The sequence below is a fragment of the Micromonospora sp. WMMD712 genome (genome assembly GCF_029581295.1).
Taxonomy (GTDB): domain Bacteria; phylum Actinomycetota; class Actinomycetes; order Mycobacteriales; family Micromonosporaceae; genus Micromonospora; species Micromonospora carbonacea.
This window is the reverse complement of sequence record NZ_CP120743.1, coordinates 5,494,822-5,549,224: the sequence shown is the minus strand read 5'-3', so window position 1 is coordinate 5,549,224 and position 54,403 is coordinate 5,494,822. Positions and strand designations below refer to the sequence as shown.

Genomic DNA, 54,403 nt, shown 5'->3' with positions numbered 1-54,403 from the left:
ACACCCCGTTCAACGCGAACGCGAGCAGCGCGGGGTCGTCCAGCTCGCGGGCGATCGCCTCGGCCTGCCGGGCGTACTCGCGTGGCCGCGGGTCACGGGTGCCGCGCGACTCGATCGCGATGGTGGCCAGCAGCCGGGCCCGGACCGGGTCGGGGCCGTCCGGTGGGAGGACCACGAGGGCCCGTTCCGCGGCGGCGACGATCGCGGCGGCCTGCCCGGGGTCGTCGGAGCGAGGCCAGCTGGCCGGCACGTCGTACGCGCCGATCACCCGCGCGGTCAACGCCGGGTCGCCGAGCTCCTCGGCGGCGCTGATCGTCGCCGCGCGCTGCTCCCGGGCCGCCTCCAGGCCGCCCGCTCCGGTCACCGCGAGGTTGCGCAGCAGGCCGACCGCCGACTCCAGCCGCACCCGGGCGCCACCGGCGAGCACCCGGTCGTAGGCGGAGACGGCCCGCGTCAGCGCCTCGCCGGCCGGATCGGGCCGGGCGGGCCCGGCCAGGCCCGGCTCCTGCCGCAGGATGTCCGTCTCCAACGCGCGCAGGGCCGGCCCCGGATCCACGCCCAGGTGGCCGGCGAGCAGCTCCCGGGCCCGGCGCAGGACCGCCAGCGCGTCGCCCTGCCGACCCGACCGGTACAGGGCCAGCGCCAACAGCCGCCACCCCAGTTCCCGCCACGGATGCGCGATGACGTGCTCGTCGAGGTCGGGAACGGCCTCGGCGGCCCGCCCCAGGTCGAGCCGCGCCTGGGCCCGCCCCTCGACGGCCTGTAGGCGCAGTTCGGCGAGTCGTGAGCGGTCGGCCCGGGCCCAGGCGGCGTCCGGGAAGTCGGCGTACGCGGGACCGCGCCACCAGGCGAGCGCCTCGTCCAACCGGGCCAGTGCGGCGGCCGCGTCCATGGTGCCGGCGTTGGTGACAGCCTCCTCGAACCGCCAGGCGTCCACCTGATCGGGCTCGCAGCGCAGCGCGTACCCGAGGCCCTGGGTGACCAGCAGGGTCGCCGGCGCCCGTGGCGGGCGGTCCGGCTCGACCGCCCTGCGCAGCGCCGCGACGAAGGTCCGCACGGCGGACACCGCGCCGTCCGGGGGCGCCACCCACAGGTCCTGGACAAGATCACTGACGGGTACGACCCGGCGGCGGGCCACCAGCAGCCGGGCCAGGACCGCGCGGTGCATCGGCCCCTTCAACGCGACGGGACCACCCTGTGCGTCCTCGGCGACCACCGGGCCGAGAACGCCGAACGTGACAGGCCCACGGTGCACGGAGCCACGCTATCCCGGCGCTCATCCGCTGCTCATCCGAACCTCGCACAGTTGTCGGCGACCCCGAGAGAAGGTGTGAGGAACATGAGGTTCGACCACGTACGCGTCCCCGTCGCCGACGGCGTGGAGCTCCACACCGCGGTGGCCGGCTCCGGCAGCCCGATCGTCCTGCTGCACGGCTTCCCGCAGACCCACCTGATGTGGCGGCACGTCGCCGCCGACCTGGCCGCGGAGCACACCGTGATCTGCCCGGACCTGCGCGGCTACGGCGCCAGCGACAAGCCGGCCGAGGCCGGCCCGGACACCTACTCCAAGCGGACCATGGGCACGGACGTGGTGGCTCTCGCGAAGGCGCTGGGCCACGACTGGTTCGCCCTGGCCGGGCACGACCGGGGCGCGCTGGTCGCGATCCGCACCGGGCTCGACCACCCGGAACACGTCACGCACCTGGCGTCGCTGGACGTGCTGCCGACGCTGGACATGTGGAACGTCATGCACGGGGTCAGCGCCCAGGTCGGCTTCCACCTCTACCTGATGGCCCAGCCGCCCGGCCTGCCCGAGAAGATGATCGCCGGGGCCTCCGACGACTTCTTCGGCCACTTCCTCGACCTGTGGACCAACGACCCGCAGGCCATCCCCGCCGACATCCGCCGTGCCTACCTCGACGCCGCCCGCGCCGCCATTCCGTCGATCGTCGCCGACTACCGGGCCTCGGCCGGCATCGACGTCGAACACGACCGGGCCGACCGCGACGCCGGTCGCACCCTGGCCATGCCGGTCACCGTGCTCCAGCAGGACTGGGGGGCCGTGCTCGGCTTCGACGCCGCCGGGCTGTGGAAGGCATGGGCTCCGGACCTCCACCACGTCCCGGTCACGTGCGGCCACTTCATGGCCGAGGAGGCTCCCGGCCTGGTCGCCGGGGAGATCCGCGCACTGCTGAAGCGCTGAGCGAGCGCCCCGGAGCTGTGGTGCGGGTGGCGCAAGGCTGCGGGCAACCGCTCCGGGGGCGGCGTTCCGGGCTGAGTTGTGCCGGATCTGTGCCAGATGATCAATGGCCAGCGTTTCCGCTGGCCATTGGCGTTAAGGGTGGAGCTGAGGGGATTTGAACCCCTGACCCCCTCGATGCGAACGAGGTGCGCTACCGGTCTGCGCCACAGCCCCTCCGCCGGCTAACCGGCTTCGGTCCCACCTGGCTTGCACCAGGCGGGCCGGCGACAAGACTAACAGCACACCCGCCCGCCATGCGAATCCGCCCCGCCCACCCGGCCCGTGCCTGCTCACGGGCCCGGTCGACGCTCACCATGTCGGCGACATGGCGGTATCCCGACCCCTCAGACCCCGCCATGAAGTCGATCAAGCCGAGCCGAGCGACCCGATCAAGCGCGAGCCGACGAGCCGGTCAGGAGAGGCCCGTCAGGCCGAGTGGGAGGTGCGGCCCGACTGGTACGGGCGGCCCCGCAGCCCCCCAGCCCGCCGGTACGACACCGAGCCGCCGCCGCTGGCCGCCGGTGGCAGGTCGGCGGGCCGGTCCAGGCCCATCGCCGTGCGGCGGACCGCCTCGCGCTGGGCCGCCAGGCGGCGCTGGGCCTCCCGGCGGGCCGCTGCCCGGCGTGCCTGCTCCCGGCGCACCTCGGCCTGCCGGGCGGCCAGCCAGGCGGCCTCCCGCGCGTGGGCGCGTCGGCGGCGGCGCTCGGCGAGGGCCCGCTTGCGCAGGTGCACCACGTACGTCACCAGGAGGGTGGCCGTGACGGAGAAGCCGATCCAGAAGCCGGGGCCGACCACGGCCACCCCGATCAGCTCGACGACGTTGAGCAGCAGCAGGGCGGCGAGCACCCGCCGCCTGCGGTAGATCGCCGGGGTGTGCGGACGGCGGCGGGGTGCGGCCCGTCGACGGGACTTCGCGGCCGGCGGCACGGCGCGCAGCCGGCCGCGTCGCCGCGCCGGTGCGGGTGGGGCGGACACGGGAGCGGAGAGACCACCCGTGTTCACATCCTCGCTCAAGGTGACAACGAGAGATCGGGAGGGGTTGACCGGCCGGCGTCCGGGGACAGTGCGTCGCCGCCGGCGGCGCTGGAGCACCCGCGCCGTCGACTGCGCCCGCTCCGCCACCAGCCGCTCGGTGGCGTCGTACCGGCGAACCAGCGCCGGCGCGAGGGCGAGCAGACCGGCGGCGGCGAGGACGGCGAGGAGCACCGAGGTCGGCACCCTCACCCCTCCCGTCACCAGGTTCGGGGCAACCGCCGTACGGCCGCAGAATCTTCGACTGGCACCGTCCCGGGCGGTCGAAGATGCGGTCGGGCAGCGCTTGCCGCAGCTTGCAGTTACTTGAGGTTACGGGCCGCCGACCAGGTTGATTGTGCGCCGCGCCGATCAGGCGGGGGTGGGACGGTTCACCCCGTGGCGGCGCTCAACCGGTGCCAGCGGGCCAGCAGGCCGCCCTCTGCGGCGACTTCCTCGCTGGTCATGGCGTATCCGATGTGGTCGCGCCACGCACCGTCGATATGCATGTATCGCACGTGGTACGACTCCTCGCGGAAGCCGAGCTTCTCCACCACCCGGCGGGACGGCTTGTTCTCCGGCCGGATGTTCACCTCGATCCGGTGCAGCCCGCCAGGGCCGAACGCGTGGTCCACGGCGAGCGCCAGCGCGGTGGGGATGACGCCCCGCCCGGCCACCCGGGAGTCCACCCAGTATCCGACGTACGCCGAGCAGAACGCCCGCCGGACGATGCTGCCGACGTTGAGGTGCCCGACCAGCCGCTCCCCGCCGTGCTCACGCAGGCAGACCGCGAACGGCATCCCCTCGCCGGTGCGTGCCGAGCGGCGCTGGTCCTTGTGGACCCAGCGGAACGCCGCCGGAGAGTTCAGCTCGTCCCAGTTGCCGGGCAGCGCCGACTCCCACGGGGCCAGCCAGGCCCGGTTGGCACAGCGCACCTCCGACCAGGCCGCCGCGTCCGAGCGTCGGTAGGGCCGCAGCAGCACGGGGCCGTCCGCGAGCACCACCGGCCACCCCGGCGACCGCCCCGACCACAGTCCACTCACCGGGCCGACCTTCCGCTCGCGACTGCGGGGCTCGCAAGCTCACTCCTCGCGCTCACCGGGCCGACCTTCCGCTCGCGACTGCGGGGCTCGCAAGCTCACTCCTCGCGCTCACCGGCGCCGGTCCAGCAGGAGGACGTCCACGGTGGAGCCGGCGGCGGCCGTGGTGACGCGCTCGCCGAGCACCATCAGCCCGTTGGCCTCGGCCAGGCCGGACAGGGTGAACTTCCCGCCCGGCAGCGGCTGGACGGTGTAGCCGCCGCCGCGCCGCTCGGCGACGTGCGCGGGGCGGAACTCGCGCAGCCCGCCGGGCGAGGTGATGGTCTCCAGCAGGTGCGCGCGCACGCTCGGCCGGAACACGGGCTCGGCCCCGGCCAACAGGTTGATGGCGGGCCGGGCCAGCACCTCGAAGCCGATCAGCGCCGCGCCGGGTTCACCGGGAAGACAGACCACCGGCACCTCCTCGGCGCCGACCGTACCGAATCCGAGGGCGGTGCCGGGATAGAGGGCCACCTCGGTGAAGGTGACCGGCCCGGCCCGGCCGCCCTCCCGGCGGGACAGGATGCGGCGCACCATGTCGCCGGGCCCGGTGCCGGTGCCGCCGGTGGTGATGATCAGATCGGCGCGCAGGGTCTGGTCCTCCAGCAGCCCGCGCAGCCCCTCCGGGTCGTCGTCGCAGATCCCCACCCGGTACGCCAGCGCGCCCACCTCGGCGGCGGCGGCGGTCAGGGCGTGCGAGTTCGCGTCCACCACCTGCCCGGGCTGGCTGCCCCGGCCCACGTCGACCAGCTCGTCGCCGGTGGCCACGATGACCACCCGAGGGCTGGGCCGCACCACCACGTGCCCGATGCCGGTGGCGGCGAAGACGGCGACCAGGGCCGGGGAGACGTACGTGCCGGCGCGGGCGAGCAGGGTGCCGGCCGGCAGCTCCTCACCGGCGCGGCGCACCCCGTACCCCCGCTTGGGGGTGCGGAAGATCTCCACGGCGGCCATGCCCTGATCGGTCCACTCCACGGGCACCACCACGTCGGCGGCGATCGGCAGCGGCGCGCCGGCGGCCACCGAGAAGCAGGCCCCCGGGGTGAGCCGCACCGGCCGCCAGCTCGCCGCGCCGAGGTCGCCGACCACGTTGAGCCGCACGGTGCGGGACCCGGGCGGGCCGGAGCGGTCGGCGTATCCGCCCGCCGCCCGGCCCGCGCCGGAGAGGTCGTCCCAACGCGCCGCGTACCCGTCGACGGCCGCCTGGTCGAAGGCCGGGTAGGAGTGCGGCGCGACGACGTCCTCAGCGAGGACGTTGCCGTGCGCCTGGGTCAGGTCGAGGTCGAGCGGAGGCAGCGCGCGTAACCTGCGCAGCACGCTGCCCAGGTAGTCGGCGAGCGGCGTCAACTCGTTCGCGGCCGCCTCGGCGTCGGCCGTCGCGGTCATGTATTAGGACCGCCCGACGAGTCGCGCATGCCGTTGAGGATCGCCTCGGTGACGGTCTCGTCGCCGTTGTTGACGAACTCGGCGAGCCACTTGCGGAACTCCGCGCCGAGGTCCTCGCGTTCGCAGGCGAGCTGCACCACCGTCTGGAGGTAGCCCAGCGGCATCCCCGTGTCGTAGCGGGTGCCCCGGTAGACGATCGCGTGCACCGGGACGCCCTCGGTGCGCAGCAGCTCCATCGCGTCGGTGAGCTGGATCTCGCCGCCGCTGCCCGGCTCGGTGCGCCGGATCGCGTCGAAGATGCGCCCCGGCAGCACGTACCGGCCGAGGACGGCGAGGTTGCTGGGGGCGTCCTCCGGCTTGGGCTTCTCGACCATGCCGGTGACCTTCACGACCTCGCCGATGTCGGTCAGCTCCGGCTCGGCGGGCGCGACGGAGGCGATGCCGTACCGCTTGGTCTCGGCCGGGTCGACCTCGAAGAAGGCCAGCACGATCCCGCCGGTGCGGGCCTGTAGCTCCAGCATCGCCGGCAGCAGCGGCTCGGACGGCTTGACGAACTCGTCGCCGAGCAGCACCGCGAAGGGCTGGTCGCCGACGTGCGACTCGGCGTAGCCGATGGCGTGGCCGAGGCCGAGCTGCTCCGGCTGCCGGCAGGTGTAGATCTCGGCGAGCTCGCTGGGACGGCGCACCGCGGCCAGCCGCTCGGCGTCGCCCTTGGACTCCAGCCGGGCCTCCAGGTCGGGCCGGCGGTCGAAGTGGTCCACCATCGATGTCTTGCCGCGCCCGGTGATCAGCAGCACGTCGCCGATGCCGGCCTGCGTGGCCTCCTCGACGATGTACTGCAGGACCGGCCGGTCGACGACCGGCAGCAGCTCCTTGGGCACCGCCTTGGTGGCCGGCAGGAACCGGGTGGCCAGGCCGGCGGCCGGGATGACGGCCTTGACCGCGCGGGAACGACCGGTTGCGGTGGCCGCTGAGGGGTTCGCTGAGTGCTCCGACATGTCGCGAGACTATCGGCCAACGCCGTGTTGCGACGGGTGAGGACCGGAAGACGCGCCGCCGGCCCGGGGCAGGCCGTCGGCCGGGCTGACCGAACCGGCCGGCACGGCCAGCTCCTCCACCGGCGGCCAGGGCCGCGCCTCGGCCAGCCGCCAGGTGTCCCGGCCCGCCGCCTTCGCCGCGTACAGGGCGTCGTCGGCCGCGTCGAGGACCTGCTGACCGGTGGAGGCGTGGTCCGGGTAGACGGCGATGCCGACGGAGACGGTCACCCGGATCCGGGCCCCGCCGCCCGACTCCACGGGGACGGGAGTCTCCCGGGTCGCCGTGCCGAGGCGCTCGGCGACGATCGCCGCGCCCCGCGCGTCGGTCTCCGGCAGCAGCACCACGAACTCCTCCCCGCCCCGGCGGAAGGCCAGGTCCACCTCGCGGATCTCACCCCGCACCCGGCGGGCGAACTCGACGAGCACCGCGTCCCCGGCGGCGTGCCCCCAGGTGTCGTTGACCTCCTTGAACCGGTCCAGGTCCAGGGCGAGGACGCTCAGCATCCGGCCGAACCGGCTGGCCCGCTCCACCTCGCGGCGGATCGACTCGCGCAGGTAGCGGTAGTTCCACAACCCGGTCAGCGGGTCGGTCAGCGACAACCGCTGGGCCTCCTCGTGCACCCGCACGTTGTCCACCGCCACGGCCGCGTGCCCGGCGAAGGTCCGCAGGGTCTCCAGGTCGGCGTCGTCGAACTCGTCGCCGCCGAGCCGGTCGTAGAGGACCAGCACGCCGAGCGCCGCCGCCGGGCCGCCGGGCGCGCCCGGGTCCACCCCGGACCGGATGCCGGGGTCTGCCGGGCCGCCGGGGGCGGCGAAGGGCACCGCGACGTACGTCTCGCAGCGCGGCTCCCCGGCGGCCTCCGCCACCGGGTCGGCCCGCCCCCGGCGGGGCTGGCCGGTCGCGGCCACCGCGCCGACGATCCCGCCGCCGACGGGCACCCGCAGGCCGGCCGCGCCGGTGCCCTCCGGGTCCGCCCCGGCGTCGGGCGACCAGCGCCCGTCGAGCCCCTCGACGCACCTGCCGACCAGCACGCCGCCGTCGACCAGCAGCACCGCCCCGGCCCGCGCCCCGGTGGCCGCGATCGCGCTGTGCAGGATGACCCGCAGGATGCGTTGCAGGTCGTGGGTGCTGGCCAGGGTGTCGCCGAGCACGGCGAGGTGGCCGCGCAGCTGGTCCCGGCTGCTGGTGAGCGCCTGCACGTAGATGCCGGTCTCCCGGGTCATCCGGTTGAACGCGTCGGCCAGCCGGCCCAGCTCGTCGCGACTGCGCACCGGCACCCGGGTGGCGAGGTCGCCGTGGGCCACCCGGTCCGCCGCGCCGGCCAGCTCCACCAGGGGGCGGGTGGTGACCCGGGCCAGCCGCCAGGCGACGGCCACCGCCAGCAGCCCGGCCAGCAGCACCGCGCCGACCAGTGCCGCGTACAGGTCGGGGGGCTGCTCGCTGGGCACGGAGAGCACCAGCGGCAGCGGTTGCCCCGGCGCGGGCGGGATCCGGCGGACGTAGCGGCCGTCGCCGGTGCCGGTGACCCGGTCGCCGGCGGCCCGGCGCGCGGCGGCGAGCACCCCGTCGCGTACGGCCGGGGCCTCGGTGGTGGCCGCGACCCCGACGGAGCCGGGCGCGCCGTCGAGGAGGGTGACCGCGACGCCGGTGACCGCCGCGAGCCGCCCGACGAGGCCGGGGTCGACCGGCTGGGCGGTGACCACCGCGCCCAGGTCGCCGCCGGCCCGGTCGCGCAGCGCGACCCGGGCGGCGAGCGCCGCGACCGGGCCGGCGGCCGGGTCGGCGGCGTCGCAGTCCCGCCAGGGCGCGGCCGGGGCGCCGGGGGTGGCGTACGTCGGGACGCCGGCCACGTCGGTGACGAGCACGGCGGCGGCGAGGCCCCGGCCGACCACCTGCCCGGCCGCGCCCGCCCGCCCGGCGGCGTCGGGGGCCAGGGCGACCGCGTCGGCCGCCGCGCGCAGCTGCTGGCAGAGGGCGTCGACCGAGGTACGCACGGCCGCGGCGGCCAGGCCGAGCTGCTCGGCCGCCCGGTTGCGGTCGACGGTCGTCATGGTCAGGCCGACGAAGAACGCCCCGAGCAGGACGGGGCCCAGCACCACCGTGAGGAAGGCCGCCGTCAACCGCCCGCGTAGCGTCAACGCTCCCCCCGGAAGTTCCGCGCCCGATGTAGCGATGCTGACACAGTGCGACCGTGAGACAAACGTTGCGTCAGGAGTGTTGCGTGCCGGATTTTTCTGATGGAGCGGAAGTGACCCACGAGGCCAAGCGGCGGGCCCGGGTGGAGCTGCTCGCCCGCCGCCGCGCGCTGCCCGCCCCGGAGCGGGCGGCGGCCGCGGCGCGCGTCCGGGCCGCGCTGACCGATCTGGTACGCCGGCTGCGCCCGGCCCGGGTCACCGCGTACGTCCCCGTCGGCTCGGAGCCGGGCGGGCCGGAGCTGCCGGAGGCGCTGCGCGCGGCGCTGCCGCCGGGCGGCGAGTTGCTGCTGCCGGTGCTCCGCGACGACCTCGACCTGGACTGGGCGGCGTACACCGGGCCGGGCTGCCTCGTCGCGGCCGGGCGGGGCCTGCGGGAGCCGACGGGTCCCCGGCTCGGCCGGGCGGCGGTCGCCGACGCGCGGCTGGTGGTGGTGCCCGCCCTGGCGGTGGACCGGCGCGGGCGGCGGCTGGGGCGCGGCGGCGGCAGCTACGACCGGGCGCTCGCCCGCGTCCGCGCGGACGCCCTCACGGTGGCCCTGCTGCACGACGGCGAGCTGGTCGCGCGGCTGCCCGCCGAGCCGCACGACCGACCCGTCCGCGCGGTGGTGAGCCCCTCCGGCGGGCTGCGTACGCTGACGGGCGGCTCCGTGTCGGTCCGGGCACTTCCGCTGGACGAACCCGGGTCCGATGACGCACCATTGGCACTCGAATGAGTCGAGTGCCAACCGGCCGTGCCAGATCCGGAGGAGACCGTGCCCACGTACCAGTACGCCTGCACCGAGTGCGGCCAGCAGCTCGAGGCGGTGCAGTCCTTCTCTGACGAGCCGCTGACCGAGTGCCCGGCGTGTGCGGGGCGGCTGCGCAAGGTTTTCAACTCCGTCGGCATCGTCTTCAAGGGCTCGGGCTTCTACCGCACCGACTCCCGTTCCGGCTCGGACGCGGCCAAGAACGGCTCGGGCAAGCCGGCCGCCTCGGAGTCGTCCTCCGGCGGCGACTCCGGTTCGTCGAGCGCCTCGGGCGGCTCGTCCGCCGGTTCCTCGGCGTCGTCGGGCTCGTCCGGCTCCTCGGGTTCGCCGTCCGGCTCGTCGTCGGGCTCGTCCGGGTCCTCGGGCTCGTCGGGCTCGTCCTCGTCGAGCGGCACGGCCAAGGCCCCCGCCTCCAGCGCCTCCTGACGACGGCAGCTCCGGACACAGGAGATCTTGGAAGACAAGGGCCCCTCCGGGAGCCGGAGTCTTCCAAGATTCACGCCGTGCCCGTGCCATAGCAGATCATCGGCCCCGGTGGGCGTTGTCCACAGGCGGCCCGGTTGTCCACAGGTTCCGTCTCCGGCCCGGCGGGACGGCCCCCGCGCGGCCTAGCCTGCTGCTCCCGGCACCGCACTGGCGCCGGGGGCGGGCGGGAGGGCCGGATGGGGAACGCCGGGGCGGACACCGGATCACTGCGGCCGCTGCGCCGGCCCCGGCTGCCGGGGCGGGCGACGCTGCTGCGCGCCGCGCTGGTCGCCGCACTTCTCGGGCTCGCGGCGGCGGTCCTCCAGACCCCGGCCGGCTGCCCGCCGCCGGCCGGCGACCGCTCCCCCGGCCCCGCCGCGCCACTGCCCGCCGAGGCGGCTTCCGACCCCGCCGTGCCGCCGGCCGCCCTGCCGCTGCCCGACGGGGCGGTCGGGGTGCCGATCCGGCTGGCCGAGCCGGCCGCGCTCGCGGTCGTCCGCCCGGGCGCCCGGGTCGACCTGCTCGCCGTGCCGGCCGGCCGGCAGGCCGGCGACGCCGACCTGCTGGCGCCCCGGGCGCTGGTGCTCGACGTGGTCGGTGCCGGCGCGACCGACGGCTCCTCGGCGCTCTACCTGGCGTTGCGGCCCGAGCAGGCGCACCGCGCCGTCGGGCTCCCCGAGGGCAGCCGCTTCGCGATCGTGGTGCGGGGGTGAGCCGCCATCGCCTCCGACGCGCGGCTGCGGCGGCGCTCAGCTCCAGTGCGGCGGGCGCTCGGCGAGCAGCCAGTCGTCGTTGCCGCCCGACGTCTCGCCCCAGCCCCGGTCCGTGTCGTCGGCCGTCTGCTCGGGCAGCACCACGAAGTCCTCGCTCAGGTCGACGGCGCGGTCGTCGTCGCCGCGCGCCTGCGCCCCCGGGTCGATGCTCACGAGCGGCAAGACTACCCGGGTTCCGGCCCGCGTCCGACCGGCCACGCGGCCCGACGGTTGGTAGCGTCGGTCGGCGTGACCACGCCCAGCGGTGACCGCCCCGAGGACGACTACTGGCGTCGCCCGCCCGACGACGGCGCGACCGACGACCCGAAGCGCCCACCGGAGCCCGGCCCGGCCGGCGCCGACCCGCCGGCCGGGTACGGCGGGCCGCCGCCCAGCACGCCACCGCCGCCCGGCTGGCGTCCCCCCTTGCACGTGCGGGCCGCCCCGCCCCGCCAGCTGCCGCCGCAGGACATGGCGGGGCTGGACGCGGTCGAGCAGCGGGCTCAGCACGTCACCTGGGGCGTCGGCGCGGTCGCCGGCGTGGTGCTGCTGGCCCTGCTCTGCCTGCTCTGCTCCAGGGCGTTCCGCTGACCGCAGCTCCCCCGCCCTCCGCCGACCGCGCGGTCGGCCCGGGGTAGGGCCCGGCCACCCGCTGACCGCGCAGCCCGGGGCAGCGGCCCGGCCGGCCCCGGCCGCGTCGGCTCAGAGCACCCGGCCCCAGGCCGCCTCGGCGCCGGAGTCGCCGGTGAGGAAGACGTAGACCAGCGAGGCCACGCCCAGCGCGACCACCACGACCGTCAGCAGCAGGGGCACCCAGGACGGCAGCCGGGAGACCCGGTCGTCGTTGCGGGTCACCAGCAGCAGGGCGATGGCGGCCACGGCGAGCCCCACGGTGAACCAGAGCAGCGTCTCGGCGTACTCGGAGTGCTCGTGGATCTGCGCGAGCAGGGCCGGGTCGAAGCCCTTCTCCTCGAACGCCTCCTCCAGGGCCTCGCCCGTCTCGGTCGACACCCACGTGACGATCGGGGTCAGCACCGCGAGGCCCGCCACCGCCCAGCCCAGCCGGGGACGCCACCTCGGCACCAGCCCGTACGCGCCGGCCAGCAGCGCGAGCAGCGGCACGAACACCACCGCCGCGTGGATCACCAGGATGTGGCTTGGCAGCCCGTTGATCTCCCTGAACACCGACACCTCCGGCCGCGTACGTCATGATCCCCGCGGCGTCAGCGTACGCCCACTTCGGGCGCTGTGGCCCGGGCCACCCAGGTCAGACGCTCGCTTGTCGCCCGGTGCGCCCCGTGCTGTCATTGAGTTCATGTCCGGTGGCGAGGAACTGCTGCGGTCGAGGGGCCTGCGGGTCACCCGGCCGCGCCTCGCCGTGCTCGACGTCCTCGCCGCCGGTGGCCACCTGGAGGTCGACGAGATCACCCGGCGGGTGCGGGAACGCCTCGACTCGGTCTCCACCCAGGCCGTCTACGACGTCCTCGGCGCGCTGTCCCGCGCCGGGCTGTCCCGCCGGATCGAGCCGGCCGGCAGCCCCGCCCGGTACGAGGCGCGGGCCGGCGACAACCACCACCACGTGGTGTGCCGGGGCTGCGGCGAGATCGCCGACATCGACTGCGCGGTCGGCGAGAAGCCCTGCCTCGACCCGGACACCGCCCACGGCTTCGAGGTGGACGAGGCGGAGGTCACCTTCTGGGGGCTCTGCCCCACCTGCCAGGCCCGCCGCCGCGCCGACGACTGACAGCGCCGTCCCGGCCCGCCCGGGGACGCGGCCGGGCGTGGCACCCTTGGTCGGGTGGACTCCGATGACCTCGGCCTGTTCGGTCCGGGATCGGTCACGTGGAAGGTGCACGAGGAGCCGATCCTGATCGTCGCCGGCCTGCGCTCGCTCTACCTCCAGGCACTGCACCCCCGGGCCATGGCCGGGGTGGCCCAGAACAGCAACTACCGCACCGACGCGTGGGGCCGGCTGGTCCGGACGGCCACCTACGTCGCCACCACCATCTACGGCACCACCGCCGAGGCCGAGGCCGCCGGGGCCCGGCTGCGCCGCCTGCACGGCCGGATGCGGGCCACCGACCCGGACACCGGACAGGAGTTCCGGATCGACGAGCCGGAGCTGCTGCGCTGGGTGCACGTCACCGAGGTCGAGTCGTTCCTCAGCACCGCCCGCCGGGCCGGGCTGCCGCTGACCGACGCCGAGGCCGACGGCTACTACACCGAGCAGCGCCGGGCGGCGGCCCTGGTGGGGCTCGACCCGGCGGACGTGCCCGGCACGGCAGCCGAGGTCGCGGACTACTACCGGCAGGTCCGGCCGGCCCTGCGGATGACCCGGGAGGCGGCGGAGACGGCCGTCTTCCTCACCGCCCCGCCCCTGCCGTGGAAGCTCAACCTGCCGGCCCGGGTCGGGTTGAACCTCGGGCCGGCCCGGCTGGCATACTTCGGCGTCGCCGGCACCGCGTTCGCGCTGCTGCCGCCCTGGGCGCGCCGGCTGTACGGCGGCCTGGGGCTGCCGACCACCGAACTGTCGGCCGACCTCACCGTCCGCGCCCTGCGGCTGGCGTTGGCGGCCCTGCCGCAGCGCTGGCGGGAGGGGCCGTTGCAGCAGGCGGCGAAGGAACGGGCCGCCCGCCTGACCCCGCGCTGACCGGTCGGGGCCCGCCCCAGGCCGGCCCGCCGGGCCGAGGACTCGGCGTCATGTCGCCGACATGGCGGCATCCCGCCGCTCGGATACCGCCATCAGCCCGACATGACACGCCCGCCCCACCGACCGCACGCCCGCCCCACGCGCCGGGCTGGGCTGACCCACCGGGCTCGCCCGGTGGGTCAGCCCAGCCCAGGTCAGACGAGGTCAGTCCCGGCGGTCCATGGCCGCCCAGGGGTCCTTGCCCGGCGTCTGCGCGCCCGCCGGGCAGGTGCGGCGGTAGTCGCACCAGCCGCAGCGCGGCCCCGGCTCGGCCGGGAAGGCGTCGTCCGGGTCGGAGCCGTCGGCGACGGCCCGCTCGGCGGCCATGATGTCCCGCGCCGTCTCCTCGGCGCGGGTGACCTGCCGGGCCAGCGACTCGACGGTGTGCTCGTGGGCCGCGATCGTGCCGGTGGGCAGGTGGTGCAGCTCGACCCGGCGGCACGGCCGGCGGAACACCCGCTCGGCGGCGTACGCGTAGAGGGCCAGCGCCTGCGAGCCGCGCGCGTCGTCGGCGTCCAGCCCCGTGCGGCCGGTCTTGTAGTCGACGATCACCAGCTCCGGCCCGCTCGCGCCGGTGCGCAGGTCGATCCGGTCGGCGCGCCCGTTGAACGCCAGCACCGCCGTCCTGACCGCCACCACCCGCTCGACGCCGACCGGGTCGGCCTGCGGGTCCAGCGTCTCGACGTAGGACTCCAGCCAGGCCAACGCCCGCCGGTACGCGTCGCGCTCCTGCTCGTCGTCGCGGAACCCGTCGCGCACCCAGGTGCCCCGCAGCAGCCCGGCCAGCGCCTCTGGGCGGCGACGGTCGACGGGCAGGGCATACCAGTTCTTCAGGGCGGTGTGCACGCTCGCGCCCAGCGAGTTGTGGGCCCACGGCGGGCCCTTCGGCGGCGCGGGCCGGTCCACGTACGAGTAGCGGTAGCGGCGGGGGCAGTCCGCGTACGCCCCGAGCTTGCTGGGGGTGCACACGAACAGCCGCTCCGGCATGCCGTCGAAGCCGAGCTGCTCGGGCTCGGCGGCCCGGCGGGACTGGGCGGGCTGGCCGGCGCGGGGGCGCGGGGTCCGGCCCGACCCGGCGGTGGGTCGGCCGGCGGGGCGGCCGGATGAGGAGGCTGGTCGCACCCCGCGATCCTGCCACCCGGATACGACAGCCGGCCCGACCCGGCCGGCGGGTCGCGCCGCCGGATCGGCCACGCCCACGGTGACGCCGCTCAGGTCGCGTTCGTGTACTGGGTGACGAAGGCCGCGATGGCGTCGGCGATGAGCTGCACCGCGATCGCGGCGAGCAGCAGGCCGGCGATCCGGGTGAGCACCTCGATCCCGCCCGGCCGCAGGATCTTGACGATCCCGCCGGAGAAGCGCAGCACCACCCAGACGGTGAGCATCACCGCCACGATGGCCGCGGCGATGGCACCGTAGTCGAGCGCCCGGTCGGCCTGCTGGACGAAGAGCATGGTCGCCACGATCGCGCCCGGCCCGGCCAGCAGCGGGGTGCCCAGCGGCACCAGGGCGATGTTCGAGGTGGCCTGCTGGGTGGGGTCGTCCGCCTTGCCGGTCAGCAGCTCCAGGGCGACGAGGATCAGCAGCAGCCCGCCGGCCGCCTGGAGCGCCGGCAGGTCGACGTGCAGGTACGCCAGCAACGTCTGCCCGGCCACGGCGAAGACCACGATCACCCCGAGCGCCAGGGCCACCGCCTGCCAGGCGGCCCGGTTGCGGTCCCGGGCGGACAGGGGGCCGGTGAGCGCGAGGAAGATCGGCATCATGCCCGGCGGGTCGACGATGACCAGCAGGGTCACGAAGACCTCACCGAAGAGCTTCAGATCCACCCGGAGAGGGTAGCCGCGCAGGTGGAGGCGGATCAGGCCGAAGCGACCGGGGTCACGCCGGTGGCCGCGGCCACGATCCGCCCGTACGCCTCGGGCGAGGTGGTGAACGCGCCGAGCCGGACGGTCTTGTGCGTGCCGTGGAAGTCCGACGAGCCGGTGACGAACAGGCCCAGCTCGGCGGCGAGCGCCCGCACGTGCGCCCGCTCGGCCGGGGAATGGTCCTCGTGGTCGGCCTCCAGGCCGGCGAGCCCGGCCGCCGCCAGCGCGACGATCAGCTCGTCGGGCACGATCCGGCCGCGCCGGCTCGCCCGGGGGTGGGCGAAGACGGGCACGCCGCCCGCGGCGCGCACCAGCCGGACCGCCCGGAACACGTCGATGTCGTCCTTGGGCAGCCGGTACCGCTCGCCCAGCCAGTCCGGCCCGAACGCCTCGGTGGTGGTGGCCACCAGCCCGGCGCGGATGAGGGCCTGGGCGATGTGCGGGCGGCCCACCGTCCCGCCGGCCGCCCCGGCGAGGATCTCCGGCCAGCTCAGTTCGACGCCGTCGGCGCGCAGCAGCGCGACGATGCGCTCGCCGCGCGCCTCGCGGGCGGCCCGCACCCGGGCCAGCTCCGCGCCCAGCTCCGGCTCGTCCGGGTCGAAGAGGTACGCGAGCAGGTGCAGCGCCACCGGCGGGTCGGCCCCGTGCCACCGGCAGGAGAGCTCCGCGCCCCGGACCAGGGTGAGGCCGGGGGGCAGCGCGGCCACGGCGGACGCCCACCCGGCGGTGGTGTCGTGGTCGGTGATCGCCACGACGTCCAGGCCGGCGTCGGCGGCGGCCCGGACCAGCTCGGCCGGGGTGAGGGTGCCGTCGCTGGCCGTCGAGTGGGCGTGCAGGTCGATCCGGGCGGCGGCCGGCACCGGGGGCGGGGTCATCGTCCGACGCTACCGGTGCCGACGGCAGGTCAGGGTGCGGGGTCGACGCCCACGGCAGGTCAGAGGGCCGAATCGACGCCCACGGCAGGTCACAGCGCCGGGTCGACGCCCACGGCAGGTCGGAGTGCCGGATCGGTGCCGGCTGCCCGTCACGGTGCGGGGTCGGTGACGACGACCGGCCGGTCGGCCGGCTCGACGCCGGTCACCGGGCTGGCGACGGCCGGTTCCCCGGCGACCACGCGGTCGGGCCGCACCGGCACCAGCCCGCCCCGGGCGGCCACATACCAGGCGGCGCCGGCCGGCGTCCAGCACACCGCCCCGGCCAGCGTCGGGCCGGCGGGGCGGGCGACCGGGGTGCCGCCGAGGGTGGCGAGGTCGACCAGGAGCGCCCCGGTGCCGTCGGGCGAGCCGGTGCGGCCGTTCAACAGCAGCCAGCGGCCGTCGGCGGAGACCCCGCCGAGCCCGTCGGCGCTGAGGGTCGGCCCGCAGGCCGTGCGGATCGTCGCCAGCGCCCGGGCGGGGTCGAGCAGCGCCAGGCAGGGACGTCGGGGCGTGCCGGCGGGGACCAGGCCGACGAGCCGGCCGTCCGGCAGCGCCCCGTGGACCGCGAGGACGTCGCGCCAGCCGTCGGTGGCGAGCCCGCCGGTGGCCGGATGCCAGAGCGCGTAACCGGGTCCGGCCGGGTCGCGGCGTACCAGGACGGAGTTGCCGGCGAAGCCGACCGGCACGGCCGCGCCGGTCGCCGTCGTGCCGGAGACGGCGACGAGCCGGTCGGCGACGATCCCGGCGAGGGAGATCCGGTCGCCGTCGCGCCAGGCGACCTGATCGCCGTCGGGGGCGACGGCGATCGCCTCCGCGCCGGCCAGCAGCACCCGCGTGCTGCCGTCGGGGTGCACGGACAGCAGGGCCCGGCCGGCGACGGTGGGCGCGCCCACCACCAGCCAGCCGCCCTTGTCCGCTACGCGCTGCGCCCGGTCGGCGGCGACGACGCCGAGGGGGATGTCCGTGTTCCCGGCGGTGTAGAGGGTGCCGTCGACGATCAGGTCCACCGCGCCGCCGGCCGGCCCGAGGGCCGGGCGGGGCGATCCGGCCGACGGGCTCGACACCGGTTCCGGCACCGGCCAGGAGGAGCCGCGCGGGTCGCCGAGCACCACGGTCGGCGGGGTGGACTGGCCGGACTGCGGACTGAGCTGCACCATGCCGACGCTGACCAGCACCGTGGCCACGCCGGCCAGGGCGGTGCCGGTGAGGACCCGGCGGCGGCGGACCCGGGTGGCCCGCCGGATGGCCAGGCCGGCCGGGTCGACGGTGCCCGGCAGCGGCGCGGCGGCCTGCCGGGAGAAGGTCTCCCGGAGGGCGCGCTCCAACTCGTCCGCCGTCACGACTGTTGGACGCGCGGGAACGGGCGTCCGGTTGTCACCGGGACCGGCCACCCCGCTCACCTCCGCTCCGCGCCGACGGCCTCGGCCGGCGCCCCGAGCGGGGCGACGACGGCCTCGCCGGCCACCGGGAGCGGCGCGCCGCCGGCCGGGGCGGGCGCGGCGGGCGTCCCGGCCCGGGTGGGGCGCGGCACGGCGGGCACCGCCGCGGGGGCGGGACGGGGCGGGGCCACCGGGGCGGGGCGGGCGGCGGGGTCGGCCTGCCGGGTGGGCCGGGAGCGGGCGGCGGCGGCGGGCCGCGTCCGGGGGTCGGGCCGGTTGCCCGCCCGCCCGGCGGGCTGCGGCTCCGCTGCGGCGTCGGTCAGGTCGAGGGCGGCCTGCGCGCCCAGCCGTCGGCGCAGGGTGGCCAGCGCCCGGGAGGTCTGGCTCTTCACGGTGCCCGGGGAGATCTCCAGCAGCGCGGCGGTCTGGGCCTCCGACATGTCCTCGTAGAAGCGCAGCACCAGCACCGCCCGCTGCCGGCTGGGCAGCGCCCTGAGCTGCCGCCACAGCACGTCCCGGTCGAGCTGCTGCTCGATCTCGTCGACCCCGGCCCGCTCGGGCAGCACCTCGGTCGGCCGCTCACCGTGCCAGCGCCGCCGCCACCAGCTCGTCGACGTGTTGACCATGACGCGGCGCGCGTACGGCTCGATCGCCTCGATGCCGCCGAGCCGCTTGCAGGCGAGGTAGGTCTTGGTCAGCGCGGTCTGGAGCAGGTCCTCGGCTGTGGCCCAGTCGCCGGTCAGCAGGTACGCGGTGCGCAGCAGCGCCCCGGAGCGGGCCGCGACGAACTCGCGGAACTCCTCCTCCAGCGGGTCTTTCGCGGCCACCGCTCACCTCCCGCACCCCCGTGCCTGCATGGCAGGTTGTCATGCCCGGGGCGGACCGGGCGACGGCGAAAGGTGCGGCGTTCCTCCGATGTTCGGACGGAAAGTTTCACGCCCCGTCGTCGGCCTTGGCCTCGTCCGCCTCCTTGCCCAGCCGGGCTTCGACCGCCTGCGGCTCGTACATCTCCTCGACGACGCGCAGGTAGAGCTCGTTCGGGTTGGGTAGGTTCTTGATCTCGCGGAGCGCCTGGTCCTGGCCGGCGGACTCCAGCACGAACGTGCCGTAGTTGAGGGCGCGGCCGGTGGGACTCTGCTCGTATTTCATGTCGGTGACCCGGGCGAGGGGCATCATCGCCACCTTGCGGGTGACGATGCCGTTGACCACCATGACCCGCTTGTTGGTCAGGATGAACCGGTCGTACCACCAGTCGGCGACCTTCCAGGCCACCCAGCCCATCACGGCGAACCAGAGCAGCACCGCGATGGTGGTCAGCGCGCCCACGTCCCGCCCGGCGAGGAAGCCGGAGAGGTAGCCGAGGACGAAGGTCGCCCCGATGCCCACCAGGATCGGCGTGGTCAGGTGGATCCAGTGCCGCTTCCACTCACCCCGGTAGCGCTCGGTGGGGAAGAGGTAGCGCGCCACCAGCGAGCTCGGCTCGTCCTCCAGCGGCAGGACCCGGCGGGGGCCGAGCGGCATGCCGGAGGCGTCGACCCGCAGCCCGGCGAGCTCCTCTTCGGAGATCTGCGGCGGCTGGTAGTCGGCCTCCGGGTCACGGACCCAGGCCCGGCCGGAACGCGCCTGGCCGCCGAAGGGACCGTCGCCGTAGCCGGCGTCGTCGGAGAATGGCGGACCGTCGGCGAAGCCCGGCCCCGGGCCTGGGCCCGGAATGTCCTCGGGCCTGACCCTGGGGATCGGCTCCGTGTCTCGGTCCCGGCGCTCCCGGTCGGGGTCGTCGGGGTCGAAAGGCGGACCGGAGGGGCTGCCCATCGGCGGTTAGGCGATGAGGCTGGTGAAGAAGTCGCCGAACCCCTGGGCGATGTCCATGATGCCGCCGCCGATCGACTTGAAGACGTCTGCGGCGGAATTTGGCCGGTACGCAACAAAGAAGATCAAGAATGCGATACCGGCCCAGGTGAGGACCTTCTTGACCATGGCGGGCCATCCTCTCGCGCGGCGCCGGGTCCATTTACCGCAGCGGCACCCAGAGTATCAGTTAGGTGTCGTACAGTGAATCTCTGCGTCCGCTCTCCGACAGAACGGGCAGACTCGCCGAGCCTCTCGGCTCGTCAGGCCTTCCCGTGCAGGTACGGAGACGGAGCGCCGTACACGAGCTCGGACGGCGTCCACTCTGTGAGGTCGTGCAACTCCACGTCCTCGGCGAGCAGATGTCCCGCGCTCGCCGGCCAGGCTATCGCATGAAGCCACAATCCCCGAGCCTCGCCGGCGTACGCGCTTCGATCCGTCGGAGAATTCACGAGCCACAGTGGAGTCGGGTGGCCGGCGACACGGATCCTGGCCTGCCCGACATGCCCCGGATGCCCGGGGCCGGGATCGTCCAGCGCCTCGGCGAGTTGCGGACCCGGGTCGGGGCCGGCCATGCCGGCGAACCGGGTGCCCAGCCCGACGCCCGGCTCCTCCGCCACGAACACCAGGTCGGCGGGGCCGCCGCCGAGCGGCTCGGGCCCGGCGAAGGCCACGGCGGTGGCCCGCACCCCGGCGCGCTCGTCCCCGGCGTACGCCACGCCGGTGAGGGTCCAGCCGGGCGGCATGGGCCACGGGCACCAGACCGGCGTGGCGGGGCCGTCGGCGGGACCGGCGGCGGCGACCCGGCCCACGACGCTGGCCACGATCTCCGCTCCGATGTGCTCCGGCACGTGCAGCGGTGGCACGGGACCGCAGCGCGCGCAACGCCACTCCGTGTGCATCAGGTCCGGCTCCCGGACGGATCCACCACACCTGGGGCAACTCACCGCGACACTCACGTTTCCACCGTCGCCCCGGCTCGGCCCACAGTCAAGTGGAGCGGCCGAATCCCCCGGCGCGTCGCGGCGGGATACGGCACGGCGCAGCGGACGTCAGAAGGCGGCGGACGTCAGGCGGGCGGCGGGCCGGCGTGGGCGCGGATCCAGGCGTGCATGGCGATGCCGCTGGCCACCCCGGCGTTGATCGACCGGGTCGAGCCGTACTGGGCGATGGAGAAGAGCTGGTCGCAGGCAGACCGGGCGGCCTCGGACAGCCCCGGCCCCTCCTGGCCGAACAGCAGCGCGCAGCGGCGGGGCAGGCTCGTCGTCTCCAGCGGCCGGGAGCCGGGCAGGTTGTCGATGCCGACCACCGGCAGGCCCCGGTCCGCCGCCCAGGCGGCGAACTCCCCGATCGTCTCGTGGTGGCGGACGTGCTGGTACCGGTCGGTGACCATGGCGCCCCGCCGGTTCCACCGCCGCCGCCCCACGATGTGCACCTCGGCCGCCAGGAAGGCGTTGGCGTTGCGGACCACGGTGCCGATGTTGAGGTCGTGCTGCCAGTTCTCGATCGCCACGTGGAAGTCGTGCCGACGCCGGTCGAGGTCGGCCACCACGGCCTCCCGCCGCCAGTACCGGTACCGGTCCACGACGTTGCGCCGGTCGCCCTCGGCGAGCAGCTCCGGGTCGTAGCGCGGGTCGTCCGGGGGGTCGCCGGTCCACGGCCCCACGCCGACCTCAGGCTGATCACCGGTCACGATCTGGAGAGGGTACGGACCTCCCGGCCGCCCCGCGCCGCCGGGTGCGCCGGGGTCACCCGTCGGGTCGCTCCGGTTCAGCCCAGGTCGAGGGCCCCGCCCAGCCGGTCCAGGAACCGCCGGTCGGCCGGGGTCACGGCCCCGCCCGCCGGGGCCCCGGCGGTGGCCCGGCGGACCCGGGCCGCAACCGACTGCACCCACTGCCGGTACGCGGCCGAGTCGGCGGGGTCGGCCCGCCGGCGCAGCACCCGGACCGTGGCCCGGCAGGCGGCCAGCACGTCGACCAGGTCGGTGAGCCGGTCCTCGGCGGCCGCCCCGTCGTGCCGGGCGTAGATGGCGGCGACCACGGCACGCACCAGGTCGCTGTCGGAGGCCCGCCCGGCGGCCACGGCGTCGAGGCCGGCCAGCCCGGCGGCGACGCCCCGGGGCGGGCCGCCGGGGGCGGGCTCGGCGGCGGCCACGAGCACCCGGCCGGGCAGGCCGGTCAGCAGGTCCCACTCGGCGGCGGAGTAGGCGGCGGTGGTCAGCGGTGCGGCGCGGCGGCCGGCAGAGGACGGCTCTCCGGCGACGGAGTGGCTCATGGGCACCTCCGGCGCCAGCATATGACCCCGTACGGCCGGTCGGGGCCCTTCCCGCAACCGCGCGGCGCGGACCGCCGGCGGACGAACGGGGTCAGCGCGGCTCGGGGAAGCTCGGCCGCTCCGGGTCGACGCCCTCGGGCACGGTCGCGGCGGCGTACGCCTGCTTGGGGACCATCACCCGGCGGCGGAAGACGCAGACCATGGTGCCGTCCTGCTTGTAGCCACGGGTCTCGACCGACACGACGCCCCGGTCGGGCTTCGAGGAGGACTCGCGCTTGTCCAGGACGGTGGTCTCGCCGTAGATGGTGTCGCCGTGGAAGGTCGGTGCGACGTGCCGCAGCGACTCGACCTCCAGGTTCGCGATGGCCTTGCCGCTGACGTCGGGCACGGACAGGCCGAGCAGCAGGGAGTAGACGTAGTTGCCGACCACCACGTTGCGGCCGAACTGGCTCGCCGAGCCGGCGTAGTGCGCGTCGAGGTGCAGGGGGTGGTGGTTCATGGTGAGCAGGCAGAAGAGGTGGTCGTCGTACTCGGTGACGGTCTTGCCCGGCCAGTGCCGGTAGACCGCGCCGACCTCGAACTCCTCGTAGTAGCGGCCGAACTGCATCGGGGCCCCCTTCACGGGCGGGCGACGGAGTTCGGGCCAGCATGCCTTATCGAGGGTTAAGGCGAGGCCGGGGGCCGCAGGCGGCCGAGGAAATGTCACACCGGCCGCGCTCCCGGGGGGAGACGCAATGAGCGGCGGGGCCCTCCCCGGCACCCGCCGCCCACGCTCTGATGGGGAAGATTCTGCCCCACCGCGCACCCCGGTCAACAGAGACCGGGGTCACATTTATCGTTTCGTAACAATACGAAGAGTAACGATCATGAAGTGTGGGAGCGATCACCGCAGGTCGAATCGTCGCTAGTCAGGCATCAGATCATCGAAGTTGATCAGCAATCAGGCCCCCCACCTGTGGAAACGCTCCCATCACGTCCCGTCACGCAAATGCGTCGTGCATGTGCATGCAGCAAGGAGGCCGGCAACAGATGAGAATCGATACGCTGGCACCCCGTTCCCGGCCCCGCCGGGTTTCGGGGGCGGACGCCCGGGAATGCGCCGGGTCCCGTCCTGGTTCCAGCAGGCGTACGTGATTCCGCGGTGATCGGAGAGTCCACATGGCAACCGTTGAGCTGACCACGACGAACTTCGACGAGGTGGCGGGCGGCGACGGCATCGTCCTCGTCGACTTCTGGGCGGAGTGGTGCGGCCCGTGCAAGCGGTTCGCCCCGGTCTACGAGCGCTCCTCCGACAAGCACCCCGACATCGTCTTCGGCAAGGTCGACACCGAGGCCCAGCAGGAGCTCGGCGCGAAGTTCGACATCCGCTCGATCCCGACGATCATGGCGATCCGGGACGGCGTGATCGTCTTCGCCCAGCCGGGGGCGCTGCCCGAGTCGGCCCTGGAGAACCTCATCGAGCAGGTCCAGGCCCTCGACATGGACGACGTCCGCAAGAAGCTGGCCGAGCACAAGCACTGAGCGCCGGGCGCTCACCGAGCCCGCGCCGACCGGCGGCCGGGCCCCAACCGGGGCCCGGCCGCCGCCGCGTCAGCAGGGCCGCCGTCCGGCGGGGCGTCACCGGCCCGCGTCACCGGTACGGTTGGGGCGGGCCACCCGACGGAGGGACCCGAAGGGCGCCCTTCATCCCGTAGCGTCGGAAACCGATGGAAACGCTGACCCGCCGGGGCCGGGGGGCCCGACTGGCCGCCACCGCGCTCGGCCTCGTCGTGCTGCTCGCCGGCACCGCCTGGGGCACCGACGACGACTTCCCGTTCGGGCCGTTCCGGATGTACTCCACGTCCGACCCGCCGGACGCCGCCGCCCCCGACACCCGCGTCGAGGGCGTCGACCGCACCGGGGCCCTGGTCGACCTGGGCCAGGAGGCCACCGGCATCCGCCGGGCCGAGATCGAGGGCCAGCAGAGCCGGTACGTCGAGGACCCGGCCCGGCTGCGCCGGGTCGCCGACGCGTACGCCGAACGCCACCCCGACGCCGCCGCGCTGGTCGAGGTGCGCATCGTGATCCGCTGGTACGGCATCGCGGACGCCCGGCCGACCGGGCGCTGGACCGACGAGACCGTGGTGAGCTGGCGGGCGGACGGGTGATCGGCTGGCTCACCGAGGCGGTCCCCCGGGGCCGGGTGGCCGCCTTCCGCACCCTGGTCTACCTCTTCGTCGCCGCCGACCTGGTCTTCTTCACCCCCTGGGTGCGCGCCCGCGCGAGCGTGCCCGGCGACCTCTACCAGCCACTGCTCGTCGGGCGCGTGCTCCCGCTGCCGACCCCCACCCCGGCGCTGGTCGGCGCGATCTTCTGGGCGCTGCTGGCGCTCGCCCTGCTCGCCGCGACCGGGCGGGCCCACCGCCTGCTCGGCTGGTCGGTCTTCGCGCTCTACCTGGAGTGGATGATCATCGCGATGAGCTACGGCAAGGTCGACCACGACCGGTTCGGCCTGCTCGTCGCGCTCGCCGCGCTGCCCACCGCCGGCCGGGCCCGGCACGGCGACCCGACCCGCACCGAGGCCGGCGGCTGGGCGCTGCGGGTCACCCAGATCGCGGTGATCTGCACCTACTTCCTGGCCGCCTTCGCGAAGTTCCGGTTCGGGGGCCTCGACTGGGCCACCGGGTCCGTGCTCGCCAAGGCGATCATCCGGCGCGGCACCGACCTGGCCGACCTGATCGCCGGCGTGCCCCACCTGCTGCTCGTGGCGCAGTTCGGCATCCTCGCCTTCGAGCTGCTCAGCCCGGTGGTCTTCGTGCTGCCGCCCCGCTGGCGGCTGGCCACGGTCGGCTTCTTCTACTCGTTCCACCTGGTCACCATGGCCACCATCACCATCTCGTTCGCCCCGCACCTGGTGGCCATGGCCAGCTTCCTGCCGCTGGAACGGGTGCGCCCGGTCGTCTGGCTGCGCCGGCTCGGCCGGGGCGGACCACGGGGACGGCCGCGCCGGGGCGGGCCGGCGGGGCGGCCCGGCCAGCTCGACGACCAGCCCCGGGCGGTCACGGGCGACGGCCGCCGCCCCGCGCCGCTGCACCAGCCGTAGGCCCGCCGGGCGTTCCGTAGGGAACCGCCACGCGCCGCGCCGCGCCGCGGGCGTGGTGCGGGGCACGTCGCGCGCGTGGCGCCGGCGGGGCGAGGCTCGGTCCGGGCGTGGCGTGGACGTGGCGAGGGCTTGGCGTATGCGTGGTGCGGGTCAGTCCCGCGGGGCCGAGGGCACGGCGCAGGCGGCCGTGCCGCCCGGCAGCCGGTGCCGGTTGCGGGCCACCCAGCGGTACACCGGCCAGGCGGCCAGGCGGACGGGCGGGAACCGCAGCCCGGCCCCGGCGACCCGCCACAGGGGACCGCTGTCGCCGAGCAGCCGCGCGATCGCGTCCGGCCCGGCGGCCCTTGAGCCGTCCGCGCCGACCCACTGCACCGCGTCGGCGCACTCGGCCGCCGTCAGACCCAGCGCGTCGAGGTCGGCGAACTGCCAGGGCAGCACCCGCGCGCGGGTCGGGATGCGGCGCTCGATGAACTCCGCGCACTTCGTGCAGAACGCGCAGTCGCCGTCGAAGACGAAGGTCGACCTCTCCATGCCCTCATCCTCCCCCCGACGCCCCGCCGGCCGTACGCCGGTGTCCGGCACGTCACTTGCACTTCGTTCGTACGCGTGTTCGAATGGGGTGCATGCGCTGGGACAGCCTCTCCGCTCCCCCGGACGAGGCCGGTTCCGAGCGGGCAGCGCCGGCGGCTCCACCCCTGCCGCTGGCGCTGCCCGGCGCGGCCATCCGCACCTTCGACACGCCCGGCTTCGCCGGGATGACCTTCCACGAGGTGCGGGCCAAGTCGATCATCAACCCCCGTCCGGGCGCTGACCGACGCCGGCTTCTCCGTCGGCGTGCTGACGGCCCCCGTCCTGCCCGGCCTCTGCGACGACGACGCGTCGATCGACGCCACCGTGTCGGCCGTCGCCGCCGCCGGGGCGGCCAGCGTGACGCCGCTGGTCCTGCACCTGCGCCCCGGCGCCCGCGAGTGGTACGCGCGTTGGCTCGGCCGGGAGCACCCGCACCTCGTCCCCCGCCACCGCGAGCTCTACCGGGCGGGCGCGTACGCGCCGCAGGCGTACCAGCGGGAGGTGGCCGCCCGGGTGCGCATCGCCCCCCGACGGCACGGCCTGGCCCGCGCCGGGGTGGGCGAGGGTCGGCGGCCGGCAGCCGAGCCGGGCCCGCCGCCGGCCGAGCAGCTCACCCTGCTCTGACCCGCGCGGCGGGCTAGAGTCGCGGGATGCGCAGCGCCCAGCAGATCCTCGCCGACTCCGCCGTGATCGCCGTCGTGGGCGCGTCCCGCGATCCCGGCAAGGCCGCGCACCGGGTGCCGGCGCAGATGCAGCGGTACGGCTGGCGGATCATCCCGGTCAACCCGACGGTCGACGAACTGTTCGGCGAGCGGGCCTACGCGTCGTTGGCTGACATCCCGCACCCGGTGGACCTGGTGGACGTGTTCCGGCCGGCGCGGGACGCCGTCGGGGTGGTGCGCGAGGCGGTGGCGATCGGCGCGCCCGCGGTGTGGTTGCAGCTCGGGATCGTCTCGCCCGAGGCGCGGCGGATCGCCGAGGAGGCCGGCGTCGATTACGTCGAGGACCGCTGCCTGATCGTCGAGCGGGCCGCCGGCGGCCTGACCCGCCTCGGCTGACTGCCGCCCGCCGGCGGGTTTGCAGGGGGCCCTTCCTATGCAGAATGCGTTGACAGGGGGCCCTTCCTTGCACCGTCAGAGGCGGTAGTCGCGCAGGAGGCCGCGGGAGATGATGGTCTTCTGGATCTCCGAGGTGCCCTCGCCGATGAGCAGGAACGGGGCCTCCCGCATCAGCCGCTCGATCTCGAATTCCTTGGAGTAGCCGTAGCCGCCGTGGATGCGGAACGCCTCCTGGACGACCTCGGCGCAGTACTCGGAGGCCAGCAGCTTGGCCATGCCGGCCTCGACGTCGTTGCGCTGGCCGGCGTCCTTGAGCCGGGCGGCGTTGACCATGAGGGCGTGCGCGGCCTCGATCTTCGTGCCCATCTCGGCGAGCTTGAACGCGATCGCCTGGTGCTGCGCGAGCGGCTGGCCGAACGTCCGGCGCTGCTGGGCGTACGCGACGGCCAGCTCGAAGGCGCGGATGGAGATGCCGCAGGCGCGGGCGGCCACGTTGACCCGGCCGACCTCGATGCCGTCCATCATCTGGTAGAAGCCCCGGCCGACCCGCTCCTCGCCGCCGAGCACGGCGGAGGCGGGGACGGTGACGCCGTCGAGGATCATCTCGGTGGTCTCGACGCCCTTGTAGCCCATCTTGTCGATCTTGCCGGGGATGGTGAGGCCGGGCGCGGTCTCGCCGAAGCCGGGCTCCTTCTCCAGCAGGAAGGTGCTCATGTTGCCGTAGACCGAGTCGGCCCCGGCGTCGGTCCTGACCAGGGTGGCCACCACCGAGGAGTACGCCCCGTTGGTCAGCCACATCTTCTGGCCGTCGAGGACGTAGGTGTCGCCGTCGCGGACCGCCTTCGACCTGATCGCCGAGACGTCCGAGCCGCACTCGGGCTCCGACATCGAGAACGCCCCCCGCACCTCCCCGGTGGCCATCCTCGGCAGCAGCCGGGCCCGCTGCTCGGCGGAGCCGTGCTGCGAGATCAGGTACGCCACGATGAAGTGGGTGTTGACGATGCCGGAGATCGACATCCAGCCCCGGGACAGCTCCTCGACCACCAGGGCGTACGTCAGCAGGGACTCGCCGAGCCCGCCGTGTTCCTCGGCGATGGTGAGGCCGAACAACCCCAGCTCGCGCATCCCGTCGAGGATGTCCGTGGGGTACTCGTCGGCGTGCTCCAGCCGCTGGGCGTGCGGGACGATCTCCTTGTCGACGAACTCCCGGACGGTCTCCAGGATCGACCGCTGCACGTCGGTCAGGCCGGGCGTCTGGGCGAGTCTGGCCATCTCAGCCTCCGGGGGAATCGGCACGTCGTTCGTCGACACGTCACCCACGGGCGCACTACTCGTGGGTAACTGAACGTTCGGTAAGTATCGGCCCGCCGGGCCGGCGCGGCCAAGGCGGCCGGTCCACCCAACCGCTGTGAAAAGGTTCACCGCTGCGGGTAGCGTCCGCAATAGGCCAGGTCACGACGGGTAGCGGGAGGTGCCGGATGAGTTATCCACCGCGCGAGCCGGACGAACCGCCATCCCCGTACGAGCCCCCGCCGCCGCCCGGCCGACACGAACCGCCGTCGCCGTACGAGCCGCCGCCACCCGCCCAGTACGGGGCCCCGCCTCCGGGCTACGGGCAGTACGGCCCGCCGCCGGGGCAGGGCCCGTATCCGCCGCCTGCCGGCCAGGGGCGGGGCACCAACGTCCTCGCCGTGCTGTCGCTGGTCTTCGCGTTCGTCTTCGCCCCCGCCGGCATCGTGCTCGGCCACCTGGCCAAGCGGCAGATCCGGCGCACCGGCGAGGACGGCGACCAGTTCGCCACCTGGGGCCTGATCCTCAGCTACGTCTTCACCGTGATCGGCCTGATCGCCTGCTGCGGCTGGCTCGGGCTGGTCTTCTGGGGCGGCTCCATGGACGGCAGCTCCTACGACTGATCCCGCCGGGCCCCGGGGCGGTCAGCGGAACTGCGCCTCCCGGACGCTGTTGCCGCCGTCGACCACCAGCATCTGCCCCGTGATGTACGACGCGGCCGGCGAGCAGAGGAAGGCGATCGCGGCGGCCACCTCGTCCGGGGTGCCGGGGCGACCCACCGGCGTGCCGAGGCCCTGCCGGATCTCCGCCACGGTGGAGGCGGCGGTGTGGATGGTGCCGGGGGCCACCGAGTTCACCGTCACCCCGTCGGCGATCATCTCCATCGCCAGCGCCCGGGTCAGCCCCACCACGCCCGCCTTCGCCGCCGCGTACGCCGCCTCGGTGGGCAGGGCGTTCACCGGGCCGGCCGTGGCCGCGAGGTTGACGATCCGGCCCCAGCCGCGCTCGGCCATCCCACCGATGAACGCCCGGCTGCACAGGAACGCCGTGGTCAGGTTCCGGTCGATCTCGCCGCGCCACTCGTCGTAGCTGAGCTGGGCCACCGGGCGCAGCACCTCCGGGCTGGCCCGGCTCGCCAGGCCGGCGTTGTTCACCAGCACCTCGACGTCGCCGAGCTGCTCGGCCACCGCGTCGGCGAGCGCGCCGACCTCCGACTCGTCGGTGAGATCCGCGACGAAACCCGTCACCCCCAGCTCGCCGGCCCGCTCGTGGATGCGCCTGGTGGTGGAGACGATGGCCACCCGGGCCCCCAGGTCCGCCAGCCGGCGGGCGGTGGCGTACCCGATGCCGTCGGCGCTGCCCGCGCCCGTGACCAGGGCGACCCGGCCGTCGAGCCGCATGGTGACCGGCTCCGGCAGCGCCACCGGGGCGTCCTCGTCGGCCGGGCCGGCCCCGGCGGTGGGGCGGCTGCGCCGGGGCAACCCCGGGCGGCTCACGTCCCGTCGTGATCGGCTGCCGGAGCGGTCCGCGCCGCGCGCGTCGATTGCCATGCCGCGATCCTGCCTGTTCGCCCTGCTCCGGGCAACGCGGCACCCGGTGACGTGCCGCGTTTTGGGGCGCCCTGGCTACCCTGACCGCGCACCCTCGACGAGACGCGGAGAGAGCCCATGACATACCCCCCACCGGCCGACAGCCCGAGCGACCCCTGGTCCCAGCCGGCCACGCCGCCGGTCGACCCGACGCTGCCGGCGAGCGGGCCGCCGACCGGCGGCGACCCGTACGCGCCGGTCGACCCGTACGCGGGGATGAAGATGGAGCAGGCCGCGCCGGTCGCCGACCCCTATGCCGTGCCCGGCTACGCCCCGGCCGGTCACCCGGCCCCGGGCTACCCGGGATACGGGTACGCGCCGCCGCCGAGGACCAACGGGATGGCGATCGCGGCGCTGGTGCTCTCCCTCGTCGGCATCGGCTCCTGCATCACCGCGCCGATCGGCGCGATCCTCGGGCACGTGGCCCGCAAGCAGATCCGCGAGACGGGCGAGGGCGGCGAGGGGATGGCGAAGGCGGCCATCATCGTCGGCTGGATCCTCACCGGCCTGATGGTGCTGGCGATCCTCGGCTACGTGGCGCTGATCATCATCGCCATCAGCACCGGCAGTTCCAGCAGCGACCGCGGAACCGGCTACGGCTACTGACGGCCCGGTGCCGCCCCACCCGGGGCGGCACCGCCGCCCGCCGGCTCGCGGCTCACGGGGCGTCGGCTCACCCGGTGGGCGGCGTGAAGCGCGACGTGCGGGTCAGGCCGGCCGCCCGGCCCTTGGCGGCGACCACCAGGGCCATCTTGCGGGACGCCTCGTCGATCATCTCGTCGCCGAGCATCACCGCGCCGAGCCGGCCGCCGGCCTCCGAGGTGTAGTGCTCGTAGGCGTCGAGGATCAACTCGGCGTGGTCGTAGTCGGCCTGGGCCGGCGAGTAGACCTCGTTGGCGGCGTCGATCTGGCCGGGGTGCAGCACCCACTTGCCGTCGAAGCCCAGCGCGGCCGAGCGCTTCGCCACCTCGCGGAACGCGTCCGTGTCCCGGATCTGGAGGAACGGGCCGTCGATGGCCTGGAGGTCGTGCATCCGGGCGGCCATCAGGATGCGCATCAGGATGTAGTGGTAGGGGTCGCCCGGGTAGTCCGGCAGAAGCCCGCCGACCACCAGCGACCTCATGTTGATCGAGGCCATGAAGTCGGCCGGGCCGAAGATGATCGTCTCGACGCGGGGCGAGGCCGCGGCGATGGCGTCGACGTTGACCAGCCCGGCCGCGTTCTCGATCTGCGCCTCGATGCCGATCCGGCCGACCGGCAGGCCGAGGGTCTTCTCCAACTGGGTGAGCGTCAGGTCCAGCCACTGCACCTGGGCGGCGTCCTGCACCTTGGGCAGCATGACGCAGTCGAGGTGCGCGCCGGCCCCCTCCACGACGTCGATCACGTCCCGGTACGTCCACGGGGTCGTGAGGTCGTTGACCCGGACCACGCGGGTCTTGCCGGCCCAGTCGCCCTCGTTGAGGGCCGCCACGACGTTCTTGCGCGCGTCCGGCTTGGCGAGCGGGGCGACGGCATCCTCCAGGTCGAGGAAGACCTGGTCGGCGGGGAGGCCCTGGGCCTTGCCGAGCATCTTGACGCTGGAGCCCGGCACGGCGAGGCAGGACCGGCGGGGACGACCGGCGACGGTCATGGGGCCTCCTTACGGCGCGGCGGGCGGGCCGACGCCACCTGTTCGGCGACCGGATGACTGAACGATCGCAAAGGTGCTTGTGACGCCACGGTAGCCTCGTGCCGTGACTGGGGTGAACGGGCCTGTGGAGGATCTCACGGGGCGACGGACCGTGGTGGTGACGGGCGCCAGCTCCGGCATCGGCCTGGCCGCCGCGGTGGAGCTGGCCCGCCGGGGCGACCGGGTGGCGCTGGTCGGGCGGGACCCGGCCCGGCTCCAGGCCGCGGGCGAGCGGGTGCGGGAGGCCAGCGGCGAGCGGCCCGAGCTGTTCCGGGCCGACTACGCGGTCCTCGACGACGTGCGGGGGCTCGCCGAGCGGCTGCGCGCCGCGTACGACCGGATCGACGTGCTGGCCAACAACGCCGGCGCGATCGTGCTGCGCCCGGTGACCACCGTCGACGGTTTCGAGCTGTCCATGCAGGCCAACCACCTCGCGCCGTTCCTGCTCAGCACCCTGCTGCGGGACCGGGTCGGCCGGCTGGTGGTGACCGCCTCCGGCGCGCACCGCAGCGGCGTCCTCGACCCCGACGACCTCAACGGCAGCCTGCGCGGCTACCGGTCGATGCGCGCGTACGGCACCAGCAAGCAGGCGAACATCCTGTTCACCGGCGAGGCGGCCCGGCGCTGGCCGGACATCCCGGCGTACTGCTTCCACCCGGGCGTGGTGCGGACCCGGTTCGGCGCGGACAGCCGGCTGGTCGCCCTCGGCATGCGGATCATGCCGTTCCGCAGCCCGGAGAAGGGCGCGGAGACCCTGGTCTGGCTGGCCAACCAGGATCCGGCCCGGCTGGTCGACGGCGGCTACTACGCCGACCGCCGGCCCCGCCGACCGCTGCGCAAGGCCACCGACCCGCAGCTCGCCGCCCGGCTCTGGGTGGCCAGCGCGAAGGCGGTCGGCGTCGAGCCGTGACCGCCACGGTCGCCCAACACCCCGTAGGCGAGGCCGTGCCTACCGTCATGCGCATGGGTGAACCGGAGGTCCCGGGACCGGTCGTCGGTCCGGCCGAGATCATGAACATGCTCGGCGTGGGCCGTTCCCGGCTGCGCCAGATCGTCATGCACCCGAAGTTCCCGCGCCCGTTCCAGACCTTGCAGGCCGGCTCGGTCTGGCTGCGGTCAGACGTCGAGGCGTACATCAAGACCTACCGCCAACCCCGCCCACCGGCAGACGAGGACGAGCAGGCCTAGGGCCTGGGGCCTACGTCGAAGACCTGGGATGTAGGCCGAAGATCGTGCTCGGTCCCGGAAAGCGTGGCCTCCGGCTGCGAGTGACACCACTCTTTCCCTGATCGAGCGCGATCTTGTCCCTCCGCGACCGGGAGGGAAGCGTCATGCCGGCTGGTCGGGTGGGGAGCCGGGCAGCGGGGCCGCGTCGGCCGGGAGCGGGGTGAGGGCGGCGCGGCGGCCGGCGCGGGCCCCGCCGAGCACCACCACCGTGACGCCGGCCAGGATCAGCGCGAGCCCCGGCAGCGCGCCGACCCGGGGCAGCTGGCCGAGCCAGGCCCAGGCGAGCAGGGCCGCCCCGGGCGCCTCCAGCAGGATCAGCAGGCTGACCGTGGTCGCGGAGACCCGCCGGAGCGCGTAGTTGAACATCGAGTGGCCGAGCAGTTGGGCCCCGGCCACCAGGCCGAGGATCGCCAGCCAGGTGCCGGTGTCGTAGCCGCCCAGCGGCACGCCGCCGACCAGGCAGACGACCAGCAGGATCAGCGCGCACACCCCGTAGCAGATGGTGGTGTAGGTGGTGGTGGTGACGGTGGCCCGGGCCCGTTCCCCGAGGGCGGTGTAGATCGCCGCGAACAGGCCGCCGGCCACCGCGAGCAGGTCACCGGCGAAGGCCCGGCCGGAGACGGCGAAGTCGGCCCCGGAGGCGAGCACCGCGCCGCCGACCGCCACCGCGATGCCGACCCAGACGACCGGCGGCAGCCGGCGGCCCTGGCCCCGGGCGATCAGTCCCTGCCAGACCGGCTGGGTGGCGACCAGGGCGACGGCGGCGGCGACCGAGGTGAGCTGGACGCTCGGCATCCAGGTGGCGAAGTGGGCGGCCAGCGCCACCCCCGACAGCACGCACCACCAGCCCTCGCGCCGGCCGGCAACCGCCGGTGCGCGCCCGTCGCGGCCGGCGCCCGCCGGACCGTCGCGGCCCGTGCCCGCCGTCCCGTCGCTCCCCGTGCCCGACCGTGCCAGCGCCCGGAACTCCGCCCGCCGCCGGGCCAGCGCGAACGGGCCCAGCACGCCGACCGCGAGCAGGTTGCGCCAGAAGGCGATCGCCAGGGCGGGCGCGGCGGCGAAGGCGACCAGCGGCGCGGACGACGAGACCGCGAGGACGGCCAGGGCGAGGACCCCGCCGGTCAGCGGGCCCACCGGGCGGTGATGGTGAGGGACGGGCACGGGAAGCAATCCTCACACGAGCCTCCGTCGACCATCCGTCACCACAGAAAGTCATCGTTCGACTACGATCGACGCATCCTGCCGGCGACCCTCCCCCTCGACGCCCGGAGGCACCTCCCCATGCCCGTCTTTCGCGCGGTGCTGTTCGACTTCTTCGGCACGCTCACCTGCTCCGTGCAACGCGGCACGGCCCACCGGTCCACCGCCGAGCTGCTCGGCTGCCCGGTCGACGCACTCGTCGACGTGCTCGACCGCAGCTACTACCAGCGGGCCAGCGGGCGGTTCGGCGACGCCGTGGCGACCCTGCGCTGGGTGTGCGCGCAGGCGGGCGTACACCCGCCGGAGAGCGCGCTGCGCGCGGCCGTCGCCTCCCGGCGGCGGGCGGTCCACGCCGACACCCGGCTGCGCGACGACGCGGTGCCCGTGCTGACGGCGCTGCGCGCGGCGGGCGTACGCACCGGCCTGGTCAGCGACTGCACCCACGAGCTGCCGGAGTTCCTGCCGCAGCTGGCCGTGGCCCCGCTGCTCGACGTGCGGGTCTTCTCGGTGCAGCTCGGGCGCTGCAAGCCCGACCCGGCGCTCTACCTGTCGGCGTGCGGCCCGCTCGGGCTCGCCCCGCGCGACTGCCTGTACGTCGGCGACGGCGGCAGCCAGGAGCTCACCGGCGCGCGGCGGGCCGGCATGACGGCGGTGCGGCTGGCCGCCCCGGACCTCGCCGGGCACATGGTGTTCAACGCCGAGCCGGCCTGGGACGGGCCGGAGCTGGGCTCGTTGAGCGACGTCCTCGACCTGGTGGGCCCGGTCGCCCTACCGGCCTGACCCCACGCCCGGCCCGCGCGCGGCGCGGGTCGGGTCAGCGACGACGGACGCGGTGCAGCCGGAACGGTCGGCGGGTGGCCCGGACCACCGGGGCCGCCCGGGGCGGCTCGGCCAGCGAGGCGTCCGGCAGCCGGTCGCCGGCGGCCGGTTCGCCGGCCGGGGTGAGCCGGACCAGGGCGCAGCCGTCGGTGGCCCACCGCTGCGCCAGGTCGGCCGCGGCCCCGGGGGCGTTGAGCCGCTTGGCGGCGACCGTCGGGGCGACGGTCGCCCACTCCTCGGTGCCCGGGGCCAGCCGGGTCACCCGGGCCGGCCAGGTGACGATCCGGCCGCCGTGGTCGCCGCGCAGCGTCACCTGCGCCTCGGCCGCCTCCGCGAGCCCGGGCGCGGCCTGCTCGCCGGGGCCGCTCACGACCAGGAGCGACCCTGGCGACGGTACGCACCACAGGGCCCGCGCCGGCCCGCCCGCGACGCCCACCCAGGCGACGGCGGCCTTCTTCACCGCCTCGTCGACCAGGGGCGTGCCGAACCGCCCGTCCACCTCGTCAGTCACCCCGGCATCCTCCCGCATGCCCGCCGGCCCGCGCGAGCGTACGGCGGAAGCCTGCCGCCCGTGGCCGGTGAGAGGGGTTCCCTTCTCTACCGCAGGCGTTAACAGGGGGCCCTTCCTTGCACCTCAGCCGACGAAGGGCGGGACGGCGATCTCGCCGCGCGCCACCGGCATCACGTCGCCGCGCACCGTCGCGCCGACCGCCGCACCGCCGGCCGCGGTGACCGTGCAGGCCAGCACGGACGGCCGGCGCAGCTCGGCGCCCTGCCGGACGGTGTAGGCGGAACGCCCCTCCCCGGGGAGCAGCCCGCTGGCGACCAGCCACACGCCGAGCCCGAGGGCGGCCGAGCCCGTCGCCGGATCCTCCGGCACGCCGCGTCCCGGGACGAAGACCCGGGCGTGCGCGGTTTGCGCGTCGGCGTCCCAGGAGAAGACGCTGACGTGTTCGAGGCCGTACCGCTCCGCCGCCACCGGGTCGACCCGGGCGCGGGCCACCGCGTCCGGCCACACCGGCAGGTACGGGAACTCCAGCCCGCACCCGGCGACCCGGGGCGGCGGCCCGGCGTGGTCGGCGGCGGTGAGGCCGACCATCTCCAGCAGTGGCTCCAGGTCCAGCTCGGGGCCGAGCGTCGGCACGCCACCGGTCAGCGTCGCGCCGTACGCGGTCACCTCGATCGGCAGCACCCCGACCCCGCACTCCTGGGTGACCTGCCCCACACCGAACAGCCCTCGGCGGCTCGCGGTCACCGCCGCGCCGACGCTGGGGTGGCCGGCGAACGGCAGCTCGTCGGTGGGCGTGAAGATCCGTGCCCGGTAGGTGGTCCCGACCTGGGTGGGCGGCAGCACGAACACCGTCTCGGACAGGTTGAACTCCAACGCGAGCGCCTGCATCTGTTCGGTGGCCAGCCCTTCGGCGCCGAACACCACGGCGAGCGGGTTGCCGGCGAACGGGCGGTCGGTGAAGACGTCCACGATCTCGTAGGCCAAGGTCGACATGTTGATAAACAGTAGGCGCTTAGGCTGGTGCCCGTGAGCACGCCGAACCGGGTCTACATCGCCCGACTCGCCGGAGTCGCCGTCTTCGACCCCAACGGCGACCAGGTGGGCCGGGTGCGCGACGCGGTGGCCCGGCTCCGGCCCACCCAGCGCCCACCGGAGGTGGTGGGTCTGGTCGCCGAGATGCCGATGCGCCGGCGGATCTTCCTGTCCATCAACCGGATCACCACCATCGACGCCGACGCGGTGGTGCTCGGCAGCGGGACGCTCAACCTGCGCCGGTTCGAGAAGCGCCCCAACGAGCTGCTGGTGCTCCAGGAGCTGCTGGACCGGCGCGTGCAGCTCGACCCGGGCGGCCAGCCCGGGTCGGTGGTCGACGTGGCGATGGAGCGCAGCCGGGGCGGCGAGTGGTCGCTGACCCGCGTCGCCGTCCGCGAGCACACCGGTCGGCTCACCCGCCGCGGCCACCTGCACCAGGTCGAGTGGGACCGGGTGCGCGGCCTCAGCGGCATCGGCGAGAACCGGGGTACGGCGAACCTGCTCGCCGTCCTGGAGGACATGCGCCCCGCCGACCTGGCCAACGCCCTCCAGGACCTGCCGGACACCCGGCGCAACGAGGTGGCGGCGGCGCTGGACGACGAGCGGCTGGCCGACGTGCTCAGCGAGCTGCCCGAGCACGACCAGGTGGAGATCCTCGCCGCGCTGGACCGGGAGCGGGCCGCGGACGTGCTGGAGGAGATGGACCCCGACGACGCCGCCGACCTGCTCAACGAGCTGCCCCCGACCGAGCAGGACGTGCTGCTGGACCTGATGGAGCCGGGCGAGGCCGACCCGGTCCGCCAGCTGCTGAAATACTCGTCGGGCACGGCGGGCAGCGTGATGACCTCGGAGCCGGTGATCCTCCCCCCGGACGCCACGGTCGCCGAGGCGCTGGCCCGGATCCGGGAGGAGCAGCTCTCCCCCGCGGTGGCCGCGCAGGTCTTCGTGACCCGCGCGCCGCTGACCACCCCGACCGGCCGCTACCTGGGCATGGTCCACTTCCAGCGGCTGCTGCGGGAGCCACCGGCCGACCTGCTCGGCGGGGTGGTGGTCAACGACATCGACCCGCTGCGCCCGGCCACCCCGCTGCCCGAGATCACCCGCCGGATGGCCACGTACGACCTGGTCGCCATGCCGGTGGTGGACCGCAACAACCGGCTCGTCGGCGCGGTGACCGTCGACGACGTGCTGGACCACTCGCTGCCGCGCGACTGGCGGGACCGGGACGCCCCCACCGCACCCGCCCCGGTGCACGAGGGGCTGGACGGCGTCGATGAGTGAGCAGCGCCGGGCCGAGCGGCTCGACCAGCCGCGCGAGCCCCGGGGCGTGAAGCTGCCCCGGTTCGACCCGGAGGCGTTCGGCCGGTGGTCCGAGGGGATCGCCCGGGGCATGGGCACGGCGAACTTCATCGTCTACATGACGGTGGTGATCGCCGCCTGGTTCGGCTGGAACACCCTCGCCCCGGCGGACCTGCGCTTCGACCCGTACACCTTCACGTTCCTGACCCTGGTGCTCTCCCTCCAGGCGTCCTACGCGGCCCCGCTGATCCTGCTCGCGCAGAACCGGCAGACGGACCGGGACCGGGTGGCGTTGGAGGAGGACCGGCGGCGCGCGACGATGCAGAAGGCGGACACCGAGTACCTGGCCCGGGAGGTCGCGGCGCTGCGGATCGCGCTCGGCGAGGTGGCGACCCGGGACTTCCTCCGATCGGAGCTGGCCCGGCTGGCCGAGGAGCTGGACGAGGCCGCCCAGCGCCGGCAGCGGCTGGAGCGCCGGCAGCAGGAACGCCCGTCGCACGAGCGCCCGCCGCCGCGCGGGGGCACGGCGCAGCTCGACGAGCCCCTCGACGAGCTGGACGGCGACTTCGCCCGGGGCGCCCGCCCGGAGGGGTCGACCGACGCCCGCTGACCACCGGCCGGGCGGGGCGGCCGGGGCCGGTGGGCGCGCTGACCAGGCCGGGCGGGCCATCGATTCGCTCACACCGGGGCCCGCCGAACGCCGGCACCTATCGCCCCCGACGTAGCATTGCGGGCATGTCAGCACCCGTCAGCACCGTCGAGGACGCCGTCCAGGCCGCCCTGGCCACCGTCGACGACCCGGAGATCCGCCGGCCGATCACCGATCTCGGCATGGTCCGCTCCGCCCGGGTCGGCGACGACGGTGTGGTCCGGGTCGAGCTGCTGCTCACCGTGGCCGGCTGCCCGCTCAAGGACAAGCTGCGCACCGACATCACCGCCGCCGTCGGCGCGGTGCCCGGGGTGACCGGCGTGGAGATCGAGTTCGGGGTGATGACCCCCGAGCAGCGCCAGGGCCTCCAGGCGAAGCTGCGCGGCGGCTCCGCCACCGAGGAGCCGGTGATCCCGTTCGCCCAGCCCGGCTCCCGCACCCGCGTCTACGCGGTCGCCAGCGGCAAGGGCGGCGTCGGCAAGTCCAGCGTCACGGTGAACCTGGCCGCCGCGCTGGCCGCCCGGGGCCTGAGCGTCGGCGTCGTCGACGCGGACATCTACGGCCACTCGGTGCCCCGGATGCTCGGCGCGGACGGCCGCCCGACCCGGGTGGAGGATCTGATCATGCCGCCGCAGGCGCACGGCGTGAAGGTGATCTCGATCGGCATGTTCACCTCGGGCAACGCGGCCGTGGTGTGGCGCGGCCCGATGCTGCACCGGGCGTTGCAGCAGTTCCTCGCCGACGTCTACTGGGGCGACCTGGACGTGCTCCTGCTCGACCTGCCCCCGGGCACCGGCGACGTGGCCATCTCGCTGGCCCAGCTGCTGCCGAACGCCGAGATCCTGGTGGTCACCACGCCGCAGGCCGCCGCCGCCGAGGTGGCCGAGCGGGCCGGCGCGATCGCGCTCCAGACCCATCAGCGGGTCGTCGGCGTGATCGAGAACATGTCGTGGCTGGAGCTGCCCGACGGCTCCCGGATGGAGGTCTTCGGCGCCGGCGGCGGCGCGACCGTCGCCGACTCGTTGACCCGGACGATCGGGGCGCAGGTGCCGCTGCTCGGGCAGATCCCGCTGGACACCCGGGTCCGGGAGGCCGGCGACGCCGGCAACCCGATCGTGCTCGCCGAGCCGGAGTCGCCGGCCGCGAAGGCCCTCGGCCAGGTCGCCGACCGGCTCGCGGTGCGGCGGGAGTCGCTGCTCGGCAAGCCCCTCGGCCTCAAGCCGGCCGCCCGCTGACCGCTGCCGGCCGCCCGCTGACCGCTGCCGGCCGCCCGCTGACCGCTGCCGGCTGACCGCTGGCGCCGGCCCGGGTTGGTGCGGCTGGAGGCGATGTCGTATCCGACCCAGCTCCCTAGGGGCCGAGGCGCGCACCGGTCGCCCCGGGCCGGCGGACGCGCCCCGGACCGGCGGACGGGCCGGGCGGCCGGCACCGGCGGTGACGAAGGCGTGGCTCAGGTGGCGTCGTCGTAGCTGGCCGTGCGGGGGGCCGGTGCCGTCGCCGCGCCGCCGGAGGTGGCCGTGACCGCGCCGCTGGTGCTGTTCGACCGCAGGTCGACCGCCTTGGCCACGTCCTTCAGGTCCTCGTGCACGCCGGTGACGTCCGCGCGGAGGCTGTCGTAGACGCCCTGCAGCGGCTTCCGGATCGCCTGCTCGTCCTCCTCGCTGAGCAGGTGCTTGCGGATGAACGCCTTCGGGTGCAGGTCCTCCAGCTGGATGTCGGTGCCCAGCTCGCGGCTCAGGTCGCCGGTCGCGTTGCGGGCCATGGCGCGCAGGTTGCGGACCATGCGCAGCCCGTCGCTGATCACGTTGGGCAGCCGGTCACCGAAGATCAGCAGCGCCAGGAGCAGCAGCGCGGCGATCTCCCACCAGTTGAGGTTCTCGAACACTGCTGGGCCTCCTCGTCGGCATCAGGCCAAGCGTACGCAGGTGACGGCCCCTCGGGGAGGGGCCGGTCGGCTGTCGACTCTCACTTGGCGTCCGCGGCGAGCGTCACCGAGGCGTTCTGCCGGCTCGACCCGCGCCGGTACTCCACCGTCACCACGGACCCCGGGGCGAACTTGCGCACCAGGGCGATCAGGTCGGTCGGGTCCGTCATGGGGCGGCCGGCGAGCCGCAGGATCACGTCCCCCGCCCGCAGCCCCGCCGCAGCCGCCGGGCCCGCCGGCTCCACCGACGCCAGGCGTACGCCGCCGGTGCCGCCGCTGGCCGCGCCGCTGCCGCCGACCTGGGCGCCGATCACCGTACGGCGGGCCTTGCCGGTGCCGATGATGTCCTGGGTGACCCGCTTCGCCTGGTTGATCGGGATGGCGAAGGCGAGCCCGATGTTGCCGGCCTCCTGCCCGTCGGCGACGAGCGACTTGATCGTCGAGTTCACCCCGATCACCCGGCCGGCCGAGTCCACCAGCGGGCCGCCGGAGTTGCCGTGGTTGACCGCGGCGTCGGTCTGGATGGCCGCGTAGTAGCGGGTCGGCCCGCCCGGGTCGCCCGCCTGCATCGTCCGGTCCAGGGCGCTCACGATGCCGGCGGTCACCGTGTTGGCCAGGGACAGCGGCGAGCCGATGGCCAGCACCGGGTCGCCGACCGCGAGGGCGTCGGAGTCGCCGAACTCCACCGGCCGCAGGCCCGTGACGGAGGACACCTTGATCACCGCGATGTCGGACTCCGGGTCCTGCCCGACGACGCTGGCGGCGGCGGTGCTGCCGTCGTTGAACACCACCGACGCCTTGCCGGTGCCCCCGGCGACGACGTGGTCGTTGGTGATCACGTAGCCGTCGGCGCTGACGATGAAGCCGGAACCCTCGCTCGTCCCGCCCATGCCGGCCACCCGGACGGTGACCACGCTGGGCAGGACCCGCTCGGCGACCCCGGCCAGCGACTCCGGCTTGCGCTGGGCCAGCGCCGGGGCCTCGGCGGAACCTGCGCCGAGCACCGGGCCGCCGGCCGCGCCGCCACGCACCGCGAAGGCGTACCCCAGGGCACCGCCGAGGGTCCCGGCGAGCAGCGCGGTGACCAGCGGGATGAGCAGCAGCTGGCGCAGCGTCGGCCGGCGCGGCGCGTCCGGGTCGACGACCGGCTCCGGCTCCGCGGCGCCGTCGACGGGGCCGGGCACCACCACGGCCGCCGGTGCGTACGGGTCACGCCACGGGTCGGCGAGCGCGTCGGACCACCAGGGCGAGGCCGGGGCGCCCCGGTGGACGCCGTCGGGCGTCGTCGGCGGTCCGGCCGGCGGCGCGCCGGCCCCCGGCGGTGCCGCCGGGGTCGGAGCTCCCCCAGGCTGGCGCCAGTCCCAGCCGTCGGTCACGTCGGTGCCTCCCAGTCGTCCCCGGCCCCTCGCTCCGGACCGGCAGGGCTGACCGGTCCGACGACGGGGATACCGCATCCAGGATTACACGAATGCCGCGAGTGCAGTCAGTGGTTGCGGTGCGTGACCGCCCGGTGGGAACCGCCCGATCGGGCAGGTTCCACCGTGATCGTCGGGCACCGGACTCGCGGCTGCGTCCGTTCGGCCCCGCCTCTAGGCTCATACCGCCAACCCGCCCCCGACGGAGGTGTCCCATCGCCACGGCCGCCAGTTCCGGCAGCTCGACGACCCCGGCGTCGCAGTTCGCCGAGTCGTACGTCACCGAGGACCTCGTGCTGCGGACCGCCCGCAGCCTCGCCCGCGAGGTGGGCCTCGACGCGGTGACCCCGGGCACGGGGGCGGCGCTGCGGCTGCTGGCCGCCGCCGGGAGCGCGCGGGCGGTGGTGGAGATCGGCACCGGCACCGGCGTGAGCGGCGTGTGGCTGCTGCGGGGCATGCGCGCCGACGGCGTCCTCACCACCATCGACGTCGAGGTGGAGCACCAGCGGATCGCCCGTCGGATCTTCACCGAGGCGGGCTTCCCGTCGGGGCGCACCCGCATCATCACCGGCCGGGCCCTGGACGTGCTGCCCCGGCTCGCCGACGGCGCGTACGACATGGTCTTCGTCGACACCGAGGCCACCAACTTCAGTTCCTGCGTGGCCGCGGCGCTGCGGCTGCTGCGCCGCGGCGGGGTGCTCGCGCTGCACGGCACGCTGGCCGACGGGCGGATCGCCGACCCGGCGGCCCGGGACGTGGAGACGGTGACCACCCGGGAGACGATCAAGGCGCTCCGGGAGTCCGAGGACTGGACGCCGGCCCTGCTCCCCGTCGGCCACGGCCTGCTCGCCGCCGTGAAGTGCTGAGGCCCGCCGCCCGCCGCGGGAGGCCCTGAGCCGCCCCCGCCGCCGGGGAGGCGCACGTCACCCGAGGGTGGCCAGCCAGCGCAGCAGGCCGCGCACCCCCCAGCCGGTGGCGCCCCGGGTCAGCTCGGCGGCGTCGCCGTCGGCCCACGAGGGCGCGGACATGTCGACGTGCAGCCAGCGCTGCCGCAGGTCGCCGGTGAACTCACGCAGGTAGAGCGCGGCCAGCACCGACCCGCCGCCCTGGTTCGGGGCGCTGTAGAGGTCCGCCACGTCGCTGCCCAGGTATTCGACGTAGTCGGCCGGCAGCGGCATCCGCCAGGCCGACTCCCCCGCCGCGTCGATCGCGGCCAGCACGTCGGCGGCCAGCTCGTCGTTGTCGGAGTAGAGCGCGCCGGTGCGCTTGCCGAGCGCCACCAGGTTCGCCCCGGTCAGGGTCGCCAGGTCGATCAGCAGGTCGGGCTTGAGCTCGGCGACGGCGTACGCCAGCGCGTCGGCGAGCACCAGCCGCCCCTCGGCGTCGGAGTTGGTGGTCTCGCTGGTCACGCCGCCGTAGTGGGTGATCACGTCGCCGGGGCGGAACGCCGACCCGCTGACCGCGTTCTCCGCCAGCGGCGTCAGGGTGGTGATCCGGACCGGCAGCCGCAGCGTCGCCGCGCCCAGCGTGGCGGCCACGACGGCGGCGGCGCCGGCCATGTCCTTGCGCATCAGCTTCATGGCGGGCACCGGCTTGATGGAGATGCCGCCCGTGTCGAAGGTGATCCCCTTGCCGACCAGGACGACGTGGGTGCGCGCGTCGGCGGGGTGCCAGTCCAGCTCGACCAGGCGCGGGCCGCTGGCGGAGCCGCCGCCGACGGCGAGGATGCCGCCGAATCCCCCGGCGGCCAGCTCGTCGGGCTGCCGGACCCGCAGGCGCAGGTCGGGGCGACCGGCCGCGGCGGCCTCGACCTGCTCGGCGAACCACTGCGGGTTCTTCACCGAGGACGGGGTGTTGGTCAGGTCCCGGGCCAGGCGGGTCATCCGGGCGGTCACCTCGGCCCGCTCGACCGCGTCCGCGTAGGCGGCGGGGTCGCCGACGGCGACGTCGACGCCGCTCAGCGCCGACGCCTCGCCGGCCTCGGTGAGCCGGAAGCGGTAGGACGCCAGCAGCAACCCCTCGACGAGGCCGCGCACCGCGTCGGGCTCGGCATCGACCGGCATCATGATCGTGAGATGTGTCTCACCGGACGCGGCGCGGGCCAGCGCCGCCCCCGCCGCCCGCCATCCGGCCTCGTCGCCGTCGCCGGCCCCGACCAGCAGCAGCCGCGCCGGGAGCCGCCCCGGCCGCAGGTGGACGTGCGTCTCGCCGGCCCGCCCGGTGGCCCGGGCCGCCGGGACCAGGGCGGCGGCCTCGGCCAGCACGTCGTCGGCGAGCGCCGGCAGGCCGGGCAGCAGCACGGCCCGCGCCGCCCCGTCCTCGGCCGCCCCGACGGGTCGGATGGGCAGGGCCAGGGCGTCGGGCCGCTCGGGCCCACCCACCAGACGGATGGCAAGCACGCTGGAACGACCTCCAGATGGGTCGGAAGAGGGCCCGGACGCGACCGGGCCCAGGGCGAAGCCCTGAGCCACCGGCGGGGCCGGTGGCTCAGGGAGGTGTGAACCGCCCGCGCGGCAACCGCCGCCCGGACCGTGCCTCGGTCAGCCGGCGGCTGCCTTCAGTGCGTCACCGAGCGCGTTGGCCTCGTCGGGAGTCATCTCGACGACGAGCCGGCCACCACCCTCCAGCGGGACCCGCATGACGATGCCCCGGCCCTCCTTGGTGACTTCCAGCGGACCGTCGCCCGTCCGCGGCTTCATCGCCGCCATGTCGTCTCCCCTCAGACCTGCAACAGGGTCGGTGGGTTGCCCCACAGCCTCTTCGCCATCACCCACCGCGACGTGCACGGCGGGGTCGACCAACGATTTTCCCTGATGAACACCGCCGGACCCAAACCGAAGAGGCATTGATGTAACAGGACCTAGCTTATCTTGAGAAGGCCTGTCACAATGTGCGGTCATGCAGGCACGGTCGGCACTCTTCGACCTGTACGGCGACCACCTTCGACCCCGGGGCGGCCGCGCGCCGGTCGCCGCCCTGGTCAGGTTGCTCGCACCGCTCGGGATCGCCCCGCCGGCGGTGCGCACGGCGGTCAGCCGGATGGTTCGTCAGGGCTGGCTCGACCCTCTCCGGCTGGCCTCGGGGCCGGGCTATTCGATCACACCGAAAGCCGCACGGCGACTCGACGAGGCGGCCGCCCGGATCTACCGGACAGGCCGGGTCAGCTGGGACGGACGGTTCGACATGCTCGTCCTGGACAGCCCCGCCTCCCGCCGGGAACGGCAGCGGCTCGCCGCCAACCTCAGCTTCCTCGGCTACGGCTCCCTCGACGAGCAGACCTGGGTGGCCACCCGGCCGGCGGAGGACGTCGACGTCCTGCTCGACGAGGCCGGCGTGCGGTACGAGCGGTTCACCGCCGCGCACACCGCCGGCACCCCGGGCGCGATGGGCGTGGTCCGCCGGGCCTGGGACCTCACCGAGATCGGGCACGCCTACGAGCAGTTCGTCGCCGAGCAGCGCCCCCTGCTGGCCGCGGTCACGGTGCGCAGCGACGACGAGGAGGCGTACGCGGCCCGGTTCCGGCTCGTGCACGCATGGCGTACCTTCCTGTTCCGGGACCCGCAGCTCCCACCGGCGCTGCTGCCCGAGCGCTGGCCCGGCACCGCCGCGGCCAGTTTCTTCGACCGGCACGCCACCCGGCTGCGGCCGGCCGCCGACCGGTACGTCGAGCAGTGCCTCGACGCCACCAACCGTGAGAGAAGGGTCGTCAAGACGTGACCGAGCCGCTGCTCGTCGACCGCACCGACTCCGTCGTCACCCTGACCCTCAACCGCCCGACGGCGATGAACGCGCTCGACGTGGCGCTCAAGGAGGCGCTCCGGGACGCCCTGGCCGAGCTGGAGTCCGACCGGTCCTGCCGGGCCGTGGTGCTGGCCGGTGCGGGCGGCTCGTTCAGCGCCGGCCAGGACCTGCGCGAGCACGTGCAGGTCCTGGAGTCGCCGGGCGTGAACCCGGTGGACACCGTCCGGGCCCACTACAACCCGATCGCCGCCCGGCTGGCCAACCTGCCGAAGCCCGTGGTGGCCGCCGTGCGGGGGATGGCCGCCGGGGCCGGGGCGTCGCTGGCCTTCCTGGCCGACTTCCGCATCGGTGGGCCGAAGACCCGGTTCCTGATGGCCTTCGCCGGGGTGGGGCTCGCCGCCGACACCGGCGCCTCCTGGACCCTGCCCCGGCTGGTCGGTCACGCCAAGGCCGTCGAGCTGCTGATGCTCGCCGAGCCGGTCGCCGCCGACGAGGCCAGCCGGCTGGGCCTGCTGACCCGCCTGGTCGACGACGACGAGCAGGTGCTGCCGACCGCTCAGGAGCTGGCCGCCCGGCTCGCCGCCGGCCCGACCGTCGCGTACGGGGCGATCAAGCGGCAGCTCTCCATCGCCGACGCCGGCACCCTCGCCGACGCCCTGGCCGCCGAGGCGCAGGCCCAGTCGATCTGCGGGGGCACCGCCGACCACCGCGCCGCCACCCTGTCCTTCGTCAACAAGCAGCCGCCGGTCTTCGAGGGCCGCTGAACGCTGCCCGGACCTCGCCCTTACCGTTCTCGAACACCGGCTCCGTACGGTCGGTGTCATGGCTGATCGGGAAGCGGTGGCGCACCTGCTGCGGCGGGCGACCTTCGGGCCGACCGCCGACGAGGTGGACGCCGCCGAGCGGGCCGGCCCCGCGGCGACGCTCGACGCCCTGCTCGACCCCCCGGGCCCGGACCGGGGGGCGGCGGCGACACCGCCCCCGGCGCTCGGTGCCGACCCGCACGCCGGGATCACCCGGCAGTCGAGCCGTGAGCAGCGGCAGCAGGCCAACGAGCGGCGGCGGGAGCAGGTGCTGCGCGTCACCGGGTGGTGGCTCGACCGGATGGTCGCCGCCGACGACGGGCTGGGCGAGAAGCTGCTGTTCTTCTGGCACGGCCACTGGGCGACCAGCGTCCGCAAGGTGCGCTCCGCGCCGCTGATGCTCGGCCAGCTCGCCACCCTGCGCCGGCACGGCCGGGGACCGCTCGGCCCGCTGGTCGAGGCGATGGTGCGCGACCCGGCCCTGATCCTCTGGCTGGACGGGCAGAAGAACACCCGGGCCGCACCGAACGAGAACCTGGCCCGGGAGCTGATGGAGCTGTTCACCCTCGGCGTCGGCAACTACGCCGAGGCCGACGTGAAGGCCGGCGCGCGGGCGCTCACCGGCTGGGTGGTGGACCGGCGCACCGGGGCGGCCCGGTTCGAGCCGCGCCGGCACGACACCGGCGCGAAGACGATCCTGGGCCGCACCGGCCCGTTCGACGCCGCCGGGTTCGCCGCGCTGCTCGCCGGGCAGCCGGCCGCCCGGGAGTTCGTCGCCCGTCGGCTCTGGTTCCGGTACGCCGGCCCGGAGACGCCCGCCCCGGCCGGGCTCGCCGGCCCGGACACCCTCGCCACGCTGCGCGCCGTGCTCACCGCCGGCGAGTTCGGGCGGACCGCCGGCACGCTGGTGAAGCAGCCGGTCGAGTGGGCCGTCGGCGCGCTGCGTCAGCTCGGCGTCCGGCCGTCCCGCCTGTCCGAGCAGCGGCGGCGGCAGCTCCTCGCCGGCCTCACCGCGCTGGACCAGGTGCCGCTGCGCCCGCCCAGCGTGGGTGGCTGGCCGGCCGGCGTGGCCTGGCTGACCACCTCGTCGTTGCAGGCCCGGCTGCGGCTGGCCGACCTGCTGGCCGGTGTCGCCGCGCCCACCGTGCTGGACCGGCTGGCCGCCGCGCCGGCCGCCGGCCGGCCCGATGCCCTGGCCCGGCTGCTCGTCGTCGACGCGTGGAGCGCACGCACGCGGGCCGCCCTGGACCCGCTGGCCGGCCAGCCGCGCAAGCTCCTGGCCGCCGGGCTGGTCAGCCCCGAGTACACCGTCAGCTGAGCGGGAGGAGACGAGACGATGGACAGGCTCACCCGACGCCGCTTCCTCGTCGCCAGCGGGGTGGTCGGCGCGACCGCCCTGGCGGCCGGTGCCACCGCGTACACGCTCGACGACCTGCTCGCCACCGCCGGGGACGCCGACCCGGACGCCCGCACCCTGGTGCTGGTCACCCTGTACGGGGGCAACGACGGGCTGAACACCGTCGTGCCGTACGCCGACCCGGCCTACGCCGCCGCCCGCCCGGAGCTGGCCTACCGGGCGGAGGAGGTGAAGCGGCTCGACGACGCCGTCGGGCTGAACCCGGCGCTGGCCGGCCTGCACGGCCTGTACGCCGCCGGCCGGCTCGCCGTCGTCCGGGGCGTCGGCTACCCGAAGCCGGACCGCAGCCACTTCCGGTCGATGGACATCTGGCACACGGCCGAGCCGGAGCGGCCCGGCAGCACGGGCTGGCTGGGCCGCTGGCTCGACCGGGCCGGCGGGGACCCCCGGCTCGCGGTGTCGTTCGAGCCGGCGCTGCCGCCCCTGCTCGCGGGGGCCCGCAGCGCGGGCGCCTCGGTGCCGGTGACCGACCGCGGGGCCGCGCGGGGCCTGCCGGAGCCGGCGCTGGCCGCCCTCGCCGCCGCCCAGCCCGGCGAGTCCGGGGCGCGGGCCCGCGCCGCCGCGTGCTTCGCGGACCTGCGCTCGGTCGACGAGCTGATCCAGGGGGTACGCGACACGACCGGCGCGGCCGAGGACGACCCGGACGGCGAGCAGGCCCCGGCCACCGCCACCGGGGGCGCGCGGACGCCGCTGGAGGCGCAGCTCGACCTCGTGGCCCGGTGCGTGGAGGCCGGCGTGGCCACCCGGGTCTTCTCGGTCTCCCTCGGCGGCTTCGACACCCACGCCGACGAGCGGCAGCTCCAGGAGGTGCTGCTCGGCCAGGTGGACCGGGCGCTGACCGGCTTCGCCGAGCGGATGGCCCGCAGCGCGGCCGGGCGGCGGGTGGTGGTGGCGGTCTACTCCGAGTTCGGCCGCCGGGTGCGTGCCAACGCCTCCGACGGCACCGACCACGGCACGGCGTCCGACGTGCTGCTGCTCGGCGCGGGGGTGCGCGGCGGGCTGCACGGCGAGCCGCCGAGCCTGACCGACCTCGACAACGGCGACCTGAAGTTCACCACCGACTTCCGGGACGTCTACGCGGCGCTCCTGGCGCAGGTGCTGCACACCGACCCGGCCGAGGTGCTGGACGGCTGGTCCGGCCGCCTGGGCACCGTCTGGTGACCGGCGTGGGTCAGTCGTCCTCCTCCGGGTCCTGGTTGGCCTCGGCCCCCAGCACGAACGCCTGCATCGCCAGCTCGTCGCCGGACGGCGAGACGAAGGCGGGCAGCTCGCGGGGGCCCAGGTCGCGCACGTAGGACCAGAACAGCCGCACGGCCTCCGCCGGGGTCGCCGCCTCGATCGGGAGGTCCAGGCTGACCAGCCAGGACCGGCGGGCCGGCGACGGGCCGAGCCGTGCGACCAGCGCCCGGTAGACGTCGGCGGGCAGCGCGCTGACCGGCCCGTCGAGCGCCAGCCCGTCGGCCGGCACCGGCTCGTCGAAGACCCGCCGGGTGTACGCGACCACGAACGCGCCGGACGCCGGGTCGGACTGCGGGTCGTCCGGGTCCTCCCGGCGCTCGGCGGTCGCCCGGGCGACCCGGCCCAGGGCCACCAGCCGCAGCGGGCCCTCGGTCAGCACGGCCACGGGGTCGCCCGGCCGGGGACCGGCGGCGCCCCCGGCCCCGGCCCCGGTGGCAGTGGCAGTGGCAGTGGCAGTGGCAGTGGCAACGGTGACCACGGCGGGATCGTCAGCCGTGCCGCCGGCGGTCAGCCCGGTCAGCTCCAGCGTGTCGTGGTGGACGAGCCGCTCGGCGTCGTAGCGGCCCGGCGGGAGGAGCACGGCCCAGGCGGTGACGCCCCGCCCGCCGTCGGGCCGGACGGGGACCGTGCTGTCGGGGCGGTCGTCGGTGTCGGTCATGGGGTCGATCCCATCACGCCGGCGACGGGGCGGTGACGTGGCAGCCGGCCAGGTGGTCGTCGACCATGCCGGTGGCCTGCATGAGCGCGTAGGCGGTGGTGGGGCCGACGAACCGGAACCCGCGCTTCTTCAGCGCCTTGGCCAGCGCGGTCGACTCGGGGGTGAGCGCCGGCACGTCGGCGAACGAGGCCAGCCGGGCGGGCCGGGGCGCCGGCGCGTGGGACCAGAGCAGCGCGGAGAGCCCCTCGGGCAGCTCCAGGGCGGCCCGGGCGTTGGCGACGGCCGCCTCGATCTTGGCCCGGTTGCGCACGATGCCGGCGTCGGCCAGCAGCCGGGTCACGTCGGCGTCGCCGTAGGCCGCCACCGCCTCGATGCGGAAGTCGTCGAAGGCCAGCCGGAACGCGGGGCGCTTGCGCAGGATGGTCAGCCAGGACAGGCCCGACTGGAACGCCTCCAGGGTCATCCGCTCGAAGAGCGCGTCGTCGCCGCGCAGGGGCCGCCCCCACTCCCGGTCGTGGTAAGGGACGTAGTCCGGGGTGCTCGCCCCCCAGGCGCAGCGGGCCAGCCCGTCCGCGCCGATCACCAGGTCAGTCACGGCCCACACGTTAGCCGCAGCCGCCGGCCGGGCAAGGGAGCCCGGGCATGGTGGCGGTATCCGCCCCTTCGGGACCCCGCCAGGTCGGCGACCTGGCGGTAACGCCCGGCCGCACCCGACCCGCACCCGCCCGCACCGGGCGGCGCGGCGGCGGCGGTCAGGGCAGGCGGCCCTGCTCGACCAGCCGGCCGAACTTCTTCAACGCCTGGGTGAGGCTGACCTTGGACCCGGGCCAGAGCACCGGCCACGCCACCCGCCCGGCCGCGCCGCCCGGCACGTGGAACCACTCGTGCCAGACGACCTGGGTGCGCCCGCCCTCGATCTGGGTGCAGCGCAGCACGCCGGGGCCGCGCAGCAGACGGCCGCAGTGCACCACGCCGATCTCGTACGGCGCGTCGACCCGGACCACCCGCATCTCGTCGCGCAGCACCGCCGGCCCGAGCGAGGTGACCGCCTCCACCAGGCTGCCCTCGCCGCCGTCGCCCTCGACGACCCGGACGGTGGTGAACGGGATCCAGTCGGACTGTCGTTCCCAGGCCAGCAGCCCGGCGAACACCCGCTCGGCCGGGGCGTTGACGATCACCGTGGCGGTGACCTCGCCCGCGCCGGGCTGGGCCGCCTCGCGGAGGCCCTCGGCGTCCGCCGAGCCGGTCACGCCGGCTCCGACCGGACGGGGTGGTCGGTCGCCTCGCGGTCGCCGGCCTCGGGGGCGGCGGCGGTCACCGTGAGGTCGGCTCCGGTGGCGGGGACGGTGGCCGGGGCGGCGTCCCCGGTGGCGGCGTCCCCGGTGGTGTCCGCGCCGGTGGGGGCAGCAGCCGCGGTGGGGGCGTCGGCCCCCGCGGCCTGCTCGGCGGCGGCAGCAGCGGCGGCCTGCTCGCGGGTGTGCCGCAGCGCGTCGGCGTCGGCGACCCGTCCCTCGCGCAACGCGGTGACCTCCGCCTCCAGCACGCCGATCAGCTCGGACTTGTACCCGATGTCGTAGGCCGCCCGGCGCAGCGCCTGGTCGACCTGGGACATCCGGTACCCGCGCGGCGCCGTGTCGAAACGGACGCCCCCCACGTCGGACTCCCGCAGCGGCCGGCTGACCGGCAGCGGGACGGCCCGCCCGTCCGGCTCGACCGGCGCGAGGCCGGGATCGCGACCGGTGACCAGCACCGTCGCCCCGAAGACCACTGCCGCGACGGTGAGCGCGACGACCAGCGTGAGCAGCACCTGACCCATGCAAGAGATCGTGGCACGCGAACGGGCCCGGAGCGACCCCGCCGGGCGGTCCTCCCACAGATCGGTGCGGATCTGTGCCGTCGTACCGCCAGGAAGGATCACCGGACGACCCGCTAGCGTCGGGGGGCGGCCGGGTCGCCCGGCCGGCTACGGAGGACCGGCGGCCGCGGAATCGGCGGCCGCGGAGACCGGTGGCCGCGACGGATCTGCGGCCGCGGGAGATCGGGAGGCGACATGGCCGGGGCGCTTCGGCTCGGCAGCCGGACCTTCGCGCCGGGCGAACTGGTGGTGATGGCCATCGTCAACCGCACGCCCGACTCGTTCTTCGACCGGGGGGCGACCTTCGCGCAGGACAGCGCGCTGCGCGCGGTGGAGCGCGCGGTGGCCGAGGGCGCGGAGATCATCGACATCGGCGGGGTCAAGGCCGGTCCCGGCGACGAGGTCGACGTGGCCGAGGAGATCCGCCGCACGGTGGACACGATCTCCGCCGTGCGGGCCGCCTTCCCGGACGTGGTCATCTCCATCGACACCTGGCGGGCCGAGGTCGCGGTGGAGGCGGTCGCGGCCGGCGCGGACCTGCTCAACGACACCTGGTCGGGGGCGGACCCGGCGCTCGCCCGGGTCGCCGCCGAGACCGGGGCCGGGCTGGTCTGCTCGCACGCGGGCGGGCTGGAGCCGCGCACCCGCCCGCACCGGGCGGCCTTCGCCGACGTGGTGGCCGACGTGGTCGCGACGGTCACCGGCCTCGCCGAGCGCGCGGTCGCCCTGGGGGTACGCCCCGACGGCGTCCTCATCGACCCGGCGCACGACTTCGGCAAGAACACCCGGCACTCCCTGGAGATCACCCGTCGGCTCGACGAGCTCTCCGGCACGGGCTGGCCGCTGCTGGTGGCCCTGTCCAACAAGGACTTCATCGGCGAGACGCTGGACCTGCCCGTGGCCGAGCGGCTGGAGGGGACCCTCGCAGCGACCGCGCTGTCGGCCTGGCTGGGCGCGCGGGTGTTCCGTGCCCACCAGGTGGGGCCGACCCGGCGGGTGCTGGACATGGTGGCGTCGATCCGGGGCGACCGTCCGCCGGCCGTCACCCGGCGCGGGCTGGCCTGACCGTCGACCCCCGGTCGGCCCCGGCCGGACCGGCCGGCCCCGACCGGGCGTCGGCGCTCAGGTCCAGCGGAGGATGTCCTTGCGCCAGGCGTAGAGGATGCCCAGCGCCAGCACGGCCACGAAGACGCCCATCTCGGCGACCGTGACGAGCCCGAAGCCGGGCCGGTCGAAGACCACCGCCCACGGGAAGAGGAAGACCGCCTCGACCGCGAACAGCACGTAGAGGTAGGCGTACACGTAGTAGCGGATCTGCATCTGGGCCCAGTCGCCGCCCACCGGGTCGAGGCCGCACTCGTAGCCGGCCCGCTTGCCGGGCGGGTCCGCCGGGCGGGCGGGACGCAGCACCCGGTTCGCGGCGAACGCCACGACGAAGAAGAGGGCGGCGGCGAGCAGCAGGAGCCCGAGCGTCGCGTACGAGCCCAGGTAACCGGTCACGGTGGGTCAGCCTACCGTGCCGGGACCGGAGCACGTTACAAAACTGTTTCCCAGCGAGACTAGTGCCGCCGGGCAACTGTTACCGACCATTGAACCGTCACCGACTGTCGGCGGAGGAGTGGCCCGCGTGGACGTACGCCCCGTTCGGCGGGCAGCCGACCGACGCCGCGCGGCGCTGCTCGCCGCGTCCGTGGCGGTCGGGCTGCTCGTCTCGGCGGCGGGGCCGCCCGGCTGGGCCACGGCCGCGCCGACGCCGGCCTGGGCGGCCGCCGCGCCGGCGGACCCTCCGGCGGGACCGGCCGGCGACCCCGGCGACGAGACCCCACCGGTCGAGCCGACGCCCACCGAGCCGTCGCCCACCGAGGCGCCGCCGACCCTGCCCCCGCCGGAGACCACCGCCCCGGCCCCCACCCCCACCGGGCCGCCGCCCAGCACGCCCGCCGAGCCCGCCGGCCCGCCCGCCACCACGGCCGCGCCCCCGACCACCGCCGGGCCGCCGCCCCCGACCACCGCCCCGCCGGCACGCACGTCTGCCCCCGGCCCGGACGCGCCGGCGGCGGGCCGCCTCGGCGTGTGGGTGGGCACCGACGACGTCGTGCTGACCGACGCGTACTGGAACGCGGCCGACACCACGACCACGCTGCGGATCACCGTGGCCAACACCGGCGACGTCGCGGCGCAGGTCCAGCTCTCGTACACCCTGCCGGCCGGGCTGACCGACGCGGGCACCGCCGGTTGCGCGCCGGCCGACGGCGGCGGGCACCTCTGCGGGGCGTGGACGGCGGCGGCCGGCGCGCGGTTCAGCGCGCTGCTCTCGGTGCGGGTCGACGGCGACGCGTGGCGACGGATGCCGCTCAGCGGCGCGGTGCGGGTGAGCGCCACCGCCCCGGGGGTGGCCGGGTCGGTCGACGACAACGAGGGATTCGCGGTCCTCTTCCCGCCGGGCCCGCCGGTGCCGGGCATCGCGCTACGGGCCGACGGGGTCGCGTTCGACATCAGCGGGAGCGCCAGCGAGCTGGGCGTCCGGCTGAGCAACACCGGAAAGGTCGACGCGGACGGGCGGATCGACGTGGTCCTGCCCGACGGCGTCACGGTCCCGGCCCCGCCGGCCTTCTGTGCCGCGCTGAGCGCCACCCGCACCAGGTGCGACGTCGGCGCGGTGCGGGCCGGCGGGGCCGCCACCCTGCGGCTCACGGTCAGCGCGACCGCCGAGGCGCAACGCGACGCGCCGCTGTCCGGCGCCGTGGTCGGCCGCCTCGATCCGCGCAGCGGGCTGGCCCGGCAGGTGCAGATGAGCTTCCGGATCACCGCGGCGGCCGCGATGGCCACCCCGGCCGCGACGCCCGCCCCGGCCGGATCCCAGGGGGTGCTCACCGCCGCGGGGGCCGGGCGGCACCCCGACGGCGGGCTCAGCTCGGCGCGGCGCGGCGCGGTCGCCCTGATCGTGATCTCGGTGCTGCTGGTGGTGCTGGCACTCGCGCTGGCGGCCGTCTCGCTGCGCCGCCGGCTCACCGGCCCGCCCGGCGACCGGTGATTCTGATTACGGCGGGCGGGGCAAACAACCCCAAACCATGACGTAAGCGCTCGGAATCCGTTCCCAGTCGGCGGACCACTGGGCAAGCTCGACATCTCATCCGACGTAGGCTCTCTGGTAGGAACCCAGACCGGACCGGACCACCCACGGGGCGGTGCGGGGCAGCGCTGTGTCAAGGAGGTCATGTGGCCGGGCAAGGCGAGGTCACCATCATGTTCAGCCGCCCGCGCGACCGCGCCGAGCGAAGCGAGGGGCAGGCGTGACGAAGCAGATCCGTCAACTCGACCGGGTGGTCATCCGGTTCGCCGGCGACTCCGGCGACGGCATGCAGCTGACCGGTGACCGGTTCACCTCGGAGACGGCCCAGCTGGGCAACGACATCTCCACGTTGCCCAACTTCCCCGCCGAGATCCGGGCCCCCGCCGGGACCCTGCCG

The 54,403-nt window shown here is 75.5% G+C and carries 62 protein-coding genes, 1 tRNA gene and 2 pseudogenes (2 of these 65 running past the window's edge); 28 read left to right on the top strand and 37 right to left on the bottom strand.

Annotation, left to right across the window (positions count from 1 at the left end; genetic code table 11):
- On the bottom strand, positions 1–1,255 hold the 5' portion of the coding sequence (locus O7633_RS24285) for a BTAD domain-containing putative transcriptional regulator (RefSeq protein ID WP_282324038.1). It extends 728 nt beyond the left edge of the window; the window shows 1,255 of its 1,983 coding nt (coding positions 1–1,255); it begins with the start codon at positions 1,253–1,255; its stop codon lies beyond the left edge, outside the window.
- Positions 1,256–1,339: 84 nt separating this feature from the next.
- On the opposite strand from O7633_RS24285, the gene O7633_RS24280 reads away from it, so the two are divergent.
- On the top strand, positions 1,340–2,203 hold the full coding sequence (locus tag O7633_RS24280; protein ID WP_282324037.1) for an alpha/beta hydrolase: 864 nt from the start codon (positions 1,340–1,342) through the stop codon (positions 2,201–2,203).
- Positions 2,204–2,342: 139 nt separating this feature from the next.
- Here O7633_RS24280 and O7633_RS24275 read toward each other — a convergent pair.
- The 6 genes from O7633_RS24275 to O7633_RS24250 form a co-directional block, all read right to left on the bottom strand.
- Positions 2,343–2,416 (bottom strand) — tRNA-Ala (locus O7633_RS24275).
- Positions 2,417–2,668: 252 nt separating this feature from the next.
- Positions 2,669–3,466: a hypothetical protein gene (locus O7633_RS24270; protein ID WP_178063290.1), complete on the bottom strand. Its 798-nt coding sequence runs from the start codon at positions 3,464–3,466 to the stop codon at positions 2,669–2,671.
- A gap of 179 nt (positions 3,467–3,645) precedes the next feature.
- Complete coding sequence (locus O7633_RS24265; protein WP_282328630.1) at positions 3,646–4,287, bottom strand: GNAT family protein; 642 nt, start codon at positions 4,285–4,287, stop codon at positions 3,646–3,648.
- A gap of 117 nt (positions 4,288–4,404) precedes the next feature.
- On the bottom strand, positions 4,405–5,718 hold the full coding sequence (gene glp, locus O7633_RS24260; RefSeq protein WP_074477083.1) for a gephyrin-like molybdotransferase Glp: 1,314 nt from the start codon (positions 5,716–5,718) through the stop codon (positions 4,405–4,407).
- Complete coding sequence (locus O7633_RS24255) at positions 5,715–6,716, bottom strand: UTP--glucose-1-phosphate uridylyltransferase (RefSeq protein WP_074477082.1); 1,002 nt, start codon at positions 6,714–6,716, stop codon at positions 5,715–5,717. Before O7633_RS24255 ends, glp begins: the two co-directional genes overlap by 4 nt.
- A 9-nt stretch (positions 6,717–6,725) precedes the next feature.
- A complete protein-coding gene (locus O7633_RS24250) occupies positions 6,726–8,894 on the bottom strand; it encodes a diguanylate cyclase (protein WP_282324036.1) in 2,169 nt (722 codons plus the stop codon).
- Between the two features lie 83 nt (positions 8,895–8,977).
- On the opposite strand from O7633_RS24250, the gene O7633_RS24245 reads away from it, so the two are divergent.
- Together O7633_RS24245 and O7633_RS24240 are read left to right on the top strand one after the other, a co-directional pair.
- On the top strand, positions 8,978–9,664 hold the full coding sequence (locus O7633_RS24245; RefSeq protein ID WP_282324035.1) for a 5-formyltetrahydrofolate cyclo-ligase: 687 nt from the start codon (positions 8,978–8,980) through the stop codon (positions 9,662–9,664).
- An 18-nt stretch (positions 9,665–9,682) separates the two neighbouring features.
- A pseudogene (locus O7633_RS24240) lies at positions 9,683–9,844 on the top strand (FmdB family zinc ribbon protein); the annotation flags it as partial.
- Between the two features lie 14 nt (positions 9,845–9,858).
- Here O7633_RS24240 and O7633_RS24235 read toward each other — a convergent pair.
- Positions 9,859–10,098, bottom strand: coding sequence for a hypothetical protein (locus O7633_RS24235; protein ID WP_282328721.1), 240 nt, complete (start codon positions 10,096–10,098; stop codon positions 9,859–9,861).
- A 261-nt stretch (positions 10,099–10,359) separates the two neighbouring features.
- On the opposite strand from O7633_RS24235, the gene O7633_RS24230 reads away from it, so the two are divergent.
- A complete protein-coding gene (locus tag O7633_RS24230; protein WP_282324034.1) occupies positions 10,360–10,875 on the top strand; it encodes a flagellar biosynthesis protein FlgA in 516 nt (171 codons plus the stop codon).
- Between the two features lie 36 nt (positions 10,876–10,911).
- On the opposite strand, the gene O7633_RS24225 is transcribed toward O7633_RS24230, so the two are convergent.
- Positions 10,912–11,088, bottom strand: a complete 177-nt coding sequence (locus O7633_RS24225; RefSeq protein ID WP_176734305.1) for a hypothetical protein — start codon at positions 11,086–11,088, stop codon at positions 10,912–10,914.
- Between the two features lie 75 nt (positions 11,089–11,163).
- Between O7633_RS24225 and O7633_RS24220 the strand changes: the two genes are divergently transcribed.
- Positions 11,164–11,505 (top strand): hypothetical protein, encoded by a 342-nt coding sequence (locus O7633_RS24220; protein ID WP_282324033.1) that lies wholly within the window; start codon positions 11,164–11,166, stop codon positions 11,503–11,505.
- 111 nt (positions 11,506–11,616) lie between these two features.
- Here O7633_RS24220 and O7633_RS24215 read toward each other — a convergent pair whose 3' ends face one another.
- A complete protein-coding gene (locus tag O7633_RS24215; protein ID WP_282328629.1) occupies positions 11,617–12,099 on the bottom strand; it encodes a DUF2231 domain-containing protein in 483 nt (160 codons plus the stop codon).
- 130 nt (positions 12,100–12,229) lie between these two features.
- Here O7633_RS24215 and O7633_RS24210 point away from each other — a divergent pair, with 130 nt between their 5' ends.
- A complete protein-coding gene (locus O7633_RS24210) occupies positions 12,230–12,658 on the top strand; it encodes a Fur family transcriptional regulator (protein WP_074477077.1) in 429 nt (142 codons plus the stop codon).
- A gap of 54 nt (positions 12,659–12,712) precedes the next feature.
- Positions 12,713–13,564: an oxygenase MpaB family protein gene (locus O7633_RS24205; RefSeq protein ID WP_282324032.1), complete on the top strand. Its 852-nt coding sequence runs from the start codon at positions 12,713–12,715 to the stop codon at positions 13,562–13,564.
- 204 nt (positions 13,565–13,768) lie between these two features.
- Here O7633_RS24205 and O7633_RS24200 read toward each other — a convergent pair whose 3' ends face one another.
- The 11 genes from O7633_RS24200 to O7633_RS24150 all read right to left on the bottom strand — a co-directional run bounded on the left by O7633_RS24200 (position 13,769) and on the right by O7633_RS24150 (position 22,493).
- Complete coding sequence (locus tag O7633_RS24200) at positions 13,769–14,590, bottom strand: PD-(D/E)XK nuclease family protein (protein WP_282328628.1); 822 nt, start codon at positions 14,588–14,590, stop codon at positions 13,769–13,771.
- 224 nt (positions 14,591–14,814) lie between these two features.
- Positions 14,815–15,429, bottom strand: coding sequence for a MarC family protein (locus O7633_RS24195; protein WP_282324031.1), 615 nt, complete (start codon positions 15,427–15,429; stop codon positions 14,815–14,817).
- A 32-nt stretch (positions 15,430–15,461) separates the two neighbouring features.
- Positions 15,462–16,343: a PHP domain-containing protein gene (locus O7633_RS24190; RefSeq protein ID WP_282324030.1), complete on the bottom strand. Its 882-nt coding sequence runs from the start codon at positions 16,341–16,343 to the stop codon at positions 15,462–15,464.
- A 149-nt stretch (positions 16,344–16,492) separates the two neighbouring features.
- On the bottom strand, positions 16,493–17,725 hold the full coding sequence (locus O7633_RS24185; RefSeq protein WP_282324029.1) for a hypothetical protein: 1,233 nt from the start codon (positions 17,723–17,725) through the stop codon (positions 16,493–16,495).
- A gap of 56 nt (positions 17,726–17,781) precedes the next feature.
- A complete protein-coding gene (locus O7633_RS24180) occupies positions 17,782–18,591 on the bottom strand; it encodes a SigE family RNA polymerase sigma factor (protein WP_282324028.1) in 810 nt (269 codons plus the stop codon).
- A 106-nt stretch (positions 18,592–18,697) separates the two neighbouring features.
- Positions 18,698–19,576 (bottom strand): PH domain-containing protein, encoded by an 879-nt coding sequence (locus tag O7633_RS24175; RefSeq protein ID WP_282324027.1) that lies wholly within the window; start codon positions 19,574–19,576, stop codon positions 18,698–18,700.
- A 6-nt stretch (positions 19,577–19,582) separates the two neighbouring features.
- Positions 19,583–19,741, bottom strand: coding sequence for a hypothetical protein (locus tag O7633_RS24170; protein WP_165878125.1), 159 nt, complete (start codon positions 19,739–19,741; stop codon positions 19,583–19,585).
- Between the two features lie 134 nt (positions 19,742–19,875).
- On the bottom strand, positions 19,876–20,559 hold the full coding sequence (locus tag O7633_RS24165; protein WP_348776344.1) for a DUF6758 family protein: 684 nt from the start codon (positions 20,557–20,559) through the stop codon (positions 19,876–19,878).
- Positions 20,560–20,681: 122 nt separating this feature from the next.
- Positions 20,682–21,305 carry an RNA methyltransferase gene (locus O7633_RS24160; protein WP_178063281.1) on the bottom strand — a complete coding sequence of 208 codons (624 nt, stop codon included), beginning with the start codon at positions 21,303–21,305 and terminating at the stop codon, positions 20,682–20,684.
- Positions 21,306–21,382: 77 nt separating this feature from the next.
- Positions 21,383–21,907, bottom strand: a complete 525-nt coding sequence (locus tag O7633_RS24155) for a hypothetical protein (protein WP_282324024.1) — start codon at positions 21,905–21,907, stop codon at positions 21,383–21,385.
- 70 nt (positions 21,908–21,977) lie between these two features.
- Complete coding sequence (locus O7633_RS24150; protein WP_074477066.1) at positions 21,978–22,493, bottom strand: MaoC family dehydratase; 516 nt, start codon at positions 22,491–22,493, stop codon at positions 21,978–21,980.
- A 551-nt stretch (positions 22,494–23,044) separates the two neighbouring features.
- On the opposite strand from O7633_RS24150, the gene trxA reads away from it, so the two are divergent.
- The 3 genes from trxA (at position 23,045) to O7633_RS24135 (ending at position 24,968) form a co-directional block, all read left to right on the top strand.
- Positions 23,045–23,407, top strand: coding sequence for a thioredoxin (trxA, locus tag O7633_RS24145; RefSeq protein ID WP_074477065.1), 363 nt, complete (start codon positions 23,045–23,047; stop codon positions 23,405–23,407).
- Between the two features lie 185 nt (positions 23,408–23,592).
- Positions 23,593–24,033 (top strand): hypothetical protein, encoded by a 441-nt coding sequence (locus O7633_RS24140; protein ID WP_278131814.1) that lies wholly within the window; start codon positions 23,593–23,595, stop codon positions 24,031–24,033.
- Positions 24,030–24,968 (top strand): MFS transporter permease, encoded by a 939-nt coding sequence (locus tag O7633_RS24135; RefSeq protein WP_278131812.1) that lies wholly within the window; start codon positions 24,030–24,032, stop codon positions 24,966–24,968. The genes O7633_RS24140 and O7633_RS24135 overlap by 4 nt, the downstream gene beginning before the upstream one ends.
- A 150-nt stretch (positions 24,969–25,118) precedes the next feature.
- Here O7633_RS24135 and O7633_RS24130 read toward each other — a convergent pair whose 3' ends face one another.
- Positions 25,119–25,499 (bottom strand): DUF393 domain-containing protein, encoded by a 381-nt coding sequence (locus tag O7633_RS24130; protein ID WP_074477063.1) that lies wholly within the window; start codon positions 25,497–25,499, stop codon positions 25,119–25,121.
- A gap of 92 nt (positions 25,500–25,591) precedes the next feature.
- Here O7633_RS24130 and O7633_RS33175 point away from each other — a divergent pair.
- A pseudogene (locus O7633_RS33175) lies at positions 25,592–26,162 on the top strand (hypothetical protein).
- Between the two features lie 26 nt (positions 26,163–26,188).
- Positions 26,189–26,596, top strand: a complete 408-nt coding sequence (locus O7633_RS24120) for a CoA-binding protein (RefSeq protein WP_282324022.1) — start codon at positions 26,189–26,191, stop codon at positions 26,594–26,596.
- A gap of 75 nt (positions 26,597–26,671) precedes the next feature.
- Here the strand turns inward: O7633_RS24120 and O7633_RS24115 are convergent, their stop codons facing one another.
- Positions 26,672–27,868, bottom strand: coding sequence for an acyl-CoA dehydrogenase family protein (locus O7633_RS24115; RefSeq protein ID WP_282324021.1), 1,197 nt, complete (start codon positions 27,866–27,868; stop codon positions 26,672–26,674).
- Between the two features lie 206 nt (positions 27,869–28,074).
- Between O7633_RS24115 and O7633_RS24110 the strand changes: the two genes are divergently transcribed.
- On the top strand, positions 28,075–28,509 hold the full coding sequence (locus O7633_RS24110) for a DUF4190 domain-containing protein (protein WP_282324020.1): 435 nt from the start codon (positions 28,075–28,077) through the stop codon (positions 28,507–28,509).
- 21 nt (positions 28,510–28,530) lie between these two features.
- Here O7633_RS24110 and O7633_RS24105 read toward each other — a convergent pair whose 3' ends face one another.
- Positions 28,531–29,436 carry an SDR family NAD(P)-dependent oxidoreductase gene (locus tag O7633_RS24105; protein WP_282324019.1) on the bottom strand — a complete coding sequence of 302 codons (906 nt, stop codon included), beginning with the start codon at positions 29,434–29,436 and terminating at the stop codon, positions 28,531–28,533.
- Between the two features lie 117 nt (positions 29,437–29,553).
- Here O7633_RS24105 and O7633_RS24100 point away from each other — a divergent pair, with 117 nt between their 5' ends.
- A complete protein-coding gene (locus O7633_RS24100; protein WP_282324018.1) occupies positions 29,554–30,081 on the top strand; it encodes a DUF4190 domain-containing protein in 528 nt (175 codons plus the stop codon).
- Between the two features lie 67 nt (positions 30,082–30,148).
- Here O7633_RS24100 and O7633_RS24095 read toward each other — a convergent pair whose 3' ends face one another.
- Positions 30,149–31,105 carry a CoA ester lyase gene (locus O7633_RS24095; protein ID WP_178063272.1) on the bottom strand — a complete coding sequence of 319 codons (957 nt, stop codon included), beginning with the start codon at positions 31,103–31,105 and terminating at the stop codon, positions 30,149–30,151.
- Between the two features lie 124 nt (positions 31,106–31,229).
- Between O7633_RS24095 and O7633_RS24090 the strand changes: the two genes are divergently transcribed.
- Both O7633_RS24090 and O7633_RS24085 read left to right on the top strand, forming a co-directional pair.
- The gene (locus O7633_RS24090) at positions 31,230–32,054 is read left to right on the top strand and encodes an SDR family NAD(P)-dependent oxidoreductase (RefSeq protein ID WP_278136325.1); all 825 of its coding nucleotides are present in this window, start codon (positions 31,230–31,232) and stop codon (positions 32,052–32,054) included.
- A gap of 53 nt (positions 32,055–32,107) precedes the next feature.
- Positions 32,108–32,332, top strand: coding sequence for a hypothetical protein (locus O7633_RS24085; protein ID WP_278131797.1), 225 nt, complete (start codon positions 32,108–32,110; stop codon positions 32,330–32,332).
- Positions 32,333–32,473: 141 nt separating this feature from the next.
- Here the strand turns inward: O7633_RS24085 and O7633_RS24080 are convergent, their stop codons facing one another.
- The gene (locus O7633_RS24080) at positions 32,474–33,532 is read right to left on the bottom strand and encodes a DMT family transporter (RefSeq protein WP_282324017.1); all 1,059 of its coding nucleotides are present in this window, start codon (positions 33,530–33,532) and stop codon (positions 32,474–32,476) included.
- 120 nt (positions 33,533–33,652) lie between these two features.
- On the opposite strand from O7633_RS24080, the gene O7633_RS24075 reads away from it, so the two are divergent.
- Positions 33,653–34,351: an HAD-IA family hydrolase gene (locus O7633_RS24075; protein ID WP_282324016.1), complete on the top strand. Its 699-nt coding sequence runs from the start codon at positions 33,653–33,655 to the stop codon at positions 34,349–34,351.
- A gap of 34 nt (positions 34,352–34,385) precedes the next feature.
- Here O7633_RS24075 and O7633_RS24070 read toward each other — a convergent pair whose 3' ends face one another.
- The gene (locus tag O7633_RS24070; RefSeq protein WP_278131792.1) at positions 34,386–34,919 is read right to left on the bottom strand and encodes a hypothetical protein; all 534 of its coding nucleotides are present in this window, start codon (positions 34,917–34,919) and stop codon (positions 34,386–34,388) included.
- Between the two features lie 105 nt (positions 34,920–35,024).
- On the bottom strand, positions 35,025–35,894 hold the full coding sequence (locus tag O7633_RS24065; protein WP_282324015.1) for a PhzF family phenazine biosynthesis protein: 870 nt from the start codon (positions 35,892–35,894) through the stop codon (positions 35,025–35,027).
- A gap of 33 nt (positions 35,895–35,927) precedes the next feature.
- On the opposite strand from O7633_RS24065, the gene O7633_RS24060 reads away from it, so the two are divergent.
- From O7633_RS24060 to O7633_RS24050, 3 genes are all read left to right on the top strand, one after another.
- Positions 35,928–37,214: a CBS domain-containing protein gene (locus tag O7633_RS24060; protein WP_178063267.1), complete on the top strand. Its 1,287-nt coding sequence runs from the start codon at positions 35,928–35,930 to the stop codon at positions 37,212–37,214.
- Positions 37,207–37,842, top strand: coding sequence for a DUF1003 domain-containing protein (locus O7633_RS24055; protein WP_074477050.1), 636 nt, complete (start codon positions 37,207–37,209; stop codon positions 37,840–37,842). The genes O7633_RS24060 and O7633_RS24055 overlap by 8 nt, the downstream gene beginning before the upstream one ends.
- Positions 37,843–37,967: 125 nt before the next feature.
- Complete coding sequence (locus O7633_RS24050; protein WP_282324014.1) at positions 37,968–39,116, top strand: Mrp/NBP35 family ATP-binding protein; 1,149 nt, start codon at positions 37,968–37,970, stop codon at positions 39,114–39,116.
- 215 nt (positions 39,117–39,331) lie between these two features.
- On the opposite strand, the gene O7633_RS24045 is transcribed toward O7633_RS24050, so the two are convergent.
- Both O7633_RS24045 and O7633_RS24040 read right to left on the bottom strand, forming a co-directional pair.
- Entirely contained in the window at positions 39,332–39,766 is a 435-nt protein-coding gene (locus O7633_RS24045) for a preprotein translocase subunit TatB (RefSeq protein ID WP_074477048.1), read from the bottom strand.
- An 80-nt stretch (positions 39,767–39,846) separates the two neighbouring features.
- The gene (locus tag O7633_RS24040) at positions 39,847–41,196 is read right to left on the bottom strand and encodes a trypsin-like peptidase domain-containing protein (protein ID WP_176734993.1); all 1,350 of its coding nucleotides are present in this window, start codon (positions 41,194–41,196) and stop codon (positions 39,847–39,849) included.
- Positions 41,197–41,435: 239 nt separating this feature from the next.
- On the opposite strand from O7633_RS24040, the gene O7633_RS24035 reads away from it, so the two are divergent.
- Positions 41,436–42,086, top strand: a complete 651-nt coding sequence (locus O7633_RS24035; protein WP_282328627.1) for an O-methyltransferase — start codon at positions 41,436–41,438, stop codon at positions 42,084–42,086.
- Positions 42,087–42,143: 57 nt separating this feature from the next.
- Here the strand turns inward: O7633_RS24035 and O7633_RS24030 are convergent, their stop codons facing one another.
- Positions 42,144–43,619: a leucyl aminopeptidase family protein gene (locus O7633_RS24030; RefSeq protein WP_282324013.1), complete on the bottom strand. Its 1,476-nt coding sequence runs from the start codon at positions 43,617–43,619 to the stop codon at positions 42,144–42,146.
- Between the two features lie 141 nt (positions 43,620–43,760).
- Entirely contained in the window at positions 43,761–43,928 is a 168-nt protein-coding gene (locus tag O7633_RS24025) for a DUF3117 domain-containing protein (protein WP_007455245.1), read from the bottom strand.
- A gap of 190 nt (positions 43,929–44,118) precedes the next feature.
- On the opposite strand from O7633_RS24025, the gene O7633_RS24020 reads away from it, so the two are divergent.
- From O7633_RS24020 to O7633_RS24005, 4 genes are read left to right on the top strand one after another with little or no spacing between them, the layout of a single operon-like run.
- Positions 44,119–44,937 (top strand): PaaX family transcriptional regulator C-terminal domain-containing protein, encoded by an 819-nt coding sequence (locus O7633_RS24020; RefSeq protein WP_178063265.1) that lies wholly within the window; start codon positions 44,119–44,121, stop codon positions 44,935–44,937.
- Positions 44,934–45,725 carry an enoyl-CoA hydratase-related protein gene (locus O7633_RS24015; RefSeq protein WP_282324012.1) on the top strand — a complete coding sequence of 264 codons (792 nt, stop codon included), beginning with the start codon at positions 44,934–44,936 and terminating at the stop codon, positions 45,723–45,725. The genes O7633_RS24020 and O7633_RS24015 overlap by 4 nt, the downstream gene beginning before the upstream one ends.
- A 58-nt stretch (positions 45,726–45,783) precedes the next feature.
- Positions 45,784–47,082: a DUF1800 domain-containing protein gene (locus tag O7633_RS24010; protein ID WP_282324010.1), complete on the top strand. Its 1,299-nt coding sequence runs from the start codon at positions 45,784–45,786 to the stop codon at positions 47,080–47,082.
- Between the two features lie 18 nt (positions 47,083–47,100).
- A complete protein-coding gene (locus O7633_RS24005; RefSeq protein ID WP_282324009.1) occupies positions 47,101–48,342 on the top strand; it encodes a DUF1501 domain-containing protein in 1,242 nt (413 codons plus the stop codon).
- A gap of 10 nt (positions 48,343–48,352) precedes the next feature.
- On the opposite strand, the gene O7633_RS24000 is transcribed toward O7633_RS24005, so the two are convergent.
- The 4 genes from O7633_RS24000 to O7633_RS23985 all read right to left on the bottom strand — a co-directional run bounded on the left by O7633_RS24000 (position 48,353) and on the right by O7633_RS23985 (position 50,894).
- The gene (locus O7633_RS24000; RefSeq protein ID WP_282324008.1) at positions 48,353–49,078 is read right to left on the bottom strand and encodes a hypothetical protein; all 726 of its coding nucleotides are present in this window, start codon (positions 49,076–49,078) and stop codon (positions 48,353–48,355) included.
- Positions 49,079–49,091: 13 nt separating this feature from the next.
- Positions 49,092–49,673: a DNA-3-methyladenine glycosylase I gene (locus O7633_RS23995; RefSeq protein WP_282324007.1), complete on the bottom strand. Its 582-nt coding sequence runs from the start codon at positions 49,671–49,673 to the stop codon at positions 49,092–49,094.
- 157 nt (positions 49,674–49,830) lie between these two features.
- Positions 49,831–50,328, bottom strand: coding sequence for an SRPBCC family protein (locus O7633_RS23990; protein ID WP_074477038.1), 498 nt, complete (start codon positions 50,326–50,328; stop codon positions 49,831–49,833).
- Positions 50,325–50,894, bottom strand: coding sequence for a DivIVA domain-containing protein (locus O7633_RS23985; protein WP_282324005.1), 570 nt, complete (start codon positions 50,892–50,894; stop codon positions 50,325–50,327). Before O7633_RS23985 ends, O7633_RS23990 begins: the two co-directional genes overlap by 4 nt.
- Before the next feature lie 234 nt (positions 50,895–51,128).
- On the opposite strand from O7633_RS23985, the gene folP reads away from it, so the two are divergent.
- Positions 51,129–51,998, top strand: a complete 870-nt coding sequence (gene folP, locus O7633_RS23980; protein ID WP_074477037.1) for a dihydropteroate synthase — start codon at positions 51,129–51,131, stop codon at positions 51,996–51,998.
- A gap of 57 nt (positions 51,999–52,055) precedes the next feature.
- Here folP and O7633_RS23975 read toward each other — a convergent pair whose 3' ends face one another.
- Positions 52,056–52,433, bottom strand: a complete 378-nt coding sequence (locus O7633_RS23975; protein WP_282324004.1) for an NADH-quinone oxidoreductase subunit A — start codon at positions 52,431–52,433, stop codon at positions 52,056–52,058.
- A gap of 127 nt (positions 52,434–52,560) precedes the next feature.
- Here O7633_RS23975 and O7633_RS23970 point away from each other — a divergent pair, with 127 nt between their 5' ends.
- Positions 52,561–53,967 carry a hypothetical protein gene (locus tag O7633_RS23970; protein ID WP_282324003.1) on the top strand — a complete coding sequence of 469 codons (1,407 nt, stop codon included), beginning with the start codon at positions 52,561–52,563 and terminating at the stop codon, positions 53,965–53,967.
- A 259-nt stretch (positions 53,968–54,226) separates the two neighbouring features.
- Positions 54,227–54,403, top strand: partial view of a 2-oxoacid:acceptor oxidoreductase subunit alpha gene (locus tag O7633_RS23965; RefSeq protein ID WP_282324002.1) — the beginning only. Its footprint extends 1,668 nt past the window's final position; 177 of the gene's 1,845 nt are visible here — the first part of the coding sequence; its start codon is at positions 54,227–54,229; the stop codon falls past the right edge of the window.

Coding starts and splice junctions, on each gene's coding strand:
- O7633_RS24280 (WP_282324037.1), top strand. CDS start 1,340: ATGAGGTTCGACCACGTACGCGTCCCCGTCGCCGACGGCGTGGAGCTC.
- glp (WP_074477083.1), bottom strand. CDS start 5,718: ATGACCGCGACGGCCGACGCCGAGGCGGCCGCGAACGAGTTGACGCCG.
- O7633_RS24255 (WP_074477082.1), bottom strand. CDS start 6,716: ATGTCGGAGCACTCAGCGAACCCCTCAGCGGCCACCGCAACCGGTCGT.
- O7633_RS24230 (WP_282324034.1), top strand. CDS start 10,360: ATGGGGAACGCCGGGGCGGACACCGGATCACTGCGGCCGCTGCGCCGG.
- O7633_RS24210 (WP_074477077.1), top strand. CDS start 12,230: ATGTCCGGTGGCGAGGAACTGCTGCGGTCGAGGGGCCTGCGGGTCACC.
- O7633_RS24200 (WP_282328628.1), bottom strand. CDS start 14,590: ATGCCGGAGCGGCTGTTCGTGTGCACCCCCAGCAAGCTCGGGGCGTAC.
- O7633_RS24190 (WP_282324030.1), bottom strand. CDS start 16,343: ATGACCCCGCCCCCGGTGCCGGCCGCCGCCCGGATCGACCTGCACGCC.
- O7633_RS24175 (WP_282324027.1), bottom strand. CDS start 19,576: ATGGGCAGCCCCTCCGGTCCGCCTTTCGACCCCGACGACCCCGACCGG.
- O7633_RS24170 (WP_165878125.1), bottom strand. CDS start 19,741: ATGGTCAAGAAGGTCCTCACCTGGGCCGGTATCGCATTCTTGATCTTC.
- O7633_RS24155 (WP_282324024.1), bottom strand. CDS start 21,907: ATGCTGGCGCCGGAGGTGCCCATGAGCCACTCCGTCGCCGGAGAGCCG.
- O7633_RS24150 (WP_074477066.1), bottom strand. CDS start 22,493: ATGCAGTTCGGCCGCTACTACGAGGAGTTCGAGGTCGGCGCGGTCTAC.
- trxA (WP_074477065.1), top strand. CDS start 23,045: ATGGCAACCGTTGAGCTGACCACGACGAACTTCGACGAGGTGGCGGGC.
- O7633_RS24140 (WP_278131814.1), top strand. CDS start 23,593: ATGGAAACGCTGACCCGCCGGGGCCGGGGGGCCCGACTGGCCGCCACC.
- O7633_RS24130 (WP_074477063.1), bottom strand. CDS start 25,499: ATGGAGAGGTCGACCTTCGTCTTCGACGGCGACTGCGCGTTCTGCACG.
- O7633_RS24120 (WP_282324022.1), top strand. CDS start 26,189: ATGCGCAGCGCCCAGCAGATCCTCGCCGACTCCGCCGTGATCGCCGTC.
- O7633_RS24115 (WP_282324021.1), bottom strand. CDS start 27,868: ATGGCCAGACTCGCCCAGACGCCCGGCCTGACCGACGTGCAGCGGTCG.
- O7633_RS24110 (WP_282324020.1), top strand. CDS start 28,075: ATGAGTTATCCACCGCGCGAGCCGGACGAACCGCCATCCCCGTACGAG.
- O7633_RS24105 (WP_282324019.1), bottom strand. CDS start 29,436: ATGGCAATCGACGCGCGCGGCGCGGACCGCTCCGGCAGCCGATCACGA.
- O7633_RS24100 (WP_282324018.1), top strand. CDS start 29,554: ATGACATACCCCCCACCGGCCGACAGCCCGAGCGACCCCTGGTCCCAG.
- O7633_RS24095 (WP_178063272.1), bottom strand. CDS start 31,105: ATGACCGTCGCCGGTCGTCCCCGCCGGTCCTGCCTCGCCGTGCCGGGC.
- O7633_RS24085 (WP_278131797.1), top strand. CDS start 32,108: ATGGGTGAACCGGAGGTCCCGGGACCGGTCGTCGGTCCGGCCGAGATC.
- O7633_RS24075 (WP_282324016.1), top strand. CDS start 33,653: ATGCCCGTCTTTCGCGCGGTGCTGTTCGACTTCTTCGGCACGCTCACC.
- O7633_RS24070 (WP_278131792.1), bottom strand. CDS start 34,919: ATGCGGGAGGATGCCGGGGTGACTGACGAGGTGGACGGGCGGTTCGGC.
- O7633_RS24065 (WP_282324015.1), bottom strand. CDS start 35,894: ATGTCGACCTTGGCCTACGAGATCGTGGACGTCTTCACCGACCGCCCG.
- O7633_RS24055 (WP_074477050.1), top strand. CDS start 37,207: ATGAGTGAGCAGCGCCGGGCCGAGCGGCTCGACCAGCCGCGCGAGCCC.
- O7633_RS24050 (WP_282324014.1), top strand. CDS start 37,968: ATGTCAGCACCCGTCAGCACCGTCGAGGACGCCGTCCAGGCCGCCCTG.
- O7633_RS24025 (WP_007455245.1), bottom strand. CDS start 43,928: ATGGCGGCGATGAAGCCGCGGACGGGCGACGGTCCGCTGGAAGTCACC.
- O7633_RS24020 (WP_178063265.1), top strand. CDS start 44,119: ATGCAGGCACGGTCGGCACTCTTCGACCTGTACGGCGACCACCTTCGA.
- O7633_RS24010 (WP_282324010.1), top strand. CDS start 45,784: ATGGCTGATCGGGAAGCGGTGGCGCACCTGCTGCGGCGGGCGACCTTC.
- O7633_RS24005 (WP_282324009.1), top strand. CDS start 47,101: ATGGACAGGCTCACCCGACGCCGCTTCCTCGTCGCCAGCGGGGTGGTC.
- O7633_RS24000 (WP_282324008.1), bottom strand. CDS start 49,078: ATGACCGACACCGACGACCGCCCCGACAGCACGGTCCCCGTCCGGCCC.
- O7633_RS23985 (WP_282324005.1), bottom strand. CDS start 50,894: ATGGGTCAGGTGCTGCTCACGCTGGTCGTCGCGCTCACCGTCGCGGCA.
- folP (WP_074477037.1), top strand. CDS start 51,129: ATGGCCGGGGCGCTTCGGCTCGGCAGCCGGACCTTCGCGCCGGGCGAA.